General features: G+C 71.7%; 51 protein-coding genes and 2 pseudogenes (2 of these 53 running past the window's edge). 27 read left to right on the top strand and 26 right to left on the bottom strand.

Features of this window, described 5'->3' with window-relative positions; all coding sequences use genetic code 11:
• Together ACIBST_RS22550 and ACIBST_RS22545 are read left to right on the top strand one after the other, a co-directional pair.
• On the top strand, window positions 1-207 hold the end of the coding sequence (locus ACIBST_RS22550; protein ID WP_397174210.1) for a GNAT family N-acetyltransferase. The gene continues 348 nt to the left of window position 1, outside the view; the window shows 207 of its 555 coding nt (coding positions 349-555); its start codon lies beyond the left edge, outside the window; its stop codon occupies window positions 205-207.
• Window positions 204-500, top strand: a complete 297-nt coding sequence (locus ACIBST_RS22545) for a DUF952 domain-containing protein (RefSeq protein WP_397174208.1) — start codon at window positions 204-206, stop codon at window positions 498-500. The genes ACIBST_RS22550 and ACIBST_RS22545 overlap by 4 nt, the downstream gene beginning before the upstream one ends.
• Here ACIBST_RS22545 and ACIBST_RS22540 read toward each other — a convergent pair.
• Both ACIBST_RS22540 and ACIBST_RS22535 read right to left on the bottom strand, forming a co-directional pair.
• Window positions 488-862 carry an STAS domain-containing protein gene (locus ACIBST_RS22540; RefSeq protein ID WP_397174206.1) on the bottom strand — a complete coding sequence of 125 codons (375 nt, stop codon included), beginning with the start codon at window positions 860-862 and terminating at the stop codon, window positions 488-490. The genes ACIBST_RS22545 and ACIBST_RS22540 overlap by 13 nt on opposite strands.
• Window positions 863-1134: 272 nt before the next feature.
• Complete coding sequence (locus ACIBST_RS22535) at window positions 1135-1425, bottom strand: hypothetical protein (RefSeq protein ID WP_397174205.1); 291 nt, start codon at window positions 1423-1425, stop codon at window positions 1135-1137.
• A 358-nt stretch (window positions 1426-1783) separates the two neighbouring features.
• Here ACIBST_RS22535 and ACIBST_RS22530 point away from each other — a divergent pair, with 358 nt between their 5' ends.
• Entirely contained in the window at window positions 1784-2356 is a 573-nt protein-coding gene (locus ACIBST_RS22530) for an SGNH/GDSL hydrolase family protein (protein ID WP_397174203.1), read from the top strand.
• A gap of 18 nt (window positions 2357-2374) precedes the next feature.
• Here the strand turns inward: ACIBST_RS22530 and ACIBST_RS22525 are convergent, their stop codons facing one another.
• Both ACIBST_RS22525 and ACIBST_RS22520 read right to left on the bottom strand, forming a co-directional pair.
• The gene (locus ACIBST_RS22525) at window positions 2375-2707 is read right to left on the bottom strand and encodes a hypothetical protein (RefSeq protein ID WP_397174201.1); all 333 of its coding nucleotides are present in this window, start codon (window positions 2705-2707) and stop codon (window positions 2375-2377) included.
• Window positions 2708-3247: 540 nt separating this feature from the next.
• Complete coding sequence (locus tag ACIBST_RS22520) at window positions 3248-3622, bottom strand: nuclear transport factor 2 family protein (RefSeq protein WP_397174199.1); 375 nt, start codon at window positions 3620-3622, stop codon at window positions 3248-3250.
• Between the two features lie 285 nt (window positions 3623-3907).
• On the opposite strand from ACIBST_RS22520, the gene ACIBST_RS22515 reads away from it, so the two are divergent.
• The 5 genes and pseudogenes from ACIBST_RS22515 (at window position 3908) to ACIBST_RS22495 (ending at window position 9391) form a co-directional block, all read left to right on the top strand.
• Window positions 3908-5632, top strand: coding sequence for an enoyl-CoA hydratase-related protein (locus ACIBST_RS22515; RefSeq protein WP_397174197.1), 1725 nt, complete (start codon window positions 3908-3910; stop codon window positions 5630-5632).
• A gap of 16 nt (window positions 5633-5648) precedes the next feature.
• The gene (locus ACIBST_RS22510) at window positions 5649-7178 is read left to right on the top strand and encodes a UDP-N-acetylglucosamine 1-carboxyvinyltransferase (RefSeq protein WP_352326032.1); all 1530 of its coding nucleotides are present in this window, start codon (window positions 5649-5651) and stop codon (window positions 7176-7178) included.
• Between the two features lie 103 nt (window positions 7179-7281).
• Complete coding sequence (locus ACIBST_RS22505; protein WP_397174196.1) at window positions 7282-8310, top strand: tyrosine-type recombinase/integrase; 1029 nt, start codon at window positions 7282-7284, stop codon at window positions 8308-8310.
• Between the two features lie 133 nt (window positions 8311-8443).
• Window positions 8444-8599: pseudogene (locus ACIBST_RS22500) on the top strand (dienelactone hydrolase family protein); the annotation flags it as partial.
• A 258-nt stretch (window positions 8600-8857) separates the two neighbouring features.
• Window positions 8858-9391: a dienelactone hydrolase family protein gene (locus ACIBST_RS22495; RefSeq protein ID WP_397174262.1), complete on the top strand. Its 534-nt coding sequence runs from the start codon at window positions 8858-8860 to the stop codon at window positions 9389-9391.
• Window positions 9392-9408: 17 nt separating this feature from the next.
• Here ACIBST_RS22495 and ACIBST_RS22490 read toward each other — a convergent pair whose 3' ends face one another.
• Together ACIBST_RS22490 and ACIBST_RS22485 are read right to left on the bottom strand one after the other, a co-directional pair.
• Window positions 9409-9660 (bottom strand): helix-turn-helix domain-containing protein, encoded by a 252-nt coding sequence (locus ACIBST_RS22490; RefSeq protein WP_397174194.1) that lies wholly within the window; start codon window positions 9658-9660, stop codon window positions 9409-9411.
• A 68-nt stretch (window positions 9661-9728) separates the two neighbouring features.
• Window positions 9729-10982 (bottom strand): alpha/beta hydrolase family protein, encoded by a 1254-nt coding sequence (locus ACIBST_RS22485; protein WP_397174192.1) that lies wholly within the window; start codon window positions 10980-10982, stop codon window positions 9729-9731.
• Between the two features lie 181 nt (window positions 10983-11163).
• Between ACIBST_RS22485 and ACIBST_RS22480 the strand changes: the two genes are divergently transcribed.
• The 3 genes from ACIBST_RS22480 (at window position 11164) to ACIBST_RS22470 (ending at window position 15382) form a co-directional block, all read left to right on the top strand.
• Complete coding sequence (locus ACIBST_RS22480; RefSeq protein WP_397174190.1) at window positions 11164-12678, top strand: histidine kinase; 1515 nt, start codon at window positions 11164-11166, stop codon at window positions 12676-12678.
• A 28-nt stretch (window positions 12679-12706) separates the two neighbouring features.
• Window positions 12707-13369 (top strand): response regulator, encoded by a 663-nt coding sequence (locus ACIBST_RS22475; protein ID WP_397174189.1) that lies wholly within the window; start codon window positions 12707-12709, stop codon window positions 13367-13369.
• A gap of 663 nt (window positions 13370-14032) precedes the next feature.
• Window positions 14033-15382 carry a flavin monoamine oxidase family protein gene (locus ACIBST_RS22470; protein ID WP_397174187.1) on the top strand — a complete coding sequence of 450 codons (1350 nt, stop codon included), beginning with the start codon at window positions 14033-14035 and terminating at the stop codon, window positions 15380-15382.
• A gap of 159 nt (window positions 15383-15541) precedes the next feature.
• Here the strand turns inward: ACIBST_RS22470 and ACIBST_RS22465 are convergent, their stop codons facing one another.
• Complete coding sequence (locus ACIBST_RS22465; RefSeq protein ID WP_397174185.1) at window positions 15542-16642, bottom strand: VLRF1 family aeRF1-type release factor; 1101 nt, start codon at window positions 16640-16642, stop codon at window positions 15542-15544.
• A gap of 213 nt (window positions 16643-16855) precedes the next feature.
• On the opposite strand from ACIBST_RS22465, the gene ACIBST_RS22460 reads away from it, so the two are divergent.
• The gene (locus ACIBST_RS22460) at window positions 16856-19102 is read left to right on the top strand and encodes an ATP-binding cassette domain-containing protein (protein WP_397174183.1); all 2247 of its coding nucleotides are present in this window, start codon (window positions 16856-16858) and stop codon (window positions 19100-19102) included.
• 15 nt (window positions 19103-19117) lie between these two features.
• Here ACIBST_RS22460 and ACIBST_RS22455 read toward each other — a convergent pair whose 3' ends face one another.
• Together ACIBST_RS22455 and ACIBST_RS22450 are read right to left on the bottom strand one after the other, a co-directional pair.
• Entirely contained in the window at window positions 19118-20608 is a 1491-nt protein-coding gene (locus ACIBST_RS22455) for an alpha/beta fold hydrolase (RefSeq protein ID WP_397174182.1), read from the bottom strand.
• Between the two features lie 237 nt (window positions 20609-20845).
• Window positions 20846-22324, bottom strand: a complete 1479-nt coding sequence (locus ACIBST_RS22450; protein WP_397174180.1) for an alpha/beta hydrolase — start codon at window positions 22322-22324, stop codon at window positions 20846-20848.
• 184 nt (window positions 22325-22508) lie between these two features.
• Here ACIBST_RS22450 and ACIBST_RS22445 point away from each other — a divergent pair, with 184 nt between their 5' ends.
• Window positions 22509-23849 (top strand): hypothetical protein, encoded by a 1341-nt coding sequence (locus ACIBST_RS22445; protein WP_397174178.1) that lies wholly within the window; start codon window positions 22509-22511, stop codon window positions 23847-23849.
• A gap of 9 nt (window positions 23850-23858) precedes the next feature.
• On the opposite strand, the gene ACIBST_RS22440 is transcribed toward ACIBST_RS22445, so the two are convergent.
• Window positions 23859-24659, bottom strand: coding sequence for a MerR family transcriptional regulator (locus ACIBST_RS22440; RefSeq protein WP_397174177.1), 801 nt, complete (start codon window positions 24657-24659; stop codon window positions 23859-23861).
• Between the two features lie 32 nt (window positions 24660-24691).
• Between ACIBST_RS22440 and ACIBST_RS22435 the strand changes: the two genes are divergently transcribed.
• Window positions 24692-25447 (top strand): MerR family transcriptional regulator, encoded by a 756-nt coding sequence (locus ACIBST_RS22435; protein WP_397174175.1) that lies wholly within the window; start codon window positions 24692-24694, stop codon window positions 25445-25447.
• 70 nt (window positions 25448-25517) lie between these two features.
• Here ACIBST_RS22435 and ACIBST_RS22430 read toward each other — a convergent pair whose 3' ends face one another.
• Window positions 25518-26546, bottom strand: coding sequence for a DUF4037 domain-containing protein (locus ACIBST_RS22430; protein ID WP_397174174.1), 1029 nt, complete (start codon window positions 26544-26546; stop codon window positions 25518-25520).
• Window positions 26547-26660: 114 nt separating this feature from the next.
• Between ACIBST_RS22430 and ACIBST_RS22425 the strand changes: the two genes are divergently transcribed.
• Window positions 26661-27257 carry a dihydrofolate reductase family protein gene (locus ACIBST_RS22425; protein ID WP_397174172.1) on the top strand — a complete coding sequence of 199 codons (597 nt, stop codon included), beginning with the start codon at window positions 26661-26663 and terminating at the stop codon, window positions 27255-27257.
• Window positions 27258-27284: 27 nt separating this feature from the next.
• On the opposite strand, the gene ACIBST_RS22420 is transcribed toward ACIBST_RS22425, so the two are convergent.
• Entirely contained in the window at window positions 27285-28112 is an 828-nt protein-coding gene (locus ACIBST_RS22420; RefSeq protein WP_397174170.1) for a GNAT family N-acetyltransferase, read from the bottom strand.
• Window positions 28109-29539: an adenylosuccinate lyase gene (purB, locus tag ACIBST_RS22415; RefSeq protein ID WP_397174168.1), complete on the bottom strand. Its 1431-nt coding sequence runs from the start codon at window positions 29537-29539 to the stop codon at window positions 28109-28111. Before purB ends, ACIBST_RS22420 begins: the two co-directional genes overlap by 4 nt.
• A 193-nt stretch (window positions 29540-29732) precedes the next feature.
• Here purB and ACIBST_RS22410 point away from each other — a divergent pair, with 193 nt between their 5' ends.
• A complete protein-coding gene (locus tag ACIBST_RS22410; RefSeq protein ID WP_352350685.1) occupies window positions 29733-29927 on the top strand; it encodes a CsbD family protein in 195 nt (64 codons plus the stop codon).
• Between the two features lie 158 nt (window positions 29928-30085).
• Here the strand turns inward: ACIBST_RS22410 and ACIBST_RS22405 are convergent, their stop codons facing one another.
• Together ACIBST_RS22405 and ACIBST_RS22400 are read right to left on the bottom strand one after the other, a co-directional pair.
• A complete protein-coding gene (locus ACIBST_RS22405; RefSeq protein ID WP_397174166.1) occupies window positions 30086-30481 on the bottom strand; it encodes a hypothetical protein in 396 nt (131 codons plus the stop codon).
• A gap of 289 nt (window positions 30482-30770) precedes the next feature.
• Window positions 30771-36497: a LamG-like jellyroll fold domain-containing protein gene (locus tag ACIBST_RS22400; RefSeq protein ID WP_397174164.1), complete on the bottom strand. Its 5727-nt coding sequence runs from the start codon at window positions 36495-36497 to the stop codon at window positions 30771-30773.
• 396 nt (window positions 36498-36893) lie between these two features.
• Between ACIBST_RS22400 and ACIBST_RS22395 the strand changes: the two genes are divergently transcribed.
• Complete coding sequence (locus ACIBST_RS22395) at window positions 36894-37334, top strand: hypothetical protein (RefSeq protein WP_397174162.1); 441 nt, start codon at window positions 36894-36896, stop codon at window positions 37332-37334.
• A gap of 110 nt (window positions 37335-37444) precedes the next feature.
• On the opposite strand, the gene ACIBST_RS22390 is transcribed toward ACIBST_RS22395, so the two are convergent.
• Window positions 37445-40690 carry an efflux RND transporter permease subunit gene (locus tag ACIBST_RS22390; protein ID WP_397174160.1) on the bottom strand — a complete coding sequence of 1082 codons (3246 nt, stop codon included), beginning with the start codon at window positions 40688-40690 and terminating at the stop codon, window positions 37445-37447.
• A 97-nt stretch (window positions 40691-40787) separates the two neighbouring features.
• On the opposite strand from ACIBST_RS22390, the gene ACIBST_RS22385 reads away from it, so the two are divergent.
• Entirely contained in the window at window positions 40788-41240 is a 453-nt protein-coding gene (locus ACIBST_RS22385; protein ID WP_387675313.1) for a MarR family winged helix-turn-helix transcriptional regulator, read from the top strand.
• 72 nt (window positions 41241-41312) lie between these two features.
• On the opposite strand, the gene ACIBST_RS22380 is transcribed toward ACIBST_RS22385, so the two are convergent.
• Window positions 41313-43610, bottom strand: a complete 2298-nt coding sequence (locus tag ACIBST_RS22380) for a HelD family protein (protein WP_397174158.1) — start codon at window positions 43608-43610, stop codon at window positions 41313-41315.
• Between the two features lie 139 nt (window positions 43611-43749).
• On the opposite strand from ACIBST_RS22380, the gene ACIBST_RS22375 reads away from it, so the two are divergent.
• Entirely contained in the window at window positions 43750-44511 is a 762-nt protein-coding gene (locus ACIBST_RS22375; protein ID WP_397174157.1) for an SDR family NAD(P)-dependent oxidoreductase, read from the top strand.
• Window positions 44512-44552: 41 nt separating this feature from the next.
• Here ACIBST_RS22375 and ACIBST_RS22370 read toward each other — a convergent pair whose 3' ends face one another.
• Both ACIBST_RS22370 and ACIBST_RS22365 read right to left on the bottom strand, forming a co-directional pair.
• The gene (locus ACIBST_RS22370) at window positions 44553-45056 is read right to left on the bottom strand and encodes a CGNR zinc finger domain-containing protein (RefSeq protein ID WP_397174155.1); all 504 of its coding nucleotides are present in this window, start codon (window positions 45054-45056) and stop codon (window positions 44553-44555) included.
• A 116-nt stretch (window positions 45057-45172) separates the two neighbouring features.
• Window positions 45173-45514, bottom strand: coding sequence for a VOC family protein (locus tag ACIBST_RS22365; RefSeq protein WP_397174153.1), 342 nt, complete (start codon window positions 45512-45514; stop codon window positions 45173-45175).
• A 65-nt stretch (window positions 45515-45579) separates the two neighbouring features.
• Here ACIBST_RS22365 and ACIBST_RS22360 point away from each other — a divergent pair, with 65 nt between their 5' ends.
• Together ACIBST_RS22360 and ACIBST_RS22355 are read left to right on the top strand one after the other, a co-directional pair.
• Window positions 45580-45915, top strand: a complete 336-nt coding sequence (locus ACIBST_RS22360; protein ID WP_397174260.1) for an ArsR/SmtB family transcription factor — start codon at window positions 45580-45582, stop codon at window positions 45913-45915.
• Window positions 45912-46337, top strand: coding sequence for an SRPBCC domain-containing protein (locus tag ACIBST_RS22355; protein ID WP_397174151.1), 426 nt, complete (start codon window positions 45912-45914; stop codon window positions 46335-46337). The genes ACIBST_RS22360 and ACIBST_RS22355 overlap by 4 nt, the downstream gene beginning before the upstream one ends.
• Here the strand turns inward: ACIBST_RS22355 and ACIBST_RS22350 are convergent, their stop codons facing one another.
• Genes ACIBST_RS22350 through ACIBST_RS22340 form a run of 3 tightly spaced genes read right to left on the bottom strand, consistent with a single transcriptional unit; the run spans window position 46338 to window position 48263 of the window.
• A complete protein-coding gene (locus ACIBST_RS22350) occupies window positions 46338-46550 on the bottom strand; it encodes a hypothetical protein (RefSeq protein ID WP_352328267.1) in 213 nt (70 codons plus the stop codon).
• Between the two features lie 40 nt (window positions 46551-46590).
• Entirely contained in the window at window positions 46591-47232 is a 642-nt protein-coding gene (locus ACIBST_RS22345; RefSeq protein WP_397174149.1) for a LysE family translocator, read from the bottom strand.
• A 59-nt stretch (window positions 47233-47291) separates the two neighbouring features.
• Window positions 47292-48263: a helix-turn-helix transcriptional regulator gene (locus ACIBST_RS22340; protein ID WP_397174147.1), complete on the bottom strand. Its 972-nt coding sequence runs from the start codon at window positions 48261-48263 to the stop codon at window positions 47292-47294.
• 44 nt (window positions 48264-48307) lie between these two features.
• On the opposite strand from ACIBST_RS22340, the gene ACIBST_RS22335 reads away from it, so the two are divergent.
• Entirely contained in the window at window positions 48308-49060 is a 753-nt protein-coding gene (locus tag ACIBST_RS22335; protein WP_397174145.1) for a DeoR/GlpR family DNA-binding transcription regulator, read from the top strand.
• Window positions 49057-50178, top strand: a complete 1122-nt coding sequence (locus ACIBST_RS22330) for an MFS transporter (protein WP_397174143.1) — start codon at window positions 49057-49059, stop codon at window positions 50176-50178. Before ACIBST_RS22335 ends, ACIBST_RS22330 begins: the two co-directional genes overlap by 4 nt.
• Window positions 50179-50210: 32 nt before the next feature.
• Here the strand turns inward: ACIBST_RS22330 and ACIBST_RS22325 are convergent, their stop codons facing one another.
• Entirely contained in the window at window positions 50211-50972 is a 762-nt protein-coding gene (locus tag ACIBST_RS22325; RefSeq protein ID WP_397174141.1) for a sulfite exporter TauE/SafE family protein, read from the bottom strand.
• Between the two features lie 310 nt (window positions 50973-51282).
• A pseudogene (locus ACIBST_RS22320) lies at window positions 51283-51483 on the bottom strand (ATP-dependent Clp protease proteolytic subunit); the annotation flags it as partial.
• Between the two features lie 144 nt (window positions 51484-51627).
• Here ACIBST_RS22320 and ACIBST_RS22315 point away from each other — a divergent pair.
• Together ACIBST_RS22315 and ACIBST_RS22310 are read left to right on the top strand one after the other, a co-directional pair.
• The gene (locus ACIBST_RS22315; RefSeq protein ID WP_397174139.1) at window positions 51628-52950 is read left to right on the top strand and encodes a sensor histidine kinase; all 1323 of its coding nucleotides are present in this window, start codon (window positions 51628-51630) and stop codon (window positions 52948-52950) included.
• A 110-nt stretch (window positions 52951-53060) separates the two neighbouring features.
• Complete coding sequence (locus ACIBST_RS22310) at window positions 53061-53699, top strand: response regulator (RefSeq protein ID WP_397174137.1); 639 nt, start codon at window positions 53061-53063, stop codon at window positions 53697-53699.
• Here the strand turns inward: ACIBST_RS22310 and ACIBST_RS22305 are convergent.
• Window positions 53669-54547, bottom strand: coding sequence for a DUF2268 domain-containing protein (locus ACIBST_RS22305; RefSeq protein ID WP_397174136.1), 879 nt, complete (start codon window positions 54545-54547; stop codon window positions 53669-53671). The genes ACIBST_RS22310 and ACIBST_RS22305 overlap by 31 nt on opposite strands.
• Before the next feature lie 43 nt (window positions 54548-54590).
• On the bottom strand, window positions 54591-55355 hold the full coding sequence (locus tag ACIBST_RS22300) for a hypothetical protein (protein ID WP_397174134.1): 765 nt from the start codon (window positions 55353-55355) through the stop codon (window positions 54591-54593).
• 55 nt (window positions 55356-55410) lie between these two features.
• Here ACIBST_RS22300 and ACIBST_RS22295 point away from each other — a divergent pair, with 55 nt between their 5' ends.
• Both ACIBST_RS22295 and ACIBST_RS22290 read left to right on the top strand, forming a co-directional pair.
• Window positions 55411-56412, top strand: a complete 1002-nt coding sequence (locus tag ACIBST_RS22295) for a MoxR family ATPase (RefSeq protein ID WP_352328096.1) — start codon at window positions 55411-55413, stop codon at window positions 56410-56412.
• Window positions 56409-56973, top strand: partial view of a DUF58 domain-containing protein gene (locus ACIBST_RS22290; RefSeq protein ID WP_397174132.1) — the 5' portion only. It continues 368 nt past the right edge of the window; the window shows 565 of its 933 coding nt (coding positions 1-565); the start codon lies at window positions 56409-56411; its stop codon lies beyond the right edge, outside the window. Before ACIBST_RS22295 ends, ACIBST_RS22290 begins: the two co-directional genes overlap by 4 nt.

Raw genomic sequence — 56973 nt, 5'->3', positions numbered from 1 at the left:
ACCCGCCCCCTGCTCCACCTCGGCTTCACCCAACTCGGCCTCCACCGCATCACCGGCCGCCTCGACACCCGCAACAAACCCTCAGCCCGCGTCCTGGAAAAACTCGGCATGCGCCACGAAGCCACCCTCGTCGACAATGAGATCGTCAAAGGCGAATGGACCAGCGAAACCATCTACGCCATGCTCGAAACCGAATGGACCCCATGACCCTCCACCACCTCGCCCTGCAAACCGACTGGGAACACGCCCAGCAAGCAGGGGAGTACCGCATCTCCACCCTCGGCCACACCCTCGACGACATCGGCTTCATCCACCTCAGCGCCGACCACACCCAACTCCGCACCGTCCACGACACCTACTACACCGCCGTCACCCAACCCCTCCTCGTCCTCGACATCGACCCCACCGGCCTCGACATCCGCACCGAGAACGGCTACCCCCACCTCTACGGCCCCCTCCCCGTCACCGCCGTCACCGCCACCCACCCCTACACCCCCTGACCCCCCGTCCACCCCATCGCCCGCAACAACCGCAACACATGCGGCGGCGTCCCCACCAACTGCGTACGCCCCGCCCGGCACGACACCACCAGCAACCGCGCCCCCTCCACCCCCAGAAAATCCAGCCCGCTCACATCCACCACCAGCGACTCGTCGATCCGCCGCGCCCGGCCCAGCGTCTCGGCCAGCGCCACCTGGTTCGTCGCGTCCACCTCGCCCACCAACCGGATGATCGACGGACCCGGCATCGGGCAGCACGTGATGCGCAACTGGTGATCGACATAGAGCAGATGGGGGAGGGACGCACACCCGAGGGGGTCCGGGGTATTCACGACAAAGCCGCCATTCCCGGGCTCTCGCATGCCCGGTATCGGAAGAGGGGAGTGGACCGTGGACCGCGCGGCCGTGACGCACGCCGGGACCGCCGACCCCTCTGCACCAAGGCGGCCCCGCCGAGGCCGGAGGGGTTTCACGCCCCCTATTCACACACCCGCACCCCGACAGCATAGAGCAGCCGTCCGACCGCCGTGCGTAATCACGGGGATCTCCGGAGCCGCACGACCAGCCCTTTTGCGGACGAACTACCCAAACCGCACAGAATCCACGTTCTGTTCGGTATGAGTAGTTTGTCCGGCTAGAGGCGGTTCACGAAGCGGGAGGCGGCACGCTGGCTCATCCCGGTCTCGCCGCGTACCAGGAAGACGGCTTCCTGGATCTGGCCGAGCGCCTTGAGCTCCCTAGCCTGGTCCACCAGGTCGACGCTGGGGTTCGGACGGTTGCGGGGGCTCTTGGTGAACCGGACGGCCAAGATGATCAGCCAGATGACGGCGGCGACGACGACGGCCGTGAGTGCGACGAGGCCGGCCGTCGAGGCGGCCAGGGCCGGCGGGGCGGCGAGGAACTGGCTGGACGTCAGGCTGGGCATGGTGGAAATCTGCCCGGCGGGTGACTGTTCATGCGGGGTGTTTTTGCTGTGCCGTGGCGTGTGGCTGGTTGCTCGATAATGAACATTATGTCAAGTAGATCGGATTGAGGGCCTCCTCCGCGCTTCCCTGTCGCGGGTGGGTGGGTTCGACAGTTGTGTGGTGGAGCGTGGGATCGCCGTCGCCGGAGAGGTGGATGGGCGCCCCCGCTTCTGATGCCTGAGGATCGGGGGCGGGTTCCGGCGCTGCTTCGTGGCGGTGCGTGTTTCGGGTGGTACTCCCCCGTGGGGCGTGGGGCCGGTGATCGTCTAGCCTTTCGTGCGTTGTTGTCTTGGCTGTGGTGAGCGGGGTGGTCGGCGGATGGGCACGGTGTGGCTGTTCACGGGTGACAGCGTGACTCAGGGGGCGTTGCACACGTTCGGGTGGCGTGACTACACGCAGTTGTTCGCCGAGCGGGTGCGGTTCGAGTTGAACCGGCCGTCCGATGTGGTGATCAACACCGGGGTGAGCGGTCAGAGGGTCTCTGAGCTGGATGTGGAGCACGCGGTGTTGCGTCATCGGCCCGATGTGGTGGTGATGATGTTCGGGCTCAACGACTGTGTGGCCGGGCCGGAGGGTCTTGCGGCTTTTGCCGGTGACTATGCCGCGGTGGTCTCCCGGGTGCGGGAGGCGGGTGCGAGGGTGGTGCTTCAGACGCCCAATCAGGCGCCGGAGTCCGGTTGGGCGGATCTGCCGGCTTATGCCGAGGTGGTGCGTTCGCTGGAGGCGGATGTGCTGGTGGATCATCATGCGGCCTGGGATGGCGGCGAGCATTGGATGGGGTCCGGGTGTCATCCCAATGAGTACGGGCATCGGGCGTTGGCGAGGAATCTGCTGCGGGCGCTCGGTCTGTGGGAGCCGGTGGGGGTGAGTGGGTCGCTGTTCATCCCGTGAGGGGTGGTCGGGTGCCTTTCAGGACGGGATGGGCGGGCATTCGAGGACTTCGATGGAGTTTCCTGGCATCAGGGCGATGTGTGGGTGGTCGCTGAAGAGCTGTGCCGCGTCGTGGTGGGTTTCGGCTTGCACGATGGCGTATCCGGTCTTGGTGTCGGTGAAGTCTTCGATGCCTTGGGTGGTCACTCGTTTCTTGTGGAAGAGGGGTGCGCCGGGGTCGATCAGGGCGTGTTCGTTGTTGTGGGCCCATGCTGCCCATGCGTGCATGAATGCGGTCTGTTGCTGGTCGGTGAGTTTCGCCTTGTCGGTGTGGTCGGCCGTGCCGTGGAGGATGGCGAGATATTTGCCCATGGGCGGAGGGTAGCCGAGGACCTCCTGGTTCGAGGGTGAGGCTGGTGTGGGGTGGGGTGTTGGCGGGCGTTGCTTGTGGGGTTGGTGGGAAGTTTTTTCGTGGGTTTTCGCGTTGTTTGTGATCTTGGCGGGTGAATTGGGATTGCGGGGGTGATCTGGGGTTTCGTGGGGTGGTGGGGTGGTGTGGCGGGGCTCTGCTGGGGGCTGACGGGGGCTTTGACGGCGTGTTGATTCACTGTCTTTGTCATGTTCGGTGGTTTTAGGGTAGAGCTCCTGCTATTCGCTCAGCGAGAGGAGCAGCACGTGGGGAACCAGTCGGTTTTATGTCCGGTGTGTCAGGGGGTTCTGCCTGCTTCCGACAGGGAGGCGTACACCCCGATGCGGGGGCGGTTGATCCTGACGAACGGTTATTGCGGGGGTGGGCACGCCGAGCGGCGTGTCGAGGTGGCGGAGGCCGAGGAGACGCGGCAGGTGGCGCGTCCGTTGCCGGTGCCGGGGGTTGTTGCGCCGGTGCCGATGGGGCGGCGCTGATTTGTCTGGTCATCGGTGGCCTGGGGTGGTGTGCCAGTAGTCGCGGGTCTGTGTGGCCAGGCCGTCGGGGTTGAAGCGGGCGAAGACGCAGCCCGCGAGGGTGATGGGGTGGCCGTTGTCGAGGGCGTGGACCCGGTATTCGATGGCGGCCTGGTCGCCGTCGACGATGGGGGTGGTGAAGGTGACGTGGGGGTCGCTTTCGCCGGTGAATGACTGCCGGATGTAGTCGGCGATGGCGTCTTTTCCGTGGTGGGGTGGGCGGAAGGGCATGCTGGTGTGGGTGGCGTCGTCGCTGTAGAGGGCGATGATGGCGGTGGTGTCGTGGTGGGTCCAGCCGTGTTGCCAGGTGTCGGCGAAGTGCTGGGCGGCGGTGCGGGTGTCCATGTGATCCATTGTGTGCGGTGGGTTTCGGGTGGGGTTCCTGGTCGGGGTTGAGGTGTCTCCCCCGCCAGGATTTTTTTCGGGCATATCAGGGCAATTTGGCTGCTCAGCTCGGTTGTCTGCGGTGATTTGTCAGCATCGGTGGAAGATTCGTGTCAACATCTAGAGATGCCTGGGCCTTATGGGACTGCCGTTAATGCCGGTACTGGTGGTGTTCGTCCGCTCGCGATCGGTTGACGCCTCTCCCCTGCCCGCTGCCCTTGACGTCTCGGCGAAGGAAGTTCCGCGTTGCGCATCCTGCTCCTGTGTTCCTCGTTCAACGGCCTGACCCAGCGTGCCTGGCTGGAGCTGCGGCGGGCCGGCCATGATGTGAGCGTCGAGCTGGCGATCTCCGAGCGGGTCATGGTGGAGGCGGCCGAGCTGGTCAAGCCGGACCTGATCATCTGCCCGTTCCTGAAGGAGCGGGTGCCGGAGGCGTTGTGGCGCGGGCACCGTACGGTGATCATCCATCCTGGGCCGCCCGGGGACCGGGGGCCGTCCTCGCTGGACTGGGCGATCGCCGAAGGCGAGCGCGAGTGGGGGGTGACGGCGCTGCAGGCGGTGGAGGAGATGGACGCCGGCCCCATCTGGGGGTGGCGGACGTTCCCGATGCCGTCGGAGCCGCCGCGCAAGTCGGCGCTGTACAACGGGCCGGTGGCCGACGCGGCGGTGGAGCTGGTGGCGGAGGTCGCGGCCAAGGCCGCCGACCCGTTGTTCGCGCCGGCGCCGCTGGACTACCGCTCCCCCGGTGTGACGGGGCGGCTGCGGCGGCCGATGCGGCACGCCGACCGGGAGTTCTCCTGGGAGCAGCCGGCCGAGGAGATCGTGCGGCTGGTGCGGGCGGCCGACGGCGCGCCGGGCGGCCGGGCCCGGTTGTGCGAGCTGCCGGTGCGGGTGTTCGACGTGCACCGGGGTCCCGATCTGGCCGGCGCGCCGGGGGCGGTGGCGGCCCGGCGTGAGGGCGCGGTGCTGGTGCACACCGGTCAGGGGACGGTGTGGGTGGGCCATCTGCGCCTGGAGGCCGGCCCGGAAGCGGGCTCCCAGGCGGGCGGGGTGAAGCTGCCGGCGACGATGGTGCTGGGTGAGCGGCTGGCGGGCGTGGGTGAGCGGGCCGGCTACAGCGAGATCACCTACGAGCGCGGCGAGGAGGTCGGGGTGGTGAGCTTCGACTTCTACAACGGCGCGATGTCCACCGACCAGTGCCGGCGGCTGGCGGCGGCGTTGCGGTACGCGGCGGCGCAGGACACGCGGGTGCTGGTGGTGCGCGGTGGCGAGGTGTTCTCCAACGGCATCCACCTGAACGTGATCGAGGCGGCGCGTCATCCGGAGGTGGAGGCGTGGATGAACATCAACGCGATCAATGCGGTGTGCCGGGAGATCGTGGGGTGCACCTCGCAGCTGGTGGTGACGTCGATCGCGGGGAACGCGGGGGCGGGCGGGGTGATGATGGGGCTGGGCGCCGACCGGGTGATCGTGCGGGAGCCGGTGGTGCTCAATCCGCATTACCGGACGATGGGGCTGTTCGGCAGTGAGTTCTGGACGTACGTGCTGCCGCGGCGGGTGGGGGCGCAGGCGGCGGCGGAGCTGACCGGGCGGGCGTTGCCGGTGGGGGCCGCCGAGGCGGTGGAGCTGGGGCTGGCCGACCGGATGGCGGGCGGTTCGCGGCAGGAGTTCGAGCGGCGGGTGGTGGACTTCGCCCACCGGCTGGCCCAGGACTCCTCCTACGAGGCGTTGCTGGCGGCGCGGCGGCAGGCGCGGGAGGCCGACGAGCGGCGCAAGCCGCTGGACGCCTACCGGGCCGAGGAGCTGGCGGAGATGAGCAGGGACATGTTCGACGACCGCAACGGGTTCCGGGCGGCGCGGCGGGCGTTCGTGGGCAAGGCGCGGGCGCAGGCCACTCCCCCGCATCTGGCGGGTCATCGGGAGCTGTCCGGCGCGTCGGGACCCGGGGTCGCGGCGGCATCTCATATGTGAGATATGGTCGTGTGTTGTGGCAGATGATTATCTTGTGCGGATCGGCCGGCTCATCCGGGATGCGCGTCAGCATCGCGGTTGGACGCAGCTCCAGCTGGCCGATGCGCTGGCGACGAGTCAGAGCGCGGTCAACCGGATCGAGCGCGGCAACCAGAACATCAGTCTTGAGATGATCGCCCGGATCGGGGAGGCGCTCGACAGCGAGATCGTGTCCCTGGGGTACGCCGGTCCGATGCATCTGCGGGTGGTGGGCGGGCGCCGGCTGTCGGGCAGCATCGACGTCAAGACGTCCAAGAACGCCTGCGTGGCGCTGTTGTGCGCGTCGCTGCTGAACAACGGGCGCACGATCTTGCGCAAGGTGGCGCGGATCGAGGAGGTCTACCGGATCCTGGAGGTGCTGGCCTCGATCGGGGTGCGGGCGCGGTGGATCAACGAGGGCAGCGACCTGGAGATCGTGCCGCCGGCCCGGCTGGAGCTGGAGGCGATGGACACCGAGGCGGCCCGCCGGACCCGTAGCGTGATCATGTTCCTGGGGCCGTTGATGCACCGTACCGGGGAGTTCCAGATCCCGTACGCGGGCGGCTGCGACCTGGGCACGCGTACCGTCCAGCCGCACATGTCGGCGCTGAAGCACTTCGGGCTGGACATCACCGCGACGGGCGGTTTCTACCACGCCAAGGTGGACGGGGGCGCCGCCCCGGCGCGGCCGATCGTGCTGACCGAGCGCGGCGACACCGTGACGGAGAACGCGCTGCTGGCCGCGGCCCGCCATCCGGGGGTGACGGTGATCCGCAACGCCTCCTCCAACTACATGGTGCAGGACCTGTGCTTCTTCCTGGAGCAGCTGGGCGTGCGGGTGGAGGGCATCGGCACCACGACGCTGACGGTGCACGGGCTGGCCTCCATCGAACGCGACGTCGACTACTCCCCTTCCGAGGACCCGGTCGAGGCGATGAGCCTGCTGGCGGCCGCGGTGGTCACCAGTTCGGAACTGACGATCTGCCGGGTGCCGGTGGAGTTCCTGGAGATCGAGCTGGCGGTGCTGGAGGAGATGGGGCTCGACTGCGACCGCACGGGCGAGTACTGGGCGGCCAACGGGCGTACCCGGCTGGTCGACCTGACGGTGCGGCCCTCCAAGCTGGTCTCCCCCATCGACAAGATCCACCCGATGCCGTTCCCGGGGCTCAACATCGACAACGTGCCGTTCTTCGCCGCGATCGCGGCCGCGGCGCAGGGCTCGACGCTGATCCACGACTGGGTCTACGACAACCGGGCGATCTACCTGACCGAGCTGACCCGGCTGGGCGCCTCGGTCAAGCTGCTGGACCCGCACCGGGTGCTGGTGGAGGGGCCCACGCGGTGGCGCAGCGCCGAGATGATGTGCCCGCCGGCCCTGCGCCCGGCGGTGGTGGTGCTGCTGGCCATGATGGCCGCCGAGGGCACGTCGGTGCTGCGCAACGTGTACGTGATCAACCGCGGCTACGAGGACCTGGCCGAGCGGCTGAACGCGCTGGGCGCGCGCATCGAGACCTTCCGCGACATCTGATTTTCGTCGGTGGCGGCCGCTACCGTCTCCTCTGCAGGCAGCATCCCGCGCGCGGCATCGCGCGCGGGGATGCTGCGTCGCCCACATGTGAGGAGGGGAGCCGGTGCGGCCCGCGGAGCTCGACAGGTTGACGGTGGGACAGGCGGCTGACCGCTACGTGGAGCTGGTGGTGGCCAAGACGTCGACGGGCGCGCTGTCCCCGGCCACGGCCGAGGTCTACGCGCGTGACGTGGCCACGCTGGTGGCGCTGGCCGGGGCCGACGTGGTGCTCGACGACCTGACCGGCGAGGACGTCGATGCGATCTTGCTGGCGTTCGCGCGCAAGCCCGACGCGCGGCAGGCGGGCGGGTCGGGTCCGGGGCAGTCGCCGTCCTCGCAGGCCCGGTTCCGGCGGTCGATCTCGGCGTTGTTCAAGCACGCCACGCTGGCCGGGTGGGTGCAGATCAACCCGATGACGGCGGCGACGGTGACGGCCAAGCAGCGGGGCGGGCTGCGTCCGGAGCGGCGGGCGCTGACGCGGGAGCAGGCCCAGGGGCTGATCGGCGCGGCGCGGCAGTTGCGGGAGGCGCCCGAGCAGGAGGGCAAGCGGCGCGACCAGCGCATGCAGTTGCGCGACGCGGTGATCGTGCTGCTGCTGTCGACGGTGGGACCGCGGGTGTCGGAGCTGGTGCGCGCCAACGTGGAGGACTTCTACACCAACGACGGGGTGCGCTACTGGCGGATCTTCGGCAAGGGCGGCCGTACGCGCGACGTGCCGCTGCCCGACGACGTGGCCGAGGTGTTGCAGGCCTACCTGGCGCGGGGGCGCGGCCAGGTCGCCGGCGCCGACGACGGCAAGGCGCTGCTGCTGTCGTGGCGGGGGCGGAGGCTGGCGCGGGGCGACGTGCAGGCGGTGATCGACCGGGTGCAGCGGCACGTCGATCCCGATCAGCGGCGTTCGGTGACGCCGCACGGGTTGCGGCACACCACGGCCACGCATCTGCTGGCCGACGCGGTCGACATGGACGCGGTGCGGCGGGTGCTGGGGCACAGCGACCTGTCGACGCTGGGGCGTTACCGTGACGAGCTGCCCGGGGAGCTGGAGGTGGCGATGCGGTCGCACCCGCTGTTGCGTGACAAGCCGTCCCGGTAGGGGCCCCGGTCCGGGGGCGATCGGGGTCGTGATGGCGGCCATCGGGGACGTGATTGGCCGGGGGCGGGCGGGGGCTGGTTAGCTCGGCCGCGTGAACGGACAGATCACCACCGGATGGGTGGACATCGCGGGCATGGCGGCCTACACGGCCCTGCCCGTGGGGGTGCGGCGGCCCGTGGGCGTGCTGGTCGCCGGTGAGATCTTCGGGGTGAGCGGGTACGCGCGGCGGATGGCCGACCGGCTGGCCGGGTTGGGGCATGCGGTCGTCGTGCCCGACTTCAACCATCGGCACGAGCTGCGGCCCTCCCCTGCGCCTTCGAGGGCTCCTACGGCTCCTATGGCGGGTCCGGCGACGGCGGGTCCGTCAACAGGCCCGGTGGCGGGGACATCGCCGGGCTCCTCCGTGGGCTCCTCGGCTAACCCGGTGGTGGGCCCCTCAGGGGATGCAACAGCGGGCACTGTGGCGGGCACTGTGGCGGGCTCTTCTACGGGCTTGGTGCAGGAAGGGGGCGAAGCGGGGGCCGGGGTGGCGGTTGCCGTGGATCCGGTGACGGGTGGCCCGCTGGGGCGGGTGGTGGAGTTGCCGGCCGATGCGGCCGGCCGGGAACGGGGGCTGGAGCTGGCCTGGCTGCTGCGCCGGGAGCAGGTGCTCGATGACGCGCGCGCCGCGTCGGAGTATCTGCGGCGCGCGGGCGCCTGGCCGGCCGCGGCGGTCGGGTTCAGCCTGGGCGGGCACGTGGTGTGCTCGGTGGCCGGTGAGCTGGGGCTGGCGGCGGCGGTGGCGCTGTACCCGGGCTGGCTGACGGGCACCGAGCTGCCGCTGAGCCGTCCGGAGCCGACGCTGGAGCGGGCCGCGCGGGCGCCGGGGCGGCTGGTGGTGCTGCTGGGCGCCGACGACCCGATCATCGACGGCGCACAGCAGCGGGCGATCGGCGAGCGGCTGGAGACGGTGGTGTATCCGGGGGCGAGCCACGGGTTCGCCGCCGACGAGCGTGACACCTTCCACCCGGCCTCGGCCCAGGACGCCTGGCGTCGCATCGAGGAGGTGCTGGACGAGGTACGCCGCTCCCGTACGGACTGACCCTCGGCTCGGGTGGGTCAGGTGCGGGCGGGGGTGGCGTGGACGGCCAGGCGGTCGAGGGAGATGCCCAGGACGTCGGCCAGTGAGGCGATGGTGAAGAACGCCGGCGTGGCGATGCGCCCCGTCTCGATCTTGCGGAGGGTCTCGGCGGACATGCCGGCCGCGGCGGCGACCTCGACGATGCTGCGCTCGCCTCGGGCCTGGCGCAGCATGTGGCCGAGCTGCTCGCCGCGCAGCCGCTCCTCGGGGGTCAGCGGGGATCGCACCATGTCCCCCAGCCTACACCCGCGGGATACTTATACCGGTATTGTTATCGCCCCCTTGCGGGGCATCCGGGTCAGGGGATGCGGGACACCTCGGGGAAGCGGCTGTCGGGCTCCTGGAACAGGCGGGTGGGCTTGCCCAGCAGGTGCAGGTCGAAGAACGCCCCGACGTAGGCGCGCTGGGCCGCCACCGACCGCTGCGGATCGATCGTGCCGACGAAGTCGGCGACCGGCACCCCGCCCTGCCTGCCGTCCTGCTTCCCGTCCCCCGCCTTGGGCAGCGCCGCGGCGATCTGCGGCAGCAGCGCCTGCAGGTCGGTGAACGAGCCGTGCGCGGCGCCCTTGAACCGCAGCTCCCGCTTCCACCCGGTCGAGGCGCGCCAGAACGACTTCCAGCTCGGCTCGTTCTCGCGCGTGTGCGTCTGGGCCGCCAGTTGCAGGAACGGCCTGGTCACGCCGGTGGCGGCGACCGGGCCGACGTAGCCGCCGTCGAGGTTGGCCCCGGCGTCCACCCGCGGGTCGTCGTGGACGAGCTGGGCCGCCACCGACCCGCCCAGCGACTGCCCCAGTGCCCCCACCCGCGTCAGGTCCGGCGCGCCGCGCAACCCGGCCGGCATGTCCTCGCCGCCGATGGCCCGTCCCTGCCCCAGGGCCGTGACCTGGTCCAGCACGAACCGCATGTCGGCCAGCCGCGCCCGCGCGTGCCGCTCCAGCAGCGCCTTGATGACGCGCGGGGTGAGCTTGGCCGGCAGCGGCAGCGCGCGCACGACCCGCCCGCCGGGGAACTCCACCTGGTCGGCCTCGTAGGTGTGGTCCACGGTGACGACGAGGTAGCCGCGCGAGGCCAGGTCCTGCACGAGCGTGGTGCCCAGCGTGCGCGGCCCGCCGTCGCCGGAGCCGAACAGCACGACGGGCAGCCGGCCCGCGCCGCGCTCGACCGGCGCGCCGGAACGGGCGGCGGTGCGGGTGGCGGCCCAGTCGACGGCGCCCTTGGCGATGCCCATGGGCGGTGCGGAGTGGCGGTCCCAGTCGGCGGCGGCCAGGGGTGCCATGTGGGGGGCGAGCGGTTGCGTGCCGCTCTTGGCGGGGTACCACAGGCTGACCATCAGCTCGCGGTACGGCTTCGACCGCACCAGCGGGTCGCGGCGGGAGCGGTCGACCAGGCGCAGGGCGACGGTTCCCACCGGGTGGGGGCCGCCGGGCGCGGGCAGGACGACCGTGATCGCCTGCCGCGCCTGCTGTGCCTGTTGCGCGTGCAGGGGGACGGTGGCGGGCGTGAGGGTCAGGGCGGCGACGGCCAGAGGGGCCGCGTACATCTTCACGGGCATGCCGGTGTTCTCCTCGAACGGGACGGAAGGCGGGGGGTGTGCTTCCGAGGCTGGCAGGCAGGCTCGCGAACGGGCCAGCGGCCACGGGCTGACCTGCGGGTACGACTTTCGGATGAGGGGCCGGGATCCTCCTCCTTGCGGAGGATGGGGGGCGCCGGGGCGCGGCCTTTAGGGTGGGCGCATGACTCCGGCCGCCCGCCCGACCGCGCCGCCCCGCTCGACGACCCGCCCAGAGCCCAGCCCAACGCGCCGCTCGGTGACGGGCTCGGTGACGGGCTCGACGGTCCCCCCGACGGTCCCCCCGGCGGTCCGCCCGGCGATCGGCTCGGTGGTCCGTTCGGTGATGGGCTCGGTGCCGCCTGTGGTCGCCGACGCGTTGCTGGCCGTTGTGATCTTCGTGGTCACGCTGGGGCCGGGCCGGGTGGCCGAGGGCGGTCCTGCGGTGCTGGCGCTGCAGGTGGCTCTGGTGGCGCCGCTGGTGTGGCGGCGGCGCGCCCCGCTGCTGGTGCTGTGCGTGATCGGCGGCGCGGCCGCCCTGCAGTGGGCCATCGGGGTGCAGCTTCCGGCCGACGCGGCGTTGCTGGTCGCGCTCTACACGGTGGCGGCCCGCCGCCCGTGGCGGGCGACGCTGGCGGCCGCGTTCGTGCTGGAGACGGGGGTGGTGGCGGCCGCGGCGCGGTGGGCGCCGCCGGGCCGGATGCCGTTGACGGTGGCGGCGCTGAGCGCGATGTCGGCCGCCGCGCTGGCCGCCGGTTTGTGGACGCGGGCCCGGCGCGCCTACGTCGCCTCCCTGGAACGCGACCGCGACCAGCGGGCGCGTCTGGCGGTCGCCGAGGAACGCGCCCGGATGACGCGGGACATGCACGACATCGTCACCCACAACCTGTCGGTCATGGTCGCGCTGGCCGACAGCGCCGCCTACGTTCACGACCGCGCGCCGGGTCAGGCGGTGGCCGCGATGGCGCAGATCGCCGACACCGGCCGCCAGGCGTTGCGCGACATGCGCCGCTCCCTCAGCACCGACCGGGGCACCGAGACAAGCGCCGACAGAGCTGCCGCCCCAGCTGCCGACGGAGCCGCCAGTGGAGCTGCCAGTGGAGCTGCCAGTGGGGGCACCAGTGGAGGTGCCGACAGAGCTGCCAGCGGCTCCGTCGGCGGAGGCGCCGGCCAGGGGGTCGGTGAGGGCATCGGTCAAGAGCAGGAGTCCGGCGTCGCCCCGCGGCATCCGGCGCCCGGCGTTGCCGATCTCGGCCCGCTGGCCGACCGGATGCGCGCCGCCGGGCTGCCGACCCGGTTGAGCGTTGACGGCGACCCCGCCGACGTCCCGGCCGCCGCGCAGCTCACCCTCTACCGGCTGGCCCAGGAGGCGCTGACGAACACGCTGAGGCACGCCCCCGGCGCCAGCGCGCACGTCCAGGTGAATCTGACCCGCATGAGGGCCGACATCGAGATCACCGACGACGGCGGCCGCCCGGCGCCCCAGCGGCCCGCCGGGCGGGAACTGGCCGGGCGGGAACTGGCGGGACGAGGGCTGGCCGGGATGCGTGAACGCGTCGCCGCCTACGACGGCACCCTGCACGCCGGCCCGGCCCCCGGCGGCGGCTGGCGGGTCGCGGCCGCCCTCGACCTGACCGGCCCCCACACGTCCGGCCCTCACACAACCGGCCCGGACGCGACCGGCCCGGGCGCGTCATGAGCCTCGACCTGACCGGCCTGGGCGCGTCATGACCGTCCGGCTGCTGATCGCCGACGACGAGGCGCTGTTGCGCATGGCCTTTCGCATGGTGCTGGACGCCGAGCCCGACCTGCACGTCGCCGGCGAGGCCGCCGACGGCGAGCAGGCCGCCTCGATGGCCCGCCGGCTGCGTCCCGACGTCGTGCTGATGGACGTCCGCATGCCCGGTCTGGACGGCATCGAGGCCACCCGCCGGATCGTCCGGGACTGTCCCGACTCCAAGGTGCTCATCCTGACCACCTTCGACCTCGACGAGTACGCCTTCGCCGGGCTCAAGGCCGGTGCCGCCGGGTTCCTGCCCAAGAACACCCCGCCCGCCGACCTGCTCGGCGCGATCCGCAACGTCGCCGCGGGCGAGGCCGTCCTGTCGCCGCGCGTCACCCGCCGCCTGCTGGACAGGTTCGCCCCCCAGCTCACCCCCGCCCCCCGCGAACAGCACCGGCTGCTGGACCTGCTGACCGCCCGCGAGCACGACGTGCTCGTCCAGGTGGCGCGCGGACTGTCCAACGCCGAGGTCGCCGCCGCTCTGCATCTGGCCGAGGCGACCGTCAAGACGCACCTGAGCCGGGTGCTGCTCAAGCTCGGGCTGCGGCACCGCGCCCAGGTGGTGGTGTTCGCCTACGAGAGCGGCCTGATCCGTCCCTCCTCATGAGCCGGGGGTCAGAGGATTCGGAACGGAATCCGGCGTCAACGGGGTTCCCCGCTGGTCAGCGGGCCGAGCGTTTCCCCGATCTGCGTTATGTGACGGGCCAACGCCACCAGGGCCGATCGTGGTGACACTGCTGAGACCCCCAGTCATGGATGGCGGCTGCGAGCCAACCCGCCTGCGGGATTGCGGGTCTCCCAGGTTTTGTTGGCGGCTGCATACACGATCTTGATAGGTCGGCGTGGGTTTGGATCAGGAGTTTGATGACCGACTCGCCAGGCTCTGGCCCTCAACCAGGCCAGCAGGACGAGGCCGCCCGATCGCGCGAAAGCCCCCCGGACGCTTGGGAACGGCTTCGGCCCTACCTTGAGATCGGCCGGCAGCTCAGAGGCACAAAGGTCCGGCAGCGGCGCGGCCGACGTGGCGATCTGCGGGGCGCGTGAGAGTGAACGCCCCGACGTGGCCTCCTTCGCCCGCACTGGCAGGCCCTCGGCGCGGACGGTCGATGCGCCGCACCTGGCCGCCCTGGTCCGCGCCCGGGCCACCTTCGCAAAGGCACGCTCATTGAGCGGTCGGAGGAGTCATCGGGGATCGAGGAGTCGTCGATCCCCGCTTCAAGATCTTGATCCGCAGATCGTGTCGATTGTTCCCCTGCGTGACCATATGAACATGATCGACTGTCAGGCACTCGTCATCGGGGCGGGCTTTTCGGGGCTCGCTGCCGCGCACCGGCTGGACGCCGCCGGCGTGGACGTCCGCGTCCTGGAGGCGCGCGATCGCGTAGGCGGGCGCACATTCACGCGCTACCTCCACGGCGGGCTCCAGATCGACCTCGGCGGTCAGTGGTTCGGCCCGGGCCAGACCCGCATGTACGAGCTCGCCGCACAGTACGGCGTGAAGACCTTCCCTCTGCGCGAGGTGGGAGAGAGATTCGCGTTCCTGGGCGGCCGGCGCAACGCCGGACCCGACGCCGAGGTGTCCGCGATCTACGCCGAGCTCGACCGCCTCGCCCGGACCGTGAACCTGGAGTGCCCCTCGCTCACCCCCGACGCCGCGGAGCTCGACGCCCAGACCCTGCACGTCTGGCTCGCCGACCGCACCGACGCCGAGCGCGCCGCCTATGCCGCCCGCCAGCTGGCCGGGGGGCTGCTGGCCAAGGACGCCAGTCAGGTGTCCATGCTGCAGGTCCTGTTCTACCTGCACTCCGGCGGCGGCGTGGACTCGATGCTCAACACCGTGGGCGGAGCCCAGCAGGATCGCGTGATCGGTGGTCCGTTCGCGATCGCGCAGCACATGGCCGAGGCGCTCGCCGAACCGGTCGTGCTCGGGTTCGACGTCGCGTCGCTGACCCGCGAGACCCGCGGCCGGCGGGCCGCGACCTGGACTGCTCGCGCGCGCGACGGCCGCGAGCTCACCGCGGACCGGATGATCGTCGCGGTCCCCCCGGTGGTGCTGGACCGCATCGAGATCAGCCCGGCGATGCCCGGGACCAAGCGCCGCGCGGTGCGCAACATCTTGCAGGGTGACGCGATGAAGTTCCACGCCGTCTACGCCACGCCGCTGTGGAACGACCAGGGCAGGTCGGGGGCGTTCACCAGTTCCACGGGCCTGATCACCGAGGCCGTGGACAACTCCGTGCCCGGCCACGCCCAGGGCGTGCTGACGTTCTTCGTATACGGGCACGACGCCGCCCGCATCCGCGGCCTGGACGCAGGCGCTCGCCAAGAGCTGCTGCTCGCCGAGATCGCCGACCGGCTCGACGACGAGCGCCTGAGGCGCCCTGTCGACTTCGTCGAGTTCGACTGGGACGCCGAGCCTCACACCGGCGGCTGCTTCTCCGGCAGCTTCGCCGTCGGCACCATGCACGTCTACCGCGACGCCCTGCTCGCGCCGTGGAAGGGCCTGCGGTTCGCCGGGACCGAGACCGCCGACATTTGGAACGGCTACTTCGAGGGCGCCGTGCGGGCGGGAGAGCGCGAGGCGGCCGCACTGGCCGACGAGCTTGCGGCCGCGCCGTGACCGCTTTTCCGCGCGGTACCGTTGACCGCGCTCACCGTCAGCGCGGCGCGGTGAACTTTCACGCCCCGGTCGGGGCGCTTCCGCGGGGGGCGCCGATGCCTCGGAGCGCGGGCTACCGCGGCCCGCCGCCCGGCGGTGCCTCACGATCGCGGCAACCGCTCACCAGCGCAGCATGGCCGCCACTCCGCCCGCCTCGGCCAGCTCGCCCGCCGCCCCGCTCTCCAGCACGGTGACCTCGCCCCCGTGTTCGAGGGCGAGCTCGATCATCTCCTCCTCCAGATCCTCGGGAGCGACGGGCGTGGGGGGCGCGGCCTTCCACCCGCCGGCGTCATCGAGCAGCAGGTGCTCGACCCGGCCCTGCCGCAGCAGGGACAGGATGTCGTCGAGGCCGACCGCGCCGTTGCCGCCCGACAGGGCCAGGTCCCGGGCGCGCACGGCCAGCGCGGCGTCATGCCGGGCCCGCGCCTCATCGAGAACGGGACGCACGAACTCCAGCACCTCCGGCGGCGACAGGGCGGGATCGAGCACGGCGTCCACCTGGATGATCTCCGTGCCGGCCGGCAGCGCCTCGCTCAGCACCGAGGTGTCGCGGGGGTCGCCCACCAACAGCAGCATCTCCCAGCCCAGCCGCCGAGCGTGCCCGGCCACGTGCGGGACCGACTCGCGCAGGAACCTGGTCAGGTGTTCCTCGACGCGCTGGTCGAAGCGGTCGGGGTGGATACCGCCCCGGGAGAGCCTGGGCAGCGTCGTCGACCCCCCGCCGGACGAGCCCGCGGTCGCCAGGTCGAAGGTGACCGGCTCCAGCTCGTCGGCCAGACCGTACCGGCAGTCGAACAGCCGCACGCCGTCACGCCCCACCCTGGCCACCCCGGCGGGCCTGTCGGCCTGAACGGCGGTGACGAGCGGCAGCAGATAGGCATGCTCCCGCAGCGTGGCGAGGTCGCCCACCGGGAGCTGGACCCACTCGGTACGGACCTCCTCGCCGGCCACCTGCGCGAACAGGGCGCGCCCGAGACCGGGACCGGCCGGGTCGAGCAACTCCTCGATCCGCGGCTCCAGCAGGTCCAGGCGGAGGCCCGCAAGCCTGGCCCGCTCGTGGTCGGGGTCCGCGGACAGCTCCTGGCGCAGCGCGGCGATCTCGTTGCGCAGCCGGGTGCGCCCGGCCTGCGTGCCCGGCTCCATCGTGGTGTAGAACGACAGCACACCGACTTCGTCGGCGAAGGCCGCCAGCTCACGTAGATCTGCCTGGTCGAACACCATGACGCTCACCTCCGTAGGCGGGGCCCTGGCGCGGGCCCCGGCGGTGCGGGGGTGAGTCCAACTTATCCCGTCGCTCGTTCTCGCCGGTCAGCGGCCTGCCGGAGTGCCGCGTTCAGGCCGTGGCGGCGATCGCTCGCGTCCCCGCAGACCATGGCGGGTCGGCTGGCCTCGCCCCTTGCCGGAACTGTCGGCGCCCGCCGCTAGCGTGGCCGCATGGACGACAGCATCGTCATCACCGGCGCGCGCGTGAACAACCTCAAGAACCTGTCCCTACGCATCCCCAAGAACCGGCTCGTCGTCTTCACCGGCGTGTCCGGCTCCGGCAAGTCCTCGGTCGTCTTCGACACCGTCGCCGTGGAGTCCCAGCGCCAGCTCAACGAAACCTACTCCTGGTTCGTCCGCAACCGGCTGCCCAAGCACGAGAAACCCGAAGCCGAGGCCATCGACAACCTCGGCGCCGCCATCGTCGTCGACCAGAAGCCGGTCGGCGGCAGCTCGCGCTCCACCGTCGGCACCATGACCGACATCCTGCCGATCCTGCGCGTGCTGTTCTCCCGCTACGGCACCCCCAGCGCCGGCTACTCCTACGCCTACTCCTTCAACGACCCCCACGGCATGTGTCCCGGCTGCGACGGCCTGGGCCGGGCCATCCGGCTCGACCTCGACGCGCTGCTCGACCCCGGCAGGTCCCTCGACGAGGGCGCCATCCGCTTCCCGCTGTTCGGGGTCGGCACCTGGCAGTGGCAGATCTACGCCCGCTCGGGCACCTTCGACCCCGCCAAACCCCTGGCCGACTACACCGACCAGGAGCGCCACCTGCTGCTGCACGGCGGCGGCTTCACCGTCGAGGTCCGCGGCAAGAACGGCACCCTCAACAAGGTCGACTACGAAGGCGTCGCCGACCGTTTCACCCGCCTCTACCTCAAACGCGACCTGTCGGGCCTGAGTGACAAGACCCGCGAGGCGGTGCTGGCCTTCGTCACCGAGGGCACCTGCCCCCAGTGCCGGGGCGCCCGCCTCAACCAGGCCGCCCTGGCCACCAGGATCGGCCCCCACACCATCGCCGACCACACCGCCATGGAGATCACCGACCTCATCGGCGTCCTGGCCGGGCTCGGCAACCCCGTCGCCGACACCGCGGCCGCCGCGCTGCGCCGCATCGACCAGATCGGCCTGGGCTACCTCACCCTCGACCGCGAGACCACCACCCTGTCCGGCGGGGAGAGCCAGCGCCTGAAGACCGTCCGCCATCTGGGCTCCAGCCTCACCGGCATGACCTACGTCTTCGACGAGCCCAGCGCCGGCCTCCACCCGGCCGACGTCGGCCGGCTCAACACGCTGCTGCTGGCCCTGCGCGACAAGGGCAACACCGTCCTGGTGGTCGAGCACGACCCCGACGTCATCGCCGTCGCCGACCACGTCATCGACCTGGGCCCGGGAGCGGGCCTGCACGGCGGCACCGTCGTCTACCAGGGGTCCGTCGAAGGGCTGGCCCGCTCCGGCACGCTGACCGGCCGCCATCTGCGCGCCCGCACCCCGCTCAAGACCGCCGTGCGCCGCCCCACCGGGCACCTCACCATCACCGACGCCGCCCTGCACAACCTCGACCACCTCACCCTCGACGTGCCCACCGGCGTCCTGACGTGCGTCACCGGCGTGGCCGGGTCCGGCAAGTCCACCCTCATGGGCGAGGTGTTCACCGCCCAGCACCCCGGGGCCGTCACCGTCGACCAGGGGGCCGTCACCGTCTCGGCCCGCTCCAGCCCGGCCTCCTTCATCGGCGTGCTCGACCCCGTCCGCCGGTTGTTCGCCCGCGCCACCGGCACCCAGCCGGGCCTGTTCAGCTACAACTCCACCGGCGCCTGCCCGGCCTGCGAGGGCCGCGGCGTCATCCACACCGACCTGGCCTTCATGGACCCGGTCACCGCGGTGTGCGAGATGTGCGGCGGCACCCGCTACAACCCCGAGGCCCTGCGGCACCGGCTGCGCGGCCACACCATCGTCGACGTCCTGGCCCTGACCGCCGAGCAGGCCGTCGCGTTCTTCACCGAAGCGGCCATCCGCGACCGCGTCGCCACCCTGGTCGACGTCGGCCTGGGCTACCTCACCCTCGGCCAGCCCACCTCCACCCTGTCGGGCGGGGAGCGCCAGCGCATGAAACTGGCCGGCGAGCTCACCAAGACCGGCGCCGTCTACGTCCTGGACGAGCCCACCACCGGCCTGCACCTGTCCGACGTCGACACCCTCATCGACCTGCTCGACCGCATCGTCGACGCCGGCAACACGGTCATCGTGGTCGAACACCACATCCAGGTGCTCAAGCGGGCCGACTGGGTCATCGACCTCGGGCCGGGCGGCGGCAAGCACGGCGGCCGCCTGGTCTTCCAGGGCACCCCCGCCGACCTGCTGACCGCCGCCGGTTCCCGCACCGCCGAGCATCTGGCCGCCGCGCTCGCCTGACCAGCCCGCCCGGCGTCAGCCCTGGGGCTCCTGCGCCGGGCAGGCGATGCCCTTGGCGGGCACGGACGCCGAGATCAGGTAGCTGTCCATGGCCGCCGTGGTGCACGCGGTCATGCCGTAGACGCCGTGCCCCCAGCCCTCGTAGGTGAGCAGGGTCGCCTTGGGGCCGAGCTGACGGGCCACGTTGGCCGACCACGCGTACGGCGTGTCGGGGTCGTGCCTGGAGGTGGCCACCAGCAGCGGCGTGCCGCCCCTGTACCGCAGCGGGTGCTGGGGGTTGCCGACCGGATGGCCCTGGCAGATCGGCATGTCGCCCATCGGCATCGGGTTGTAGCGCATGTCGGGGGCCACCGCGTTGGCGGCGCGCATCACCTCGGCGTAGTGGGCGTAGTCCCGCAGCGACAGGTTCCAGTCCTGGCACAAGATCGCGGTGGGCAGCTCGGCGTAGGCGCCGTTGACCGGCCAGTTGCCGGGAGGGCCGGGCATGTCCTCCGGCACCGGGCCGCCCGCCAGCGCGAGCAGCACCTCGGCCTCCAGCCGCCAGGCGGGCGCCTCGTTGAGCACCACGCCCAGCCACTGCAGGTTGTGCGCGCTCACCGGCCGGCCGTCGCCCGGCCACAGCAGCTGGCCGCGGCCCGCCTTGGCCAGCAGCCCCTTCCACAACGCCCGGATGTCGCGGCCGCGCAGGACGCACTCGCTGTCGCGCCCGCACCAGGCGACGAACTCCTCGAAGCTGTCCTGGACGGTGGCCGCCTCGCTCACCTGGAACGCCTTGACGTCCAGGCTGTGGTCCATGTTGCTGTCCAGCACCATGGCGCGGATCCGGCCCGGGAACAGCTCGGCGTACATCTGCTGGGCCAGCGTGCCGTAGGAGACGCCGTAGGAGGTCAGCTTGTCCTCGCCCAGCGCGGCGCGGATGGCGTCCATGTCGCGGGCCACGTCGACCGAGTCGAGGTGGTCGTACAGGGGGCCGGTGAGCCTGCGGCAGTCGGCGCGCAGCCTGGTGTCGAAGGCGACCCAGGTCAGGTAGTCGGCCTGGCTGGTCATGACCGGATAGGGCATCTGGTTGTACACCGAGGCCGAGCAGGTCACCGAGCGGCTGCGGGCGACGCCGCGGGGGTCGTAGCCGACGATGTCGAAGCGCCGCTGGATGTCCTGGCTGAAACCGGAGGGGCGCAGGATGTCGTTCACGCCGGAGTTGCCGGGCCCGCCGGGGTTGCTCAGCAGGGAGCCGATCCGCTGGGACGGGACGGTGGCCTTGCGGCGGGCCAGGGCCAGGCCGACGGTCGGCCCGTCCGGCCTGGACCAGTCGATGGGCACGGCCAGCGTGCCGCACTCGACGGCGGGTTCCTCCTCGCACGGCCCCCAGGTGATGCCGCGTCCGCCGGCGGCATCCGTGACGTCCTGCCGGGTCACCGCCGCGCCGGCCGTCCCCGCCATGGGGACGGCGAACAGCGCCGCCACCGTCGCCAGGGCGGTGGCCAGCAGGGATGTTCTTCTCAGCACAGTGCTCCTGTCGTCGATCGGCACGTCGATCGGCGGGCGGGGCTGCTCGCACGGCGTGATGGGCCCCCTGGCCCGGCTGTGGAGCGTTCCTCGTCCTGCCTCAGCGGCCCGTGGCGGGGCCGCTGCCGTGCCTTTCCTTGATCACGACTCGGAATCTAACAGGCGAAGGCCGTACTGGTGGACATTACGCCAGAATCTGGACATATACCGGCCCGAGGCCGCGAGCCCGCAACCGAGTCAGCAGCTCAGGTCACGCACGGGCAGACGGCCCGTCACCAGGAAGCCGGTGACGGCACGGTCACCGCAGGCGTTGCCGTTGGCCAGATACACCCCGTGACCACTGGAGTCCACGGCGACCATCCGGGCCCGCTGCCCCAGCGCCTCGCGCATCTTCAGCGCCCCGCTGTAGGGCGTGGCCGGATCCCGCAGATTCTGGATCAGCAGCACGTTGGCCGGACCGCGCGAGCCGATCCGCGTGGCCGGCTCGGCAGGACGGAACGGCCAGTACGCGCACGGCCCGACGTTCACCGGCATGCCCGCCGTCAACGGGTAGGCGGCCCGGCTGCGCCGCACCTGCTGCTCGTGCCGGGCGAGCGAGCCCGGCCACACCACGTCGTTGCACATCGTGGCCCCGGCGTGCGCCGCGGTGTTCTGCAGAGCGGCCTGCGGCGGCTGGTTCGGCGCGGGCAGCTCGGCGCCGCTCAGCGCGGCCTTCATCAGCCCGGCCAGCATCGGGTAGTTGGCCCGGGAGTACAGCGCGTTGAGCAGCGTCTCCCGCAGCAGATTGCCGGTCAGCCGCTGCTCCGGCTCGGCCCCCGGCCAGGCCAGTGGCTCGCGGTCCAGCCGGGCCGCCAGCTCCAGGAACGTCCGCCGCACCGCGGCCACGTCGGCGCCCAGGCCGTAGTCACCCTCGCGCGCGGCCGCCCATGCGCCGAAGTCGGGGAAGGCGTCCTGCACCCCGACCGCGTAGTTGGCCAGCCACTGGCGCGCCACCTTGTGCGGATCGGGATCGTCGTTGCTGTCCAGGATCACCCGATCGGTGGTGCCGGGGAACATCGTGGCGTGCACGGCGCCCGCGTAGGTGCCGTACGAGACACCCCAGTAGGAGATCTTGTCCTCACCCAGCGCCACCCGGATCCGGTCGATGTCCCTGGCGTGGTTGCGGGTGCTGATGTGCCGGATCAGCGGCCCGCCGTTACGGGCGCACGCCTCGGCGATCCGGCGCGACCACGCCGCGTTCCCGGCGATCCCCCCGTCGGCGTCGGGATAGGGCTTCAGCCGCGTCAGCGACAGGTCGGCGGGCGCGAGCCCACAGGAGACCGGCGAACTCCTCCCCACGCCACGCGGGTCGAACCCGACGATGTCGAACCGGTCGAGCACCTCCTTCGGCAGCTTCTTCACCAGGGTGCTGGGCCGGTTCAACCCCGGGCTGCCCGGACCGCCCGGGATGATCAGCAACACGCCGCGGCGCACGTCGGGACGGGCCGTCCGGATCCTCGACACCGCCAGCGTGACCGACGGGCCGCCGGGGGCGGAATAGTCCATCGGCACCTCGATCGTCGCGCACTCCTGGCGAGAGTCGACACCCTCACCGGGCGCGCAGGCGTCCCACCGGGTGACGGCGGCGTGCGCCGGGGCCGCCAGGAGGGCGGCCGTCAACGTGGCAGTCAGCGTGGTCGTCAGCGTGGCTGCGGACAGCAGGGCAAGGGATTTCATCAGGGGCCTTTCGGTTCCGGAGGGACGTCCACGACTCTGCCGGGTCGTTGATCGCCGAACCAGAGACCTCGTCACCGGCCGCCCGTGACCTCATCACGAAACCGGCAAAACACCCCAAAACCGGAAACGTGGAACGGGATGGAACGCCCAGCCGACAAAGACCACCCACCCGAAAGAGACCCGCATGAAACCACTCACCCGACTCCCCCTCACCACCGCACTCCTCCTCACCACCCTGCACACAACCCCCGCCCACGCCGACACCCCACCCCTCCTGCACGCATGGGGCTACAACTTCTTCGGCCAAGTCGGCAACGGCACCAACGACACCCCCGTCACCCACCCCATCCCCATGGCCTCCACCGGCGGCCACGACGTCACCCAGACCAGCGGCGTCTACCTCGAAAGCTACGCCCTCCACACCGACGGCACCCTGTGGACCTGGGGCAACGGCACCCAACAGATCCCCCGCCCCGTACCCGGCCTCCCCCCGATCAAGCAGATCAGCAGCGGCGCCAGCCACAACCTCGCCGTCGGCCGCGACGGCTCACTCTGGGCCTGGGGCAGCAACGACTTCGGCGAACTCGGCGATGGCACCACCACCCGCACCCCCACCCCCAAAAAAGCCCCCATCACCGGCATCGTCCAAGCCGCCGCCGGAACCGGCTTCACCCTCGCCCTCAAAGCCAACGGCGAAGCCTACGCCTGGGGAACCAACCGCTTCGGCCAACTCGGCGACGGCACCACCACCCAGCGCACCACCCCCGTCCGCGTCAAAGCCCCCTACGGCATCACCCAGATCTCCGCCACCGGCGAATTCGGCATGGCCCTGCGCAACGACGGCTCCGTCTGGGCCTGGGGAACCAACGCCTCCGGCCAACTCGGCGACGGCACCACCACCGACCACCCCACCCCCACCCGCGTGGACCGCCACGTCTCCGGCATCACCGCCATCTCCGCAGGCATGGCCCACACCCTGGCCCGCGCCGCCGACGGCACCGTCTGGACCTGGGGCAGAAACTGGGCCGGACAACTCGGCGACGGCACCACCACCGACCACCCCACCCCCGTCCACCTCCCCCTCACCGGCATCACCCAGGTCAGCGCCGGAACCGGCGAAAGCCTGGCCATCGACACCACCGGCACCCTGCGCTACTGGGGCGACAACACCTACGGCCAAGCCGGCAACGGCACCGCCGCCCCCGGCAACCCCGTCCTCAACCCCACCCCCGTCAACGGCCTCAACGGCGTGACCACCGCCAGCGCCGGCATCGTCCCCCTCGCCGTCGCCGCACCCGGACCCGTCGCCGTACCCGACCTGACCGGAACACCGGCCATCCTGGCGGACCGGCCACTACTGGCCGTCGGCCTCCTCCTGGGCACCAAGGCCACCACCCCCGACAACCAACTGTGCAACCACCTCGGCGAAATCGTCAGCCAGAACCCCCAACCCGGCCAAACCGCCACCGCAGGCTCCGCCGTCGACATCGTCGCCGCCGTCAAACCCCCCAACGGCTGCCTGTGACCACCCCCCTCACGAAACCCCGTCCACCACCGGAACCAGCACATCCGTCACCAACTCACCAGGCGGCGTACACCCCGGATCCGACACATACACCTCCCGCACCGCACCCCTCACCACCAGCCGCCGCTCGGCACACCACGCCAGAACAGCATGCACCGTCAACGCGATCTGGTCATAAGGCCCCACATGCGTCGCCCGCGCGAACAACCCACCCGGCAGCACCCCCGCCTCCACCCCCTCACCGGCGAACCCCTCCACCCCACCGTCCAGCAACAACGCCACCCGGACGTCCACCACCTCACCCACATCAACCGGAAACAACCCCACCAGCCGCACCGGCCCGAACCCCTCCGGCACCCCCGCCACCAACCGCGCCACCGCCGCAGACGTAGCCCGCCCCACATCCTCCATCCCCGCCGCCCGCTCACCCGCGAACACCGCCCGCGCCCCCACCTCCCGCACCACATCCACCTCAGCCGCCGGCAACCCCACAGCCAGCACCCGCTCCAACGACGCCAACGTCCGCCGCCGCCGCGCCAACTCCACCTCCAACGACACCCGGACCGACTCCAACGCCCCCACCTCCCCCGACAACACCCGCCCCACCACCGCCAACGGCACATCCAACGACCGCAACAACCCGATCGACAACGCCTCCCGCGCCTGACCAGCCCGGTAATACCGGTAACCCGTCACCCCATCCACATACGCCGGACGCAACAACCCCAACTCGTCGTAATGCCGCAACTGCTTCACACTCAACCGACCAAGCCGCGCAAACTGCCCAATCGGCAGCAACTCCTCATCCACCAACACACCCACCCTCACGTAACGTCAGACCCATGACCCTGTCCATCGGCCAAGTCGCCAAACTGGCCGGCATCACCGTACGAACCCTCCACCACTACGACGAAATCGCCCTCCTCACCCCCAGCCAACGCACCACCGCCGGCTACCGCCGCTACACCGACGACGACCTCCTCCGCCTCCAGCAAATCCTCCTCTACCGCGAACTCGGCTTCCCCCTCGAAGAGATCACCGACATCCTCGACCACCCCCACACCGAGCACCTCACCCACCTCCACCGCCAACACCAACTCCTCACCCGCAAAGCCCAACGCCTCCACCAGGTCATCACCAACGTCGAACGCGCCATCCAAGCCCACACCCACCGCATCCCCCTCACCCCCCAAGAACGCTTCGACGTCTTCGGCGACTTCACCCCCGAAGACCACGACGCCGAAGTCCAACGCCGCTGGGGCCACACCGACACCCACGCAGAGAGCCGCCGCCGCGTCGCCACCTACACCAAGACCGACTGGCTCCGGCTCACCGCCGAAGCCACCGCCATCGACGACGACATGCGCGCCGCCCACACCCGCGGGCTCGCCCCCGACCACCCCGACGTCATGGACATCGCAGAACGCCACCGCGCCCACATCACCCGCTGGTTCTACGACTGCCCGCCCGAACTCCACCGCGGCCTCGGCGACCTGTACGCCACCGACCCCCGCTTCACCGCCACCTACGACGACCGCGCCCCCGGCCTGGCCGCGTACTACCGCCAGGCCATCCACGCCAACGCCCGCCGCCTCTGACCTGGCGGAAGGGTTTTTGAGTGAAAAAACTGGATCTTGTCCAGACCCACCACCTTTACATTGTAGATTTCTAAGCTGGGAGGTCGAGCGCGGCGGCCGTCAGCGCGCGTGCCCGGCGGGGAGAGCCCAGCAGCTCCACCGTGTCCGACAGCTGGTCCACGCACCCCGCCACCGGCAGCCCCCTGACCACCGGATCCGTCACCGACGCCATCAGCGACCGCGCGAACCGCTCCCCGCCGATCACCCGGAACGGCCGGTCGTGGAACCCCCGCACCCCCTCCTCCAGCCGTTCGGTCAGCGCCATGCGGTTCTGCAGCGCCGCCAGCCGTCCGTACGCCGCCGTCAGGCCCTCCTCCCGCTCGCGCCACGACCGCGCCGCCATCGCCGCCGCCAGCGCCTCGCCCAGCTCGGCCGAGCCCGGCAGCCGGGTCAGCGCGCTGCCCAGCCATTTGGCGTACGGCGGGTAGCGGCGCCGCAGCAGCAACGCCAGCCGCATCACCTCCCGCGCCAGCCGCGCCGCCACCACGGCCGACCCCAGCTCGTCCCCCACCTCCGCGCACCGCCCCGGGAACGGCTCCTCCTGGCCGATGCGCTGCCACTGGCAGGCCAGCACGTACCGCCACACGTCCTGCGGATACCAGCGCAACGCCTGCCGGGCCGCCTCCAGCCCCGCACCCGGCACCCCGTCGCAGAACACCTCGCCGCCCGTCACCTCGGCCAGCGTCTGCCACGGCACCGACAACCAGTCCAGCAGGGACACGCCCGCCCGCGGATCGAACCCGAGCCGCCCGACCAGCCACTCCCCCAGCTCGGCGACCACCACCCCCGGCTGCCGCACCCCGTGATACTCGAACACGGTGTCAAAACCCCCGAACCGGTCGGGCAACCCCGCCGCCACCCGCTCCCGTACCGGCTCCACCTGACCGGCGGGCACGAACAGCAGCACCCTCGGCCCCCAGTCATGGTCGGCCGAGCGGGCCGTGTCGAACGCGAGCACCTCCGACCCCGGGCCGATCAGCGCGGCGCTGTGCCGCACCCCGGGAAGGAGCGGCGCGACGACTTCGCCGTAGAAGGCACGAGAAAGCTCAATACCAGGCACAAAGTTGGACATCACGCCGTCAACTCTGCACGAGCACCGCCCGAACCTCACCCGGTTTTCCCAGCGCCGATGACAGCGTGGTGACCGACCGGACACGCCAGGGGGAGGGACCCGTTGACCAAGGTCGTCGCCGACATCTCCGTATCGCTGGACGGCTACGTCACCGGCCCCGACCCCGGACTCGAACACGGCCTCGGCACCGGCGGCGAACTGCTGCACGCCTGGGCCCGCCGGCCCACCGACGTCGACGCGCGCGTCCTGGGCGCCGCGGCCCGCGCCACCGGCGCGGTCATCATGGGACGGCGCACCTTCGACGTGGTCGACGGCCCCTACGGCTGGGGCGACCCGCTCGCCTACGGCTCGGCCCGCGACCAGGCGCAGACGCCGCCCGTGCTCGTCGTCACCCACGTCCCGCCCTCAGCGGTACGCCGGCCCGAACTGTTCACCTTCGTCACCGACGGTCCGGCCGCGGCCGTCGAGCACGCCCGCACCGTGGCAGGGGACGGCGACGTCGTCGTCATGGGCGGCGCCGACCTGATCGGCCAGGCCACCGACGAAGGGCTGCTCGACGAGCTGCGCCTGCACCTGGTGCCGCTGCTGCTGGGCGCGGGCACCCGCCTGTTCGCCCACGTGCGCCCGCGCCAGTGGGAGCCGGTCGACACGCACTTCTCACCCCTGGCCACCCACCTGACCTACCGCGCCATCACCTGACCCACCCCCCGCTGCCCCCGGCGGGGTTCAGCCGGCGACGTGGCAGGCCAGCACCAGGCGCCGGCGGTAGCCGATGCGCTCGTACACCTTGATCGCCGCGGCGTTGACGTCGTCCACCATCAGCGCCGCGCGGCCGTGCGTGGCCACGAGCTGGGACGACATCCACCCGCACACCCGCTCGGCCAGCCCCCGCCCGCGGAAGCGGGCGGCCGTGGCGACCCCGGCCAGCAACCCCACCGACGGCGCCGACCAGGCGTCGGCCGCCACCGCCGCCAGCTCGCGCCCCACCCGCGCGCCCGCCCAGCGCCGCACCCCGGCCGCGCCCGGCACCGCGTACGAGGAGGGCGCGTCACCGGCCAGCAGCGCCGTGATCTCCTGCTCGGCGTCGCCGTCCAGCCAGCCGACCACCGGCGGCGGGCCCGCGGCCTCACCGCCCAGCGGACCGGCACCCAGCCGCGGGCCGGCCCGCAGAGGACCGGCTTCCAGGGGTGGCGTGCCGGGCTGGCCGGTGCGGGCGCGGGGCGGCCCCGTCAGGCTCATCCACGAGAACGCGCCGCTCTCCCGCACGCCCTCCAGCCTCGCCGCCACCCGCCGCATCAGCTCCCGCTCGCCCAGCGGCCGGTAGGTCGGCCCCAGCTCGGCCAGCGCGTGCCGGACCAGCTCGGCCGCGTCGTCCGGGTCGCCCCACACCGCCAGCCGGTCATATCGGGCCAGGCCCGGGGCGGCGGCCACCACCGCCTCCCGTAACGCCCAGGCGCGGGCCCGGCCGCGCAGGTCCTGGGCCGTCCACACCACCAGGTCGTCGTCGCCGCACGCGGCGCGCACCGCGCCCGGGTCGCCGAGCCGGTGGATCACAAGATCTCGCCCGGCCGGTACGCGGCGGCCTGCGGGTGCTCGGCCACGACCTGCCCCACCTGCCGCACCACCTCGGCCACCTGCGCGGCGGCCGCGCCGGTGAAAGAGACCCGGTCGGCCAGCAGCGCCTCCAGCTCGGCCCGGTCCAGCGGGAAACGCTCATCGCCGCCCAGCAGGTCCAGCAGCTCGTTGGACGCGCCCCGCGACCGCATCGCCAGCGCCGCCGCCACCGCGTGCTCCTTGATCAGCTCGTGGGCCTGCTCGCGGCCCATGCCGGCGCGCACGGCGGCCATCAGCATCTTCGTCGTGCCCAGGAACGGCAGGTAGCGGCCCAGCTCAGCCGAGATCACCGCCGGGAACGCGCCGAACTCCTCCAGCACCGTCAGCATCGTCTCCACCAGCCCGTCGAAGGCGAAGAACGCGTCCGGCAGCGCGACCCGGCGCACCACCGAGCAGGACACGTCGCCCTCGTTCCACTGGTCGCCGGCCAGCTCGCCCACCATCGAGGCGTAGCCGCGCAGCACCACGGTCAGGCCGTTGACGCGCTCGCAGGAGCGGGTGTTCATCTTGTGGGGCATCGCCGAGGAGCCGACCTGCCCCTCCTTGAACCCCTCGGTGACCAGCTCGTGCCCGGCCATCAGCCGGATCGTCCTGGCCAGCGAGGACGGCGCGGCCGCCAGCTGCACCAGCGCCGAGACCACCTCGAAGTCCAGGGAGCGCGGGTAGACCTGCCCGACGCTGGTCAGCCGCCGGGAGAACCCGAGATGCGCGGTGACCTTCTCCTCCAGCTCCGCCAGCCTGTCCTGGCGGCCGCCCAGCAGGTCGAGCATGTCCTGGGAGGTGCCGACCGGGCCCTTGACGCCGCGCAGCGGGTAGCGGCCGATCAGCTCCTCCAGCCGGTGGTAGCCGGCCAGCAGCTCGTCGGCGGCCGAGGCGAACCGCTTGCCCAGCGTGGTGGCCTGCGCCGCCACGTTGTGGGAACGCCCGGCCATGACGGTGGAGGTGTGCTCCTCGGCCAGGGAGGCCAGGCGGGCCAGCAGCGCCACGACGCGGTCGCGGACCAGCAGCAGGCTGTCGCGGATCTGCAGCTGCTCGACGTTCTCGGTCAGGTCGCGCGAGGTCATGCCCTTGTGCACCTGCTCGTGCCCGGCCAGCGCGTTGAACTCCTCGATGCGCGCCTTGACGTCGTGGCGGGTGACGCGCTCGCGCGCCGCGATCGAGTCCAGGTCGACCTGCTCGACCACCTTCTCGTAGTCGGCGACCGCGCCCTCGGGCACCGCCACCCCGAGCTCGGCCTGCGCCCGCAGCACCGCCAGCCACAACCGCCGCTCAGCGATGATCTTGTACTCGGGAGACCACAGGCGGGCCAGCCCGGGTGAGGCGTAGCGGGCGGCCAGGACGTTCGGGATGCGCGGCTTGGAAGTCACGTTGGACAAGTCTATTCACACCCCGTCGCCCCCACCGCATCCAGCCCGCGCGGGCGTCCCGGTGGCCGCCTTCGCGCGCACGGAGGGGCGCTGACCAGCGCCGTCGCGCCTCCGGCCGGACGGGGGCCATGTTTCCGCCCGTCCTGGCCGGTAAGTACGGAAGTCGCGAGGACCCGACCAGAAAGGCATGAACATGAGCACCGACGACAAGATCCGCAACAAGGCCCAGGAGCTCAAGGGACGCGCCAAGGAGAACATCGGCGACGCCACCGACAACGAGAGCCTTCAGGCCGAAGGCCGCGCCGACCAGACCGAAGGCGGCCTGAAGCAGGCGGGCGAGAAGGTCAAGGACGCCGGCAAGAAGGTCAAGGACGCCTTCAAGAAGTGATCGCCGCGGGCCTTGGGGGGCGGCGCGGGGGGGTCGTACCGACCTCGCACCGCACCGCCTCCCCCGCTTCCCGGTCACCGGCCCTTGCCGCTCAGCCGCGGCTGTTCGGGCTGTTCGGGCCGGTCGGACCGTCACCGGAAGCGCGTGCCCCACGTCGGCTAGCTGTTGCACTCCCGGGACAGGACCTTGCCGGTCTTGGCGTCCGTGCAGGTCTTGCACGTACGGTCCGGGCTCCCCGTGATCGGTTCCTTGGTGGTCTTGCACTCGCGCTCGGTCGACTGCTCCGGCTGCTTGGTCTTCTGCTCGCAGTACTGCTTCTTGTACCCGCCGCCCTTCTTGTCGCGGCAGTAGTAGCACCGCTTGTTGCCTTCCTCCAGATATTTGCACTTGGGCGCGCCACTGGCGGCGCCGCCCGCGGCACAGTCGGCAAGCGCGGCCGGCGTGGCGGGCGTGGCGGTGGTGGCATGGACTTTCTCCCCCAGCGCCTGCGAGGCCATCGAAGGGGCGAGGGCGGCAGCGACAAGGGCGCTCACAGCGCATGCTTCCTTGAACACGTTTCCTCCCACAGGACATCTTTCTCTGGCCCCTCCATCGTGACCCGCCCCCACCAGCAATCGTCAAGACATCGATCCGGAATTTATTTTCCGCCCCCGAACGCATTTCTCCGCCCGAAACCTGGCGGTGCATTTCCATTACGCGGTCAACGCCACCTCCAAAAGCACTCTTTACTTCATCGGGCCGTCCGCCGTTCCCGCCGTCCGGCCGCATCCTCTGGAGGCTCCCGGACTCGAACGACGTGGAGGCGCTCGAAGTGTTCCGAGCGCCTCCACGCACGAGAAGCGGCTACTTATCGGGGACGGCCTGCGCGGTCAACTGGCCGCGCGTGGGGCGACACCCGACTCCCTTGTTCTCTTTGTGCCACACCCATCCGACCTCTACGACGAACGTGCGTTCCGTATGGCACACGATGGAGTGTTCGGCCATGAAGATGTACTTCATGCCCGCCAGCTTGAATTCGGCGTTCAGGATGCCGTGGAAGTGGTGTCCGAACCGCGTGAGCATGCAGACCCCGATGAGCGGGCTCGTGCTGCATTCAGCCGTGACCTCGGGCTCGCTTCGCTTGACCGTGGTCTTGGCGTTCTCGAGGTTGTTGGTGAGCTTGGTCTCGTGACATTCACCCGCGATCGAATACTCGACGGGCAGGGAGATGTTGAACTTGTATTCCGGCGAGTTGTTGAAGATCTTGGGCGCGATGTCGGTCGCGATGTCACTTCCGAGATTGAGGGACTCCTGCAGGAAGCACCCCTTGGCGATCACCTCCATCCCCTTCTCCTTCTTGGTGCCGAACAGCGCCTTCTGCATCGCCACGCCGAACTTCGTGTTCCAGTACTTACCGGAGTTCGGGTAGGCGAAGAACATGTTCTCGAAGGGACCCACGGCCCACCACTCGTGAGCCTTCTTCCGGCCCCAGTCCACCGGCTTGGACCACTTGGAATACACCGACGACCGTACGTACCAGTTCTTGATGCGCAGGCTCTCCACCTGCTGGCAGTAGATGTCGTACGGATTGGCCCGGCAACCTCCGGGCCCGGCGGCGGCCCCGCCCGCGCCGCCCTCGGACACCCCGCACACGGCCTCGACCGTGCCGTCGGGATGGACGAGGCCGGAGCACGGGTCATGCCCGTCGCTCGTGTCCTCGTAGTTCGGCAGGGGGACGTCGATGATGGTCAGATCACCGCAGCGGTCGAAGACGAAGATCGAGATCGTGGATTCGATGCCTTCGACGACACCGGCCGCGCCTGTCGCGGAACGCGCCTGAGCCGCGCTGACGGTTGAACTCTTCTGTTCGGTCCAGGTCCGCTTCACTTCCGTGGTGACCTTGACAGTGCCGTCGGGCATGGCCTGGATCACCGGGTTCAGCAGCTCGACCTCGGAGCCGTCACGCGTGACGCCCCTCCGCTGCATGTCCTTCAGGTTCTGCTCGAGCTCATTGTTGAGCAACGACAGCTTGGCCGTGGCAGGCGCCTGAGGGGTGACACCGGGAGCGTCCCAGACGGTCGCGGCTCCTCTTTCCAGGACGACATCCTGCGCCTGAAAGTAGGCCTTGATCCGGTCGCCGTATTCCTGTGCGCCCGAGCTCACGCCGGCTGTGGCGGCCTTCGCGCTCGCGGCGCGACCTGCCGCCGAGAGGGGCTCCAGGACACACGTGCTTCCTGGTGCGGGAGGCGGCGGGACGGCCTTGGTGGTGACCGTGGCGGCTTCCCAGCCGCTGGTGCCGAAGGCCGTCTTCGCGCGCACCCGGATGGTGTAGTTCTGCCCGTTCGTCAGGCCGGAGACGGCCGCGTATGGATCCTTCGCCTCAAGTGTCTTGACCACGGCGCCGCCGTTGTCGAGCACCTCGACGTCGTACCCGTTCAGCAGGGCGACGCTGCCGTTGCTCTCAGGCAGGCCCCAGCTGGCGACAGCGCTCGCGTCGCCACCGGAAGCCACCAGGTTGAGCACCTTTCCGGGTGGACCGGCCGGCAGATAGGTGAGCGTGAGCGACGGCTGCTGGACTGCCACTTCATCCCCGAACGCGATCACCTCGTCCTTGTTCGAGGTCAGCATCAGCCACTGATAGACGCTACTGGCGATGTCACTCTGAGGACCGCTCAGTGGAAGCGTGTACGGCGCGATGTCGGCATCGGCATCACCAGCCAGATCCGAACCCTTGGTCTCGCCGGTGACCGAACTCTGCAGCGGCGTCGCCGTGACCACCGCGTCGGCCGGACACGTACCAGCCGGACAGACGGGATCCCCGAGCTTGAGGACTCCTTCCGTCACCATCGATCCCGGAGGCAGCTCGTCGAGTTTGATCTTGACGAGCGCCACGGTCTTCTCGGTACCGGCGCCCCCAATGCGCGCCGTGGTCGCGTCGGTCACCGTGCACGGGTGGCCGTCGCAGGCGGTCGGGTCGGTCTTGGCCGACTTGATGACGAAGTTGTCCTTGCCCAGGGTCAGGTGCCGCACGTCCTCCACCGGGGGCGGCGGGGGCGTGCCCGGGGTGGTGAAGGACACCGGGGCGGTCTTGGGGGTGCAGACCTCCTCGAGCATCGGCGTGGTCGGCGTCGTCGGGGTGGTCGGCGTGGTCGTCGGGGTGGGGGTAGGCGTCGGGGTCGGGGTCGGGGTCGCGCCGATCGGGGCCTGCATGTCCGCCTGGATCTCGGCGGCGGTCTGCGCGCGGTTGTAGATGCGCAGTTCGTCGATCGCGCCGCCGAAGTACTCGCCCCAGTTGGTGTTGGCGCCGATCTGCAGGGCGCCGCCGGAGTCCTCCAGAGCGCCGACGGCCTTCTGCGCGACCTGTTGCCCGTTGACGTACAGGCGTGCGGTGGTGCCGTCGTGGGTGACCGCCAGGTGGGACCAGGCGCCGGTCGAGAGCGCCGCCGTGCCGTCGACCTGCTGGTGGACGCCGCCGGAACGCAGCCAGCTGCTGGGGGTCAGGCCGTTGGAGGCGTACAGGCCGTAGCCGACGCCGTCCGTGTAGTCCTTGAAGGCGACGCTGCGCCAGCCGCTCAGGCTGGTGGGGTTGATCCATGCGGACATGGTCATGCCCCGCGGCAGCACCAGGCCGGCGTTGTGCGGGACGGAGACCTTGCTGGACGTGCCGTTGAAGGACAGCGCCTTGCCGTACTTGCCGGCGGTCCAGGTCGTGTTCTGGGCGGTTCCGGTGTTGTTCTTGCCGGAGACGTCGCCGACGCTCGTGCCGGCGCCCTCGTTCATGCCGTAGGCGGCCACGAGCCCCTGGGGAAGCGGCGTGGGGGTCGGTGTCGGCGTGGGCGTGGGGGTCGGCGTGCTGCCCGGCGTCGTGGTGCCGCCCTGACCGACGGCGCAGGCCACCATCTGCCACTTGTAGGTGGTGCCGGGCTGGACCGTGTTGGCGGGAATCTGGAAGGAGGCGCGTTCGCCGCCGCTGACGCTCCGGGTCCCGAGCGGAGCCGACCCGACCGGGGTTCCGGCGTTGTCGTACAGGTAGTACTTGGCGGTCACCGGCCCGCCGGAGGGGCGGTTGACCATGCCGGACAGGATCGGCTGGGCGGGGTCGGCCATGCCGGTCTCGGTGTCGGTGGGCAGCGTCGCCGCGTCGGACGTGATCCGGTAGGCCGGGCTCTCGCTGCAGGACGGCGGCGTCACCCCGGTCCGGCACGCCTTGACCACGAACTTGAAGCTGGCCGGATTGTCCAGGGAGAAGATCCTCTCCGGGGTCTGACCGGCCGGCACGCCGTTGTTCGTCGTCGTGCCCGGAGCGGTGACCATCGTGCGCAGGTCGGACGCCGACAGGACCCTCTGGTAGGCGTGGACGTCGTCGATCGCGCCGGTGAAGGGCGTGTGGTCACCGGCGATCTGCCCCTTGCCGAACTGGAAGGCGCCGCGGGCGTTCCACGTCACGGTGTGATCGCGTTCGTCGGCCAGCTCACCGTCGACGAACAGGCGGATCTTGTGAGCGCTCTGGTCGTACTGGATCGCCACATGGCTCCATCGGCCGACCCGGGCGATGTTCTTGGAGACCGCCCACTGTTCGTAGATCCGATCGGAGATGTCCTGGGTGACCATGGTGAGAATCCACCGCTGATCCACCTCGGGAACCGTCGAGCGGGCGTAGGCCAGGGTGAAGGCCGGCTGGTTGACGCCCTGCTGGGAGAAGACCACCTGGTCCTCGGCGCTGTCCTCAAGCCTGACCCAGGCCGTCACCGTGTAGCTCTGATCGGTGTTGAGCACCGGCCCGGCGGTGGCGCCGGTACCGCCGGACAGCTTGAGAGCCTGACCGACCTGCCCCGGGACGCGGCTGTAGGAACCGGTCAGGGTGGCGTTCAGGTTGTGGCCGGAGGCGTCGGCCGCGCCGGCCCCGGAGGTCTCGTCCAGCTTCCAGTAGCCCGCCTCCCCGGTGGGGAGCTGCGCGGGCGGCGGCGCCATGGTGGAGTCGTTGACGCTGACGGTGTAGTCGAGCGGGGTCGCCTCGGGCACGCCGGACTTGTAGGTGACCTTGACCGCGGTGGAGCGGGCGATGGCGTCGTTGCCGCTCAGAGAGTCGATCGACTCGGCGGCGACCGTCGGGATCTCCGGCGGCAGCACCCAGTCCACGCTCAGCTTGGGCACGTTCTGGTTGTAGGCCTGAGGCCAGAAGTCGAAGTTCTCGCTGGCATTGGAGGCAGGGGTGCTCTCGGTGCCCAGCTGCATCATCAGCCCGTGGTTGGGGGCGCCGCCGGCCCAGGCCTGAGCCATCGCGGTCAGATCCCAGCTCCACACCGCCCCGGCGGTCTGCGGCTGGATGCACGGATTGATCGAGGAGCGCCCGTCGGGGGTGGTGGCGGGCTGCCTGCTCCAGAACGTGTCGTCGGCCACCCACGCCTCGGTGATCCGATGCGCGAAGATCGACTGGTAGTTGACCAGGCAGGAGCTGGCGTTGGCCCGCAGGGTCAGCTGCATGGTGGCCTTGAGCACGTTCCGGTTGGCGATCGACGTGGTGTCGAAGGCCATCAACGCCCGAAGCGTCTCGGGGACGTCGGTGCAGGTCTGGTTGGGCCACGTCCCGGTGCAGCGCCGGTAGTTCTGGCGGCCGACCCTGCCCGGCGCGATCTGGGAGTTGGGCGACATGATCCCCACCTCTTGGGTGACGCCCAAAGTGGTGGTGGGATCGACGGTCACCGGGTACCGGGTGGCCGGGTCGGCCAGCCAGGCCGGATCCGGCTTCAGCACCAGGACGGTCCGGCCGTCCTTGGTCTCCACGCTCGTCCTGACCTTGGCCTCGCGGCCCGGCTGGTCGTCGGCGGTGTCGGCCGCCGCGGCGTCCCACATCCGGGGCGCCGGAGCCGACAGGGCGGTCTTGCCCTTGCTGTTCTTCAGCGCCAGCCCGCCCCCCTTCGACATCGACAGCGTCAGGCCGTCGGTCTCCACCGGCAGCCGGAACTCCACCGGCTTCGTGGGCCGCTCGCGCAGGACGACGTCGTGCCGGAAGCCGGTGGGCAGGGCCGTGGCCACGAGATCGGCGCCGGGCCCGGCGGCGTCGGCGTACCGGGCCTTGTCGCCGGTGATCTCCGGGCGTGGCAGTGGCGCGCCCCAGGACAGGGCGACCCGCTGTTTCCCGTCACGTGCCAGTGAGGCGAACGGGCCATCGCCTCCCAGCGAGAAGCTCACGTCGGCCTTGGCCAGCTTCGGCTTCAGCACGCCGTCCCGCTCCACCAGGCTCGTGTCGATCCGGCCCCAGCCGCCGTCGGCCTGTTTGAGCTGCACCGGCCCGTCGTAGGCGTGGGTGGTCAGGTGCCCGTCGGGATAGGCCCACACGCGGGCCGACTCGGTGAAGGCCGCCTCCACCGGCACCGGCTTCCCGGACTTGCGCGCCTGGGCCACCGCCGCCCGCAGCGGCGCGTCCGGATCCTCCGGCTTGGGGAAGGTCGTCATCGACGGAGGTGCGGGGGTCGCGGCCGGAGCCGGTTCGGGGTCGGCCGACGCCACCGTGGTTCCGGCCACCAGCAGCGACGCCGCCACCGTGAGCGTCGCGGCGACGGCGAGGCGTCTGGGCGGCTTTCCGCTCACCGTTGCCGCGCTGACTAACTTGTTCACTAACACTCACAATCTGTCACGAGTTGGATTAGCAAACAAGCTTTACCTGCCGTCAAGATCGCCAGGCAACAAGATCCGGGATCACAATAAGATAAACATAAAATTTGTAACGGCCGCCGTCGACGGCGCGATATATCTGGCCAAATTACTGGTAATTGTCATTCTCACAATACGCGGAGTGGCAAGGCGATCACACCAGCAAAACCGGCCTCCGCGGCACGCTGTGGTGCCAACGTCCCCCATAACCAAGCCCCACTGTGGAGCAAATGCACACGTTGCCGCCCGCAGGCCACAGAAATTACATATGAAGCACCTGGCCCTACGCCAGAAACGCCGAATTCCCGCAACGAAAGGAACGGCACATGCCCCATGCCCACGGAACACACCGCGACCTCTTCCGCCGGGCCGCGGCAGCGCTCGGCGCGCTCCTCATGGGCGTCTCCCTCGTGGCCGGCGCCACGTACCCCCGCGCACGCCGCCGGCGGCTGCGCCGACAGGTCGCAGAACGGCTGGACCATCCGGCTGTGCGCCAGCAAGAACGGGCTCGACCTGATCTCCGACATGTACGTCATCACCAAGGGACAGACCGGCAACGGCTGCAGAGGCGAAGGCCACGCCACCTCATCCGGCCGGCCGATGGGACACCTCGACCTCACCGGCTGCGCCGACATCGCCGTCAACACCCGCTACGCCATCGCCTCGCAATGGGCGGCCGGCGGCGCGCAGGTCACCACCCGCGCGGTCATCTTCGAGAGCCTGTCCCCCTTCCGCGCACTGTTCGACCAGAGCGCCTCCTTCAGCGACGTCTGACGGCCCCCCGAACGGCCGGATGCCCGGCGCGAGGTGAGAGACCTCGCACCGGGCATCCATGACCCCACCCACCCCCGGCGCCGCATGAGGTCGGCGCCGGGGTGCTCCGCTCACGACGTGGGCGTGAGGACCTTGGCCTCGTGCTTGGGCGCCGACGGCTTGCGCCCCATCCGCTCCTTCGCCCGCTCCACCACCGTGTACAACGTCGGGACCAGCACCAGCGTCAGGAGCGTCGAGGACACCAGGCCGCCGATCACCACGATCGCCAGCGGCTGCGAGATGAACCCGCCCGAACCGGTCACCCCCAGCGCCATCGGCGTCAGGGCGCAGATCGTGGCCACCGCCGTCATCAGGATCGGCCGCAACCTGCGCCGGCCGCCCTCGATCACCGCCTCGACCACGCCCAGCCCCTGATCCCGGTACTGGTTGATCAGGTCGATCAGCACGATCGCGTTCGTCACCACGATGCCGATCAGCATCAGCATGCCGATCAGCGCCGGCACGCCCATCGCCGTGTCCGTCGCCACCAGCAGCCCGATCGCGCCGGTCGCCGCGAACGGGATCGACACCAGCAGGATCAGCGGCTGCACGAAGCTCCGGAACGTCGCCACCATGATCATGAACACGATCGCGATCGCCGCCAGCATCGCCATGCCCAGGTCGGAGAACGCGTCCGCCTGGTCGGCCGAGGCGCCGCCGATCTCGTACCGGGCGCCGGCGCCCAGCGACACCGACTTCAGCTTCGTCGTCAGCTCCTGCGTGACCGTGCCCAGGTCCGAGGCCTCCACCTTGCCCGACACCGTCGCCGAACGCTCACCGTCGATCCTGGTCACCTGCGTCGGACCGGCCACCTGCTCCACCTTGGCCACCGACGACAACTTCACCAGGCCCGCCGCCGTCGGCAGCTTCAGGTCCTCGATCGCCTTGACGTCGTCGGGCGCGTCGCCACCGCGCAGCACCAGGTCGCTGCTGCGGCCGTCCAGGGTGATCTGACCCAGCGGCGCGCCGCGGAACGCCTGCGCCACCGCCTGGCCGACCTGCCCCTCCGACAGCCCCTTGGCCGCCGCCTTCTCCCGGTCCACCGCGACCTCGATGCGCGGCGCGCTGGCCTCCAGGTTCGACGACAGGTCACGCAGACCCTTCACCTGGCCCATCGCACCCTTGACCGCCTCGGTCGCCGTGCGCAGCGACTCGGCGTCGGGCGCCTGCACGATCACGCTCACCGTGTCGGAGGAGAACCCGCCCCCGCCGGCGCCGCCGACCGTCACCTCGCCGACCCCGGACAGGCCCGTGATCTTCTCCCGGAGCTGCTGCTCCACCGTCGCCGGCTCGGCGCCGTCCTTGACCGTCACCGAGAACGACGCCCGGTCCGCGCCGCCGCCCACGCCGCCCTGCATGGCGTTGCCGCCACCCACGTTGACCTGGTACGTCTCCACACCGGCCAGCCCCGACAGCACACCCTCGACCTTCTTGGCGGCCTTGTCCGTCGTGGCCAGATCGGTGCCGACCGGCATCTTCTGCGTCAGCGAGATCGTGTTCTGCCCGGAGGAGTCCAGGAAGTTCGTCCGCAGACCGCCCGCCAGGCCCATCGTCCCGACGAACACCGCCACCCCGATCAGCACCGTCACCAGCTTGAACCGCGTGGCGAACCGCAGCACCGGCAGGTACGCCCGCTGCAACGGGCTGCGCAGTTCCTTGGCCTCGGCCTCCTCACGCTGGGCCCGCGCCTGCTCCGGCGACAATGACGGCGCCTTGAGGAACCAGTACGCCAGCACCGGCACCACCGTCAGCGACACCACCAGCGAGGCCAGCAACGCCACCGCCACCGTCACCGCGAACGGCCGGAACAACTCCCCGACCATGCCGCCCACGATCGCGATCGGCGCGAACACCGCCACCGTCGTCAGCGTCGAGGCCGTCACCGCCCCCGACACCTCCCGCACCGCGGTCAGGATCGCCTGCAGCTTGGCCTCGCCGTAACCCAGATGGCGCTTGATGTTCTCCAGCACCACGATCGAGTCGTCGACCACTCGGCCCACCGCGATCGTCAGCGCGCCCAGCGTCAGCATGTTGAGCGAGTAGTCACCCGCCCACAGCGCCAGCAACGCGATCACCACCGACAGCGGGATCGACACCGCCGTCACCAGCGTCGAACGCACCGACAGCAGGAACACCAGGATGACCAGCACCGCGAACGCCAGCCCCAGCAGGCCCTCGGTGGTCAGGTTCTCGATCGACTCCTCCACGTACGGCGCCTGGTCGAACACCACCGACACCTGCGTGTCGGAGGAGTCGCCCAGCGACCGCGTCAGCTCCGGCAGCTTCTCGCGGATCTCGTGGGAGATCGTCACCGCGTTGCCGTCGGGCGTCATCGTCACCGACACGCCGAGGCTCGTCCTGCCGTCGGTACGGGTGATCGTCGAGGCGTCGGCCAGGCCGCGCTTGATCTCGGCCACGTCACCGAGCTTGACCGGCTTGAGCGGCTTGGGCCGCGCCACCTGCTGCGGCAGCGCCGCACGGCCCGTCTGGGCCGGCTGCCCGGCCTGCGGGCGGCCCTGCGCCTGCCCCGGAGTCTGCCCCGGCGTCTGGGCCGGGGACTGGGCCTGCTGCTGGGCAGGCTGCGCGGGCGTCAGGTAGAGGTTCTTCAGCTTCTCCAGCGAGTCGACCCGCGCCCCCACCTGCACGGTCAGCGACCTGCCGTCGGAGGTCAGCGACCCGGCCGGGATCGGCGTGCCGTTCGCCTTGAGCACCTCGGGGATCTGCGCCGCCGACACCCCGGCCAGCGCCATCTTCTTGACGTCCGGCTCGATCGTGACGACCTCGTCACGGGTGCCGGTGACCGCCGCCTCGCGCACGCCCTCCACGCTCTGCAGCTCCGGCACCATGATCCGGCGCAGCTTGTCGGCCATCGCCCGCTCGTCGCCGCCGTCGCCCACCGCCAGCACCAGCACCGGGATGTCGTCGGTGTTGCCCGCCACCACCTGCGGATCGACGCCCTGCGGCAGCGAGATCCTGGCGACGGCCTGCTGCATCTTGTTCAGCGAGGCCTCGATGTCGGTGCCGTACTCGAAGGCCACCTGGATCTGGGCCATGCCCTCCTTCGACGTGGAGGTCATCTGCTCCATGCCGGGGATCCCCTGGAAGGAGTCCTCGATCGGCTTCGTCACCTGGTCTTCGACGATCTCCGGCGAGGCGCCGGGGAAGGGCGCGATGACGAACGCGCCCGGATACGCCAACGACGGCAGGAGCTGCTGCTTCAACTGCGGAATCGTGAACGCGCCGAACGCGGTGATCACGACCGCCACCAAGATCACAAGACTGCGGTTGACCAGACTCAACCGGGCGAAAGCGGTCATAGGCTCCCCTCCAAAGTTCGCCCCAGACTAACACTTTGCCTTATACGAATATTTAGCCTGATCCAGCTTTCCTGATAACCTTCTCAGGAAGCGAGAGGTGAGCGTGAGCGACGACCGCGAAGACCTGATCCGCCGGATCACCGAGACACAGCGCGACCTGGGAAGACTGTTCACCCGGCAACAGTCCCCCCTGTTCAGCTCCAACCTCACCATCCGGCAGCTCCGCGTCGTCATGCAGCTGTCGACGCACGGCTCAGCCTCCGGCCAGGACCTCGCCCACACCCTCGGCGTCAGCCTCGCCACCGTCACCGGCATCGTCGACCGCCTGGTCGCCCAGGGCCTGGTCAGCCGGCACGAAGACCCCAACGACCGCCGGGTGCGCCGGGTCGAGCTCACCCCCGCCGGCGCCACCCTGATCGCCGAGATCAACGACGCGGGCCTGCGACACTACAAGCGCATCATGTCCCACCTCGACACCGAGACCCTGCGCGCCCTCGACCACGCCACCCGCCGCATCCGCGAAGTCGCGGACAAGCTCTACAACGAATGACCCGCCCGGGGCGCTCCCGATCGTCGCCGCTTTTTCGGTGGATTGGGGATGAATGTCACCGGCCCACCGGCTTTACATTGTAGATTTCAAGCGGGACAGCATCGGCGGGAGCTCGCCCTCGCAGGCCACCGTCAGCCGCCGCGTCGCCCGGGTCACCGCCACGTACAGGTCGTGGCCGCCCATCGGCAACTGCTCCAGGATCCCCGCCGGATCGACCACCACCACCCCGTCGAACTCCAGGCCCTTGGCCTGCGTCACCGTCAGCACCGCCACCGGCGCGTCCAGGTCCGCCGACCCCGGGAACAGGGCCGCCACCCGCGCGTGCAGCGCGTCCGGCGTGATGACCCCCAACCGGCCGCCCTCGCCCCGCGCGCTCAGCTCGGCCCGCTCCGCCGCCACCAGCGCCGGCAGCTCCGCCACCGCCGCCCGCACCGCGCGCGGCTCGTCGCCGCCGTCGCGCACTGACTCCGGCGGCTCCTGCCACGGCGCCACCGCCGCCAGCACGTCGGCCGCCACCCGCATGATCTCCACCGGCGTGCGGTAGTTGACCAGTAGCCGCTCCTCCCGCCAGCGCCCCTCCAGGTACGGGTCGAGCACCTGCGCCCACGAGCGCGCCCCCGCCGCCGACCCCGTCTGGGCCAGGTCGCCCACCACGGTCAGCGACCGCGCCGGAACCCGCCGCACCACCGTCCGCCAGGCCATCGGCGACAGCTCCTGCGCCTCGTCCACGATCACGTGCCCGTACGCCCACGTGCGGTCGGCCGCCGCCCGCTCGGCCGTCGTCAGCCCCGCGCCGTCGTCGGCCTGCCGCTCGGCCAGCACGTCGGCCCGGTCGAAGACGCCCCCCTCCAGCAGGCCGGTGGTCTCCAGCACCTCGCGCGCGTACAACTCCTGCTCGGCCCACTCCTCCCCCGCGCGCCGCGCCGCCACCCGCTCGGCCGAGTCGTCGTGGCCCAGCAGCTCGGCCGCCTCGTCCAGCAGCGGCACGTCGCCGACCGTCCACGGCGACTCGCGGGGCCGCACCAGCGGCGTCCAGTCCAGGCCCGGCGGGCACACCGACCACAACGTGTCCGGCGCCGACAGCAGATCGGCGACCAGCTCCTGCGGCGTCAGCTCCGGCCACAGCTCGGCCACCGCGCGCCGCACCGGCTCCTCACCCCACAACCGCTCGGCCGCCAGCGCGATGTCCGTCTCGTCCAGGTCGCCCTCCAGGTCCAGCGGCTCGGCCAGCTCCGGGTCGTCGGCCGCCAGCTCCTCCAGGTGCAGCGACTCCTCCAGCGCCCGCGCCTCCGCCCTGGCCAGCTCCTTCAGCAGCTCGGTGACGTACAGCTTGCGGGCCATGTTGTGCGGCAGGCGCACCGCCCGCGCCCGCTCGCGCAGCCGCACGCACACCGCGTGCGGCACGCGCAGCCGCAGCCCGTCGAGCTCCACCTCCAGATCCCCCGCCGGCACCCGCTGCCGCTCGGCCACCGCCGCGGCCACCACCTCGGCCATCCGCAGATCGCCCTTGACCACCGCGGCCGCCGGCGGATCGGCCGCCACCGCCCGCACCCCCGGGAACAGCTCGCCCACCGTGGCCATCACCACCTGCGTCTCCCCCAGCGCCGGCAGCACCTGCCCGATGTAGCGCAGGAACATCGGATTGGGCCCCACCACCAGCACCCCGCGCCGCTCCAGCGTGTCGCGGTGGGTGTAGAGCAGGTAGGCGGCCCGGTGCAGCGCCGCGACGGTCTTGCCGGTGCCCGGCCCGCCCTGCACCACCAGCGCCCCCTGCAGGCCCGCCCTGATCACCCGGTCCTGCTCGATCTGGATCGTGGCCACCACGTCGCCCATCCGGCCGGTACGGCCGCGCCGCAGCGCCGCCAGCAGCGCCGCCTCGCCCACCAGCGTGCGCCGGTCGCCGTCGGACATGCCCTCCAGGTCGAACACCTCGTCGTCGATGCCGACCACCGTGCGGCCCTTCAGGTGCAGATGCCGGCGCCGCACCAGGCCGCCCGGGTCGGTGGCGGTGGCTACGTAGAACGGGCGCGCGGCCGGGGCCCGCCAGTCGATCAGCACCGACTCGTGGTCCTCGTCGCGCAGCCCGATCCGGCCGACGTACGTGCTGAGGCCGCCGGAGTCGTCGATCCGGCCGAAGCACAGGCCGCGCTCGACCGCGTTGAGCTGGGCCAGCCGCCGCGCCTGCTCGGAGGCGGTCACCTCGCGCTCGAAGCGCGCCTGCCGGGTGCCCGTCGCGCCGCCGCCGGCGTACACCTGGCGCAGCGTCGCCTGCGCCCGCTCCCTGGCCGCGTCGAGCCTGGCGTACAGCCACCGGACCGTACGCTGCTCGCTGTCAAGGGCTTCCGCGAGACCATCTTGACGATTAGCCATTCCCTGCTATACTCCTTTACGGGAGCTCTGTGGAGCCGCTTCTCGTATTGCCGAGTTCACGAGCCTAGCCCTCCTTCGCCGTTCCGGCAACCGACGCCGCCCGCCCGCCTTCTCACGACTGCTGCTAGCTTGAGCGCTCGTGTCGGACTATCTGCGTGACCTGTTCTCCCTGTGCGGCCGCCGCGCGCTCGTCACCGGCGGCAGCTCGGGCATCGGCCTGGCCATGGCCGAGGCGATCGGCCGGGCCGGGGCCGAGGTCGTCCTCGCCGCCCGCAGGCCCGCCGAGCTCGACCGGGCCGCCGAACGGCTGCGCGCCCACGGCGTCACCGCCTCCGCCGTCAGCGCCGACCTGCACGACCGGGACGACCTCGCCCGCCTGTGCGCCGCCGCCGGAGAGATCGACATCCTGGTCAACGCCGCCGGCAACAACATCCGCAAGCCCATGGCCGAGCTCACCCCCGGCGACTACGAGCAGACCATCGCCGTGCACCTGACCGCCCCCTACCTGCTCGGCCAGCACTTCGGCCCCCGCATGGCCGCCCGCGGCCGGGGCCGCATCATCAACGTCGGCTCCCAGCAGTCCATCAGCGCCTTCGGCGACAGCGGCGTGTACGGCGCCGCCAAGGCCGCCGTCGCCGGCCTGACCCGCTCGCAGGCCGAGGCGTGGTCGGCGCACGGCGTCTGCGTCAACACGATCATCCCGGGATTCGTGCTCACCCCGCTGACCGAACCCGCCCAGGCCGTCCCCGGCCGCGTCGAGGAGCTGGCCGCCCGGCACATGACCGGCCGCAACGGCGTGCCCGGCGACTTCGCGGGCGCGGCGGTGTTCCTGGCGGGGGACGCCTCGGCGTTCGTCACCGGCCAGCTGCTCTTCGTCGACGGCGGCTTCTCCGTGCACTGACGGCGGGCGGGCGGCCCGGACCGGCGCCTTTACGTTGTAGATCAGGTACTGCGGCGGGCGCGGTAGGCGCTGGCCTTGGCGCGGTTCTGGCACGAAAGGCCGCAGAACCGGCGCGAGGCGTTGCGGGTGGCGTCGAAGAAGACCAGCTCGCACGCCGCCGCCTCGCACGTGCGCAGCCGCACCCCTTGCCCGACGCCGATCACCATGGCCAGCCCGGTGGCCATGTCGGCCGCCCACGCGTCCACCAGGCCGGCGGCGGGCCCGTGGAAGGCCAGGACCGGCGGGTCGCCGTGGAGGTTGGGCACGGCGCCGTGCCGCAGCAGGGCCCGGTTCAGCACGGCCGGCACGGCGGGGCTCGCGGTGAAGGCGGCCCGCAGCTCGTCGGCCACCCCGGCCAGGCGGTCGGCGTCGGAGCCGGTCAGCGCCCTGCTGGGCGTCCATCCATGCCGGACGAAGGCGGCCTCGAGCGCGGCGCGCCGGTCGGCCGGCGGCCCGGCGGGACGGCCACGCACCTGGGTAACGGCCAGTTCGTTGACCAGCAACACGGCCAGATCAACCCATCTACCGACATACCTGTCAATTTGCGACTGGCCGGTGATACGCCACGCGTCTGTCGTCACCGGCGAAGCTTACCTAGACAGTGAGGACGGGCGCATGAGGGTCACTCGAAGCCGGGCGCGGGCTGCCACAGGCTGATCTCGGTGCCCTGGTCGTCGGTGCAGGAGCAGCCGCGGCCGGACTTGCTCTCGTACACCTCGCCCGTCGTGCCGCCGAGCTCGTGCACCCGCTTGACGGCGGCGTCGATGTCCTCGACGTGGTAGTAGAGGTTGGGCTGCGCGGACGGGCCGCCGGCGCGCAGGCCCATCGGCACGTCGGCGTTGGTGACGTGCAGGTAGCGCTCGTGCTCGCGCCTGAACTCCCAGCCGAACAGCGGCCCGTAGAAGGCCGCCGCCCGCTCCAGGTCCTCGACCGACAGGGTGTAGTAGCCCAGCTGGACACTCATGCACGTCTCCCCGCAATAATTGCCGCTATCGTTAAGCACCAACACCATAACGGAAGCAGGAAAAGATTAACAACAGCGTTAACGACCTGGACGCCACGCTGGCCGCCCTCGCCGACCCCACCCGGCGCAAGGTGATCGACCTGCTGCGCGAGGGCCCGCGCCCGGCCGGCGAGCTGGCCCAGGCGGTGCGGATGAGCGCCCCCGCGCTCAGCAGGCACCTGCGCGTGCTGCGGGCCGGCGGCCTGGTACGGGCGGAGGCGGGCGGCGACGACGCCCGGCTGCGGCTCTACACCCTGCGCCAGGAGCCGTTCGCGGCGCTGCAGGCGTGGCTGGACCAGGTGCAGGCGTTCTGGGCCGAGCAGCTCGGCTCGTTCAAGGACCACGTGGAGCGCGGTCAGTGAACGCGGTGCGGGCGGCGGTCGTCGTGCCGGTCGATCCGGCGACCGCGTTCCGGATGTTCACCGACGAGATCGACCAGTGGTACGTGCGCGGCCGCCACAGCTGGGTCGACCCCGCCCGCGCGGTGGCCATCCGCTTCCAGGACGGCTACCTGCGCGAGCTGTGGGACGACGGCGGCCACGCCGACATGGGCCGGATCGTGCACTGGGAGCCGCCCCACCGCCTGGTCTGGGCCGACCTGCTCAACCCGGGCGGCCGGATGGAGATCGAGGTGGCCTTCACCGCGGTCGAGGACGGCACAGAAGTGCTGCTCGAACACCGCGGCCTGGACACCCTGCCCCCCGACGTGGCCGGGCGCATCCGCCGCGGCTACTCCTGGAACATCGTGCTGGGCTGGTTCGCCGCCCGATGGACGCGGGCGTGATCAGCGACGGCCGTACTTCTTGTGCACGGCCTGCTTGCTGACGCCGATCGCGTCGGCGATCTGCGCCCAGGGCAGGCCCGCCACCCTGGCCCGGCGCACCTGGACGGCCTCCAGGCGCTCGATCTCGCGCCGCAGCGCGGTGGTGGCGTGCAGGGCCAGCAGCGGATCGTCGTCCTGCGCCTGCCTCATCAGGGACGCCAGGTCGTTGGTCATGCCCTAACGGTAGTCCACGATCGGCCGCCGGCTCGGCGGGTCATCGCGCGTCCAGGGCCAGCCGGACGCCGAGGCCGATGAGCACGACGCCGGAGATCTGCTCCAGGCGGCGCCTGACGGCCGGGCGGCCGAGGAGGTCCCTGGCCCTGGCGACGGCCCAGATGAGCAGGCCGTACCAGAGGGTGTCCACCAGCACCCACACGACGGCGAGGGTCACCAGCGTCAGCGGCACGTTCTGCCCGGCCGGCACGAACGGCGGCAGGAACGACATCGCGAACACCGCGGCCTTGGGATTGGCCAGGCAGGTGCCGAGCCCCGACAGGTAGGACCTGCGCAGCCCGGCCACCGCCGCGCCCTCCACCGGCTCCCCCTCCACCGGCGCGCCCTCCGCCTGCGGGGTCGCCCGGCGCGCCTTCCACAGCGCCTGCGCGCCCATCACCACCAGCACGACCGCGCCCGTGACGCGCATGACGTCGTAGGCGACCTGCGAGGCCACCAGCAGCGCCGACAGCCCGGACGCGGCGGCCAGCCCCCACAGCAGGATGCCGGTCTCGTTGCCCAGCGTGGCCGCCAGGCCGCAGCCGCGGCCGGCGCGGAGCGTCTGGCGCAGGATGATGGCGGTGCTCACCCCGGGGACCATGGCCACCAGGAAGCACGCGCCGACGAAAGCCAGAAGGTACATGGTGGGCATGCTGACAGAGAAGGCAGCCCTTTTCTCGCCATTTATCCGGACAAGTTGATCTAGAGGTACAGCTTGCCGAGGCCGGTCACCGCCTCGGCCATCAGCACCCGCAGCTCGGCCGGCTCCAGCACCTCGACGTCGGCGCCCATGCGCAGCAGCAGCCAGCGCGCATGCGTGAGCGACTCGACCGGCACGGTGATCGTCCGCCAGCCCTCGGGGTCGGGCTCGCCCGCCGCGGCCAGCGCCGCGGCGACCACGTCGGACCCCATCGTGTACGCCAGCAGGTCCTCCCGGCCGGGCGCGAGCCTGATGACGGCCTCGGCGGTGTACATGCGCTCGCGGAACTCCTTGGCGTACGCCCGCCAGAACGCCGCCAGCTCGAACCCCTCCGGCCTGCGGAAACGGCCCGGGAGCTGCTCGACGGTGAGGATGCGCGAGACCCGGTAGGTACGCGGCGAGCCCTCGGGCGGGGCGGCGACCAGGTACCAGGAGCCGCCCTTGAGCACCAGCCCGTACGGGTGGATCACCCGGTCGACCTCCCGCTGCCCCCACCGGCGGTAGGTCATGTGCAGCGGCCGCTGCTCCCACACCGCCTCGGCCACGTCGCTCAGGTGCGGCACGTCGTCGGCCGAGCGGTACCAGCTCGGCACGTCCAGCAGGAAACGCTCGCGCATGCGCGAGGCCTGCGAGCGCGGCTCGGGCGGCAGCGCGGCCAGCAGTTTCAGCTCCGCGGTCGCCGCGACGTCGGCCAGGCCCAGCTCGGCGGCCGGTCCCGGCAGCCCGGCCAGGAACAGCGAGGACGCCTCCTCGGCCGTCAGCCCGGTCAGGCGGGTGCGGTAGCCGTCCAGGAGCTGGTAGCCGCCCGCCGGTCCGCGGTCGGCGTAGACCGGGACGCCGGCCGCCGACAGGGCCTCGACGTCCCGGTAGACCGTGCGGATCGACACCTCCAGCTCGGCGGCCAGCTCGGGCGCGGTCATCCGGCCCCGCGTCTGCAGCAGCAGGAGGAGGGAGAGCAGGCGGCTGGCACGCATATTCGTCATTGTATTGCGCACATTTTCGGTGTTTGTATGAACATATGGAACGTTTGACCGCCATCATGAACGCCCTGCGCGCCCACGACAGCGTCTCGGTGGCCGAGCTCGCCGAGCGGCACGGCGTGTCGGAGATGACGATCCGGCGCGACCTGGACGAGCTGGCCCAGCAGGGCGTGGTCCGCCGGGTCAGGGGCGGGGCGCTGTCCCTGCTGCTGCGCGGCGAGGAGCCGCCGTTCGGGGTGCGCGAGCGGGAGGCGGTGGAGGCCAAGCGGCGCATCGGCGTCGCAGTCGCGGCGCTGATCGCCGACGGGGAGGCGGTCGTCCTGGACGGCGGCACCACCGTCCTGGAGGTGGCCCGCGCCCTGGCCGGGCGGCGGCTGACCGTCCTGCCGCTGGCGTTGCAGGCCGTCTCGCTGCTGGCCGCCGCGCCGCGGGTGCGCCTGGTGCTGCCCGGCGGCGAGGTCCGCAAGGGCGAGCTGAACCTCACCGGCCCGCTCGCCGAGAGCTCGATCGCGGCGCTGCGCTTCGACACCGCCGTGATCGGCTGCTGCGGCCTGTCGGCCGAGCACGGCCTGACCGCGCACGACCTGCCCGAGGTCGCGGTCAAACGGGCGGCCATCGCCGCCGCCCGGCGGGTGATCGTGGCCTGCGACTCGGGCAAGTTCTCCCGTACGGCCTTCGGCGCCGTCTGCCCGATCTCCCGACTGGACGTCGTGGTGACCGACGACGGCGTGCCGCCCGAGCAGCGTGACGCGCTCGTCGCGGCCGGGGTGGACGTCAAGGAGGCCCGGTGAGACGCGAACGGACGGCCGTCTACCTGCTGTTCTTCCTGGCCGGCCTGGCCATCGGCACCTGGACGGCCCGCATCCCCGCCATCAAGGAGAACCTCGGCCTCGACGCCGGACGGCTCAGCCTGGCGCTGCTGGCCATCGCCGCGGGCGCCGTCGCCGGCATGACGACCGTCGGCCGCCTGGTGGACCGCTACGGCAGCAGCCGCGTCATGATCCCGGCGGCCCTGTCGCAGGGCGTGGTGCTGGTGCCGCCCGCCTTCGCCGCGGGCCTGGGCTCGCTGGCCGCCGCGCTGCTGGTCTTCGGGGTCGTCCACGGCGTCCTGGACGTGTCCATGAACGCCAACGCCGTCGAGGTGGAACGCGCCTGCGGGCGGCCGGTGATGTCGTCCTTCCACGCCGTCTACAGCATCGGCGGGTTCGCCGGGGCCACGACGGGCGGGGTGTTCGCGCAGGCCGGGCTGCCGCCGTCGGTGACGTTCGGGTGCGTGGGGGCGGTGATCGCCGTGCTGGCGGCGTGGGCCTGGCGGTGGGCGCTGCGCTCGGCGCCCGCTCCCCTGCCGGCCGGCGGCTCGGGGTCCGGACGGCCCAAGGGCATCCTGTTGCTCGGCGTGCTGGCCTTCTGCTGCCTGGTGGGCGAGGGGGCGGCGGCCGACTGGAGCTCGGTCTACCTGCGCGAGAACCTGGCCTCCTCGGCGGGGTTCGCCGCCGCCGGGTACGCCGCGTTCTCCCTCGCGATGACCGCGGGGCGGCTGGCGGGCGACCGGCTGGCCGCCCGGTTCGGGCCGGTGACGCTGGTGCGGTGCTGCGGGCTGCTGGCGGCGGCGGGGCTCGGGCTGGCGCTGCTCGGCGGGGGGCCGGTGGCCGGGGTGGTGGGGTTCGGCTGCTTCGGGGCGGGGTTGTCGTGCATCGTGCCGCAGGTGTTCTCGGCCGCGGGGCACCGGGACCCGGCCTTCGCCGGGCGGGCGCTGGCGCGGGTGGCGTCCGTCGGGTACCTGGGGTTCCTGTCGGGGCCGGTGATCATCGGGGCGGTGGCCCAGCTCGCCGGGCTGCCGCGGGCGCTGGCCGTACCGGCGCTGATGGCGGCCTTCGTCGCCCTGACGGCCCCCGCCCTGCGGCCTTAGGCATCCGGACGCGGGCGGTGGCGTGCCGGGGATCAGCCGAACTGCTGCCAGCCGAGCCTGATCACCATCGCCACCACCACGCACAACAGCACGACCCGGACGAACGCCGTGCCGCGCCTGATCGCCATCCTGGCGCCGAGCTGGGCGCCGGCCACGTTGCACAGCGCCATGCCGAGCCCCAGCGCCCACTGCACGTGGCCCTGCAGCCCGAACACCGCCAGCGCCCCGAGGTTCGTGCCCACGTTGATGATCTTCGCCGAGGCGGAGGCGGCGACGAAGTCCAGGCCGAGGATGGTGGTGAAGGCGATGATGAGGAACGTGCCCGTGCCCGGCCCCATGATGCCGTCGTAGAAGGCGATGCCCACGCCCGCCACGGCCACCGCCGCCACCACCCGGCCGTTCGTCCGCAGGTGCGGCTGCGGCAGGGCGCCCATCGAAGGACGCAACGTGACGAACGCCGCCACGCCGAGCAGCACCACCATCACGACCGGGCGCAACACGTCGGCCGAGATCGCCGCCGCCGCCCACGCGCCCAGCCCGGCGCTCACCACGGCCAGCGCCGCACCCGGTAACGCCACCTGACGGTCGATCTTGGTGGAGCGCGCGTACGCCACGGCGGCCGAGGCCGTGCCGAACACCGAGGAGAACTTGTTGGTCGCCATGGCCTGGACGGGCGGCATACCGGTCATCAGCAACGCCGGCAGCTGCACCAGCCCGCCGCCGCCCACGACCGCGTCGACCCATCCGGCGCCTGCCGCGGCCGCCAGCAACACCACAACCTGCTCCAGCGGCACGCCGCGCCCCCACTCCCCCAGGAAACGCCCAGAAGACTACAGCCCCCCTCCAACCACCCACCGCAGGCCACCCCCCACCCGGCCCTCACCCCACCCCTCGCGTGCTCCAGCCGTGCCGTCAGGCGGCGAGCAGGCGGAGCAGGACCGCGTTGCCGCTGGCGAACGAGCGCAGGCGCGGCCGCAGGTCGTGGATCTCGTGCCGGAGCACGCTCCTCTCGCCGGCCTCGGCCAGGACGCGGGTGACGGCGGTGTGCCGGCCGGCGAAGCGGGCGCGCAACGCGTCCAGCGCGGACCCTTCATGGCGACACCTGCCGGCCGTCACCGAGCCGCCCGGCGAATTGATGTAAAGCGTTATGTCCCGATGGGGGTCTTCGGCTGCCGGCAAAAGCAGCTCACCGCAGAGCCGGTTGCAAATCTCGTCGTCGACGTCCTGGCCGAGGACCACGATGCGTTCCTTCAGCAGGCGCTGACTGAGCTGGTCAGGCCAGGCCGCGCGCTGGGTCTCCGTCATTGACATCACCTTTCTGCCGAAACTGAACCTGCGAAAAACGCTGGACCCGGCGGCGGTGAATTCCAGCCCCTTTTCGCTGGGGGCGCATTTCACTCAAGGCGCGTTACTCCCAGCGCGAAAAACTATCGACATACAATCCCGGATGTGAGAAGGAACCTCCCCCGCCGTTGGGCGTGCCTCATCCTGGGCGGGGCGCTGCTGATGCCGTACATGATGGCCGGGGTGCTGGTCGCCGGGCTGTGGCGCGGCATGTCGTCCGACCTGCTGATGCCGATCCAGGTCGGGGTGTTCGTCGCGGTGCTGCCGGTGGTGGCGGTGACCGGGCTGTTCCTGCCGGTGCGCGCGCTGGAGGTGAACGCCGCCCAGGGGCTGCTCGGGGCCCGCGTGGAGACCCCGCCGCGGCAGGCCCGCCGGTCGTGGCAGGAGCGGCGGCGCACCGCCGCGTGGTTCACGCTGCATCTGGCGGTGGGCGGCGTGGTGAGCGGGTTCACGCTGGCGGTCGTGCCGTTCACGGTGTTCACGATGGCGCTGCCGTTCGTCGGGGAGCCGATGCCGGTGCTGGGGCTCACGGCCGAGCCGGGGTGGCCGTCCGTGCTGTGGGCGGCGGCGGGCGTGGGGGCGCTGGCGCTGCTGGTGGCGGGCGCGGCGGGGGCGGGGGCGCTGCTGGCCGCCCTGGCTCCCCCGCTGCTCGGCCCCACCCCCGCCGAGCGGCTGGCCGCCGCCGAGGATCACGCTCGTACGCTGGCCGAACGCAACCGGCTGGCCCGCGAGCTGCACGACTCGGTCGGGCACGCGCTCAGCGTCGTCACCCTGCAGGCCGCCGCGGCCGGACGCGTCCTCGACCGCGACCCGGCCACCGCCAGGACCGCGCTGGCGGCCATCGAGCAGTCGGCCCGCGCCGCGCTGGAGGACCTGGACCACGTGCTCGGCGTCCTGCGCGAGGACACACGCGAGGACGCACGCGGGGACGGGCGCGAGGACACGCGCGGGGACGGGCGCCACGACGCAGGCGGCGCGGGCGGGCCCGAGGGCCGCCGGCGGGACGGCGAGGAGGCGCGGCGGGCGCCGCAGGCGACGTTGGCCGACCTCGCGGCGCTGGTGGCGGGCTCCGGCGCCGAGGTGCGGCAGGACGTGGGCGACCTGTCCGGCGTACCCGCCGTCGTCTCCAGGGAGGCGTACCGCATCCTGCAGGAGGCGCTGACCAACGCGATCCGGCACGGCGGCGGCACGGTCCGGCTGGCCGCCGCCGTCCAGGGCGACGACCTGCGCCTGGAGGTCAGCAACCCCGGCGGGGCGCACGGCGGCCCGCACGGGGGGAGGCGCGCCGGGAGCCGCGGCCGGGGCGGCGGCCGGGGTGTGGCGGGCATGCGCGAACGCGTCCGCCTGCTCCGCGGCGACCTGCGCGCCGGCCCCGACGAGGACGGCTGGACGGTCTCGGTCCGCCTCCCCCTCCGCCCGAACCCGTAACCCCCTCAGCCGACTCCCTCCGGGCGGCTCGCTCCTGGGGCAGGCCACGCCGCCGTCACCCCGGGGACGCCCCGAACCCTCTCCGCACGGGTGCCGCTACGGTCAGGGGCATGACACTCAAGGTCGTGATCGCCGACGACGAGGACCTCATCCGCGCCGGGCTGCGCGTCATCATCGACGCCGAGCCCGGCCTGCGCGTGGTCGGCGAGGCCGGGGACGGCGCCGCGGTCCTGCCGGTCGTCCGCCGCGAGCGCCCCGACGTCGTGCTGATGGACGTCCGCATGCCCGCCATGGACGGCATCCAGGCCACCCGGCGGCTCGTGGCGCTCGACGACCCGCCCAAGGTCCTGGTCGTGACCACGTTCGAGAACGACGACCACGTCTACGACGCCCTGCGCGCCGGGGCGAGCGGCTTCCTGCTCAAACGCACCAGACCGGACGACCTGCTCCAGGCGATCAGGCTGGTGGCGGCCGGGGAGTCGCTGCTGTTCCCGGCCGCGATCCGCACCCTGGCCGGCCGCCGCCCGCGCGCCCACGTGCCGGGGATCGACCGGCTCACCGGCCGCGAGGGCGACGTGCTGCGGCTGATGACCAGGGGCATGTCCAACACCGAGATCGCCGCCGAGCTGGTCGTCAGCCAGGAGACCGTCAAGACGCACGTCGGCAACGTCCTGGCCAAGCTGGGCGCGCGCGACCGCACGCAGGCCGTGATCGCCGCCTACGAGTCGGGGTTCGTCTCGCCCGGCTGAGGCCGGTCGAGCAGCCGCGCGGCCGGCAGCAGGGTGGCCTCGGCGGCGCTCAGCCCCTTCTCGGCCAGGGCCCGGTCCACCAGGCGCAGGCCCACCGCGTAACCCGCCATGTCGGGAACGCCGCGGGGCTGCCCGCCGAAGAGCCGCATGGCGCTGTCGCCCAGCACGTACGCCGGGGTGTTCGCCATGCCCTGCAGGTCGAACGCATCCATGATCATCTTGTCGGCGCGCTCCAGCTCCTCCCCCGTCACCATCCGCGACCAGGGGCCCATGGCCTCCGGGCCGGACAGCTCCCTGACGAACGCCTCGGCCAGCCCCTCGGCCACCACGTGCTCGCCCACGGTGACCGTCCGCGGGTCCCACTCGACGTTGGTGTAGCGCACGTTGTGGTGGAACTCGTGCACCGCACAGTGCGCGATCCGGCCGATGACCTCCTCCGACGGCCAGCCCAGCAGGTACAGCCAGCCGGGCGAGCCGCCCATCCCGTAGTAGCCGCCGCTGACCTTCATCAGGTGCTCGTTGCCGGGGTCGCCGAGCACGAACATCACCTGCAGCGAGGACGCCTGCCTGGCCTCCTTCAGCGCGTGGGAGGCGCGCTCCAGCTCCCTGCGCACCTGGCCGAGCACGTCGGCCTCGATCATGGCCTGGACGGCGGGCAGGTACCGGGCGTCCTCGGCGTCGACGCGGAAGCCGCCGCCCTGGTGGTGGACGTCGACGATGTCGCCGGGCACCGGGATCGCCGGCCGGATCGGTGCCAGCATCTCCCGCAGCGCGTCGGGCCGGTCGGCGAGCGGCCGGGCGAGCAGGTCCGCCATGGCCGTGAGCGTGTCGTGAACGATGAACTCCATGCCACGGACGCTAAAGCCTCACGTAACGTGAGGCTCAAACGCATTAAAGCGGCGACTCGCCCAGTTCATCGCCCGGCGACTGCCCCGGCGTGCCGGGACCGGTGCGCGTCGGCGACGGCGACCGCGACGGCGAGGGCTCCTCCGGCACCGGCGTGGCGGGCGTGGGCGGCGGCGTGGGCACGAACACCGTCGGCGGGAGCTGGCGGGGCATCGGCTCGCTGTCGCGCCTGCCGAACAGCAGCAACAGCAGGATCGTCGTGACCAGCACCAGCAGGATCGCCAGCGCGAGGGCGGCCAGCAGCACCCGCCGCCGCGTCTCGGTCAGCGGCAGCCGCCGTGCCAGCGGCCCCGGCAGCGCGGGCGCGCGGTCGGTCAGCCAGTACGGCACGAAGTCCGGCCCGTGCGCCTGCCCGATGAACGTCCCGCCCACCATGACCGGGTCCAGGAACCGTTCGGCCCCCGGCTGCCCCGGCGCGTACGGCACCGCCACCCACGGCGCGGGACCGTCGTGCACGTCGAGCACCTCGGGCGTCCCGTCGAGCACCGAGGCGCGCCCCCGGCCGAGCCCCAGCCACCCGCGCCCGCCGGACCGCCCGGACGCCTCCTTGATCGCGGTCAGGAACCGGTCGCGCGCCGCCGCGTCGAGGGCGGCGCCCCGGGTGAGCACGGCCAGCGACACCGCGCGCCCGTCGGGTCCCTGTCCCAGGTAGACGAACCCGGCCGGGGCCGTGTGCAGGCGGGCCTGCACGACGTAGCGCCCCAGCTGGGGCGGATCACCGTACTGCAGGGGACTTGCCACGTTTGCCATGAAAGCACAGACGTGGCGTCGTGCACGTTCGCGGCGCGTTTGGTGGAATGGCGTCATGAGCGTCGCCGAAGAGTTGCCAGGCGGAAACGACGCGGCCCTGCTGCGTCGAAGTCTCGACGAGGTCCGGCGTGTCATCGTGGGACAGGAGCACATGGTCGAACGGCTGGTCGTGGCCCTGCTGGCCCGCGGTCACTGTCTGCTCGAAGGCGTGCCGGGCGTCGCCAAGACCCTGGCCGCCTCCACCCTGGCCACCGTCGTGGGCGGCACGTTCGCCCGGATCCAGTTCACGCCCGACCTCGTGCCGAGCGACATCGTCGGCACCCGCGTCTTCCACCCCTCCAACGAGAAGTTCGACGTCGAGCTGGGTCCGGTGTTCGTCAACTTCCTGCTGGCCGACGAGATCAACCGCGCCCCGGCCAAGGTGCAGTCGGCGCTGCTGGAGGTGATGGCCGAGCGCCAGGTCACGCTGGCCGGCGTCACCCATCCGCTGCCCAGGCCCTTCATCGTGCTGGCCACCCAGAACCCGATCGAGTCCGAGGGCGTCTACCCGCTGCCCGAGGTGCAGCGCGACCGTTTCCTGTTCCGCGTGCGGGTGCCGCACCCCAGCGCGCACGAGGAGCTGGAGATCTTGCACCGGATGAGCGTCACGCCGCCCGTGCCCGACCGGGTGCTCGACCCGGCCAGGCTGCTGGCCCTGCAGCAGGCCGCCGAGCAGGTCTCGGTGCACCAGCTCGTGGCCGACTACGTGGTGCGCCTGGTCATGTCCACCCGCGCGCCCGCCGACTACGGGCTGGGCGACCTGGCCGAGACGATCGAGATCGGCGTCAGCCCGCGCGCCACGCTCGGCCTGGTCTCGGCCGGGCGCGCGCTGGCCCTGCTGCGCGGCCGCGACTACCTGCTGCCCGACGACGTGCGCGACGTGGCCGTCGACGTCATGTCCCACCGGCTCATGCTGACCTTCGACGCCCTGGCCGACGGCGTCGATCCCGAGCAGGTCGTCAAGCAGATCCTGCACGCCGTGCCGCCACCCCTGGTCGTCTGGAACCAGAACCGTTGAACACCGGCGAGCAGGCGCTGCGACGGCTGGAGCTGACCGTCACGCGGCGGCTCGACGGCCTGCTGCACGGCGCCCACCAGGGGCTGCTGCCCGGCACCGGCAGCGAGACCGGCGACAGCCGCCTGTACGTGCCCGGCGAGGACGACGTGCGCCGCATGGACTGGGCCGTCACCGCCCGCACGACCGTCCCCCATGTCCGCGACCTCATCGCCGACCGCGAGCTGGAGACCTGGGCGCTGGCCGACCTGTCGGCCAGCATGGACTTCGGCACCGCCGACACCGACAAGCGCGACCTGGTCGTGGCCGCCGTCGGCGCGATCGGCTTCCTGTCCAGCCGCATGGGCGACCGGTTCGGCGCGCTGGTGCTGCACGAGGAGTACATCCACCGCATGCCCGCCCGTACCGGCCGCCCGGCCCTGTACGGGCTGCTCAACTCCCTCATGGACGCCCCGCGCGGCCGGGCCGTGCCCGACGCCCCCGACCTGGCCGAGGGCATCGACGTGCTGGCGGCCACCCGCCGCCGCAGGGGCCTGCGCCTGGTCGTCTCCGACTTCCTCGACG

The organism is Nonomuraea sp. NPDC049684 (assembly GCF_044465345.1).
Lineage (GTDB): Bacteria > Actinomycetota > Actinomycetes > Streptosporangiales > Streptosporangiaceae > Nonomuraea.
This window is presented reverse-complemented; position numbering and strand designations above follow the sequence as displayed.

Coding starts and splice junctions, on each gene's coding strand:
- ACIBST_RS22545 (WP_397174208.1), top strand. CDS start 204: ATGACCCTCCACCACCTCGCCCTGCAAACCGACTGGGAACACGCCCAG.
- ACIBST_RS22540 (WP_397174206.1), bottom strand. CDS start 862: ATGCGAGAGCCCGGGAATGGCGGCTTTGTCGTGAATACCCCGGACCCC.
- ACIBST_RS22535 (WP_397174205.1), bottom strand. CDS start 1,425: ATGCCCAGCCTGACGTCCAGCCAGTTCCTCGCCGCCCCGCCGGCCCTG.
- ACIBST_RS22530 (WP_397174203.1), top strand. CDS start 1,784: ATGGGCACGGTGTGGCTGTTCACGGGTGACAGCGTGACTCAGGGGGCG.
- ACIBST_RS22525 (WP_397174201.1), bottom strand. CDS start 2,707: ATGGGCAAATATCTCGCCATCCTCCACGGCACGGCCGACCACACCGAC.
- ACIBST_RS22520 (WP_397174199.1), bottom strand. CDS start 3,622: ATGGACACCCGCACCGCCGCCCAGCACTTCGCCGACACCTGGCAACAC.
- ACIBST_RS22490 (WP_397174194.1), bottom strand. CDS start 9,660: ATGGTGCGATCCCCGCTGACCCCCGAGGAGCGGCTGCGCGGCGAGCAG.
- ACIBST_RS22485 (WP_397174192.1), bottom strand. CDS start 10,982: ATGCCCGTGAAGATGTACGCGGCCCCTCTGGCCGTCGCCGCCCTGACC.
- ACIBST_RS22480 (WP_397174190.1), top strand. CDS start 11,164: ATGACTCCGGCCGCCCGCCCGACCGCGCCGCCCCGCTCGACGACCCGC.
- ACIBST_RS22475 (WP_397174189.1), top strand. CDS start 12,707: ATGACCGTCCGGCTGCTGATCGCCGACGACGAGGCGCTGTTGCGCATG.
- ACIBST_RS22470 (WP_397174187.1), top strand. CDS start 14,033: ATGATCGACTGTCAGGCACTCGTCATCGGGGCGGGCTTTTCGGGGCTC.
- ACIBST_RS22465 (WP_397174185.1), bottom strand. CDS start 16,642: ATGGTGTTCGACCAGGCAGATCTACGTGAGCTGGCGGCCTTCGCCGAC.
- ACIBST_RS22460 (WP_397174183.1), top strand. CDS start 16,856: ATGGACGACAGCATCGTCATCACCGGCGCGCGCGTGAACAACCTCAAG.
- ACIBST_RS22450 (WP_397174180.1), bottom strand. CDS start 22,324: ATGAAATCCCTTGCCCTGCTGTCCGCAGCCACGCTGACGACCACGCTG.
- ACIBST_RS22445 (WP_397174178.1), top strand. CDS start 22,509: ATGAAACCACTCACCCGACTCCCCCTCACCACCGCACTCCTCCTCACC.
- ACIBST_RS22435 (WP_397174175.1), top strand. CDS start 24,692: ATGACCCTGTCCATCGGCCAAGTCGCCAAACTGGCCGGCATCACCGTA.
- ACIBST_RS22410 (WP_352350685.1), top strand. CDS start 29,733: ATGAGCACCGACGACAAGATCCGCAACAAGGCCCAGGAGCTCAAGGGA.
- ACIBST_RS22395 (WP_397174162.1), top strand. CDS start 36,894: ATGCCCACGGAACACACCGCGACCTCTTCCGCCGGGCCGCGGCAGCGC.
- ACIBST_RS22390 (WP_397174160.1), bottom strand. CDS start 40,690: ATGACCGCTTTCGCCCGGTTGAGTCTGGTCAACCGCAGTCTTGTGATC.
- ACIBST_RS22380 (WP_397174158.1), bottom strand. CDS start 43,610: ATGGCTAATCGTCAAGATGGTCTCGCGGAAGCCCTTGACAGCGAGCAG.
- ACIBST_RS22365 (WP_397174153.1), bottom strand. CDS start 45,514: ATGAGTGTCCAGCTGGGCTACTACACCCTGTCGGTCGAGGACCTGGAG.
- ACIBST_RS22350 (WP_352328267.1), bottom strand. CDS start 46,550: ATGACCAACGACCTGGCGTCCCTGATGAGGCAGGCGCAGGACGACGAT.
- ACIBST_RS22345 (WP_397174149.1), bottom strand. CDS start 47,232: ATGTACCTTCTGGCTTTCGTCGGCGCGTGCTTCCTGGTGGCCATGGTC.
- ACIBST_RS22340 (WP_397174147.1), bottom strand. CDS start 48,263: ATGCGTGCCAGCCGCCTGCTCTCCCTCCTCCTGCTGCTGCAGACGCGG.
- ACIBST_RS22335 (WP_397174145.1), top strand. CDS start 48,308: ATGGAACGTTTGACCGCCATCATGAACGCCCTGCGCGCCCACGACAGC.
- ACIBST_RS22310 (WP_397174137.1), top strand. CDS start 53,061: ATGACACTCAAGGTCGTGATCGCCGACGACGAGGACCTCATCCGCGCC.
- ACIBST_RS22305 (WP_397174136.1), bottom strand. CDS start 54,547: ATGGAGTTCATCGTTCACGACACGCTCACGGCCATGGCGGACCTGCTC.
- ACIBST_RS22300 (WP_397174134.1), bottom strand. CDS start 55,355: ATGGCAAACGTGGCAAGTCCCCTGCAGTACGGTGATCCGCCCCAGCTG.
- ACIBST_RS22295 (WP_352328096.1), top strand. CDS start 55,411: ATGAGCGTCGCCGAAGAGTTGCCAGGCGGAAACGACGCGGCCCTGCTG.